This window comes from Kitasatospora sp. NPDC001119 (genome assembly GCF_053598475.1).
Map to the genome: position 1 here is coordinate 223,173 of NZ_JBSFKI010000007.1, position 54,291 is coordinate 277,463.

Here is a 54,291-nt window from a genome sequence, read left to right on the forward strand (position 1 = left end):
CGCCGCCCTCGCGACCGGACTGCCGCCCGCACTCGCCACCCTCCTGCTGGGCGAACTGGCCGTCCTGCGCCCGCCCGCCGAGGTGGTCGGGCTGGCCACCGCCCTGGACGGCGCGGGCAACTCCGAGCTGTACGCGCAGCTGCTGGCCGCGCTGCTCGCCGACGAGGCCCGCCACCGCACCACCCTCGCCGCCCTGCGCACCGCCGGCCTGCCGACCCGCCCGCCCGCGGCCCCGCGCTCCCGCTGGGGACGCCGGTAGCGGCAGCACCGGCAGGCGGCCCGAGGACAGGGCCGAGGGCAGGCACAGGAGGCGCACCTAGGGCCCCAAAGGCCCCCGGAACAGCAAGGAGCCCCCGCCCGCCCCACCAGGGCGGACGAGGGCTCCCCCGAGCAAAAGCTCGGCCACCCGCTGCTAGCAGCCGATCAGCCGCGCGCCCAGGTACGCCTTGACCTGGTCCAGCGACACGCGCTCCTGCGACATGGTGTCGCGGTCGCGGACGGTCACCGCGTTGTCCTCGAGGGTGTCGAAGTCGACCGTGACGCAGAACGGCGTGCCGATCTCGTCCTGGCGGCGGTAGCGCTTGCCGATGGCGCCGGCGTCGTCGAACTCGACGTTCCACGCGGTGCGCAGGTCGGCGGCGAGGCCGCGGGCCTTCGGGGACAGGTCGGCGTTGCGCGACAGCGGCAGGACGGCGACCTTGACCGGGGCCAGGCGCGGGTCGAGCCGCATGCCGACGCGCTTCTCCATGACGCCCTTGGCGTTCGGCGCCTCGTCCTCGAAGTAGGCGTCGATCAGGAAGGCCAGCATGGCGCGGTTGAGGCCCGCCGCCGGCTCGATGACGTACGGGAAGTACCGCTCGCCGGACTCCTGGTCGAAGTACTTCAGGTCCTGGCCGGAGGCCTCGCTGTGCACCCGGAGGTCGTAGTCGGTGCGGTTGGCGACGCCCTCCAGCTCGGAGAACTCGCTACCGCCGAAGTTGAAGCGGTACTCGATGTCCACCGTGCGCTTGGCGTAGTGGGAGAGCTTCTCCTTCGGGTGCTCGAAGAAGCGCATGTTCTCGGTGCGCAGGCCGAGGCCGACGTACCAGTCCCAGCGCTGCTGGAGCCAGTACTCGTGCCACTGCTCGTCCTCGCCCGGCTTGACGAAGAACTCCATCTCCATCTGCTCGAACTCGCGGGTCCGGAAGATGAAGTTGCCGGGGGTGATCTCGTTGCGGAAGCTCTTGCCGGTCTGGGCGATGCCGAACGGCGGCTTCTTGCGCGAAGTGGTCTGGACGGCCTTGAAGTTGGTGAAGATGCCCTGGGCGGTCTCGGGGCGCAGGAACGCCAGGCCGCTCGCCTCCTCGGTGACGCCGAGGTGGGTCTTCAGCATGCCCGAGAAGTCCTTGGGCTCGGTGAACTGGCCCTTGGTGCCGCAGTCGGGGCAGTTGACGTCCTTGAGGCCGTTCGGCGGCGGGAAGCCGTGCTTGGCCTCGTACTTCTCCTCCAGGTGGTCGGCCCGGTGGCGCTTGTGGCAGGAGAGGCACTCGGTCAGCGGGTCGTTGAAGGTGGCGACGTGGCCGGAGGCCTCCCAGACCTCGCGGGCGAGGATCACCGACGAGTCGAGTCCGACGACGTCCTCGCGGGCCTGCACCATCGCGCGCCACCACTGGCGCTTGATGTTCTCCTTGAGCTCGACGCCCAGCGGCCCGTAGTCCCAGGCGGCACGCGTGCCGCCGTAGATCTCGCTGCAGGGGTAGACGAAGCCACGGCGCTTGCTCAGGCTGACGATCGTGTCGATCTTGTCGGCGGCCACAGTGCTCTCTTCAGTACGTACGGCACGGTCAGGGCACGGCTGGTTGCGCGTACCCGAATACCTCAGGTTACCGGCCATACGGGTACGTGATTCAAATCGGTATCGTCCGGCCGCTCCCACCCTCCGTCACCTCTCGTTCACCCGTCCGAGTGATTTGACAATCATTTCCATGTGAGATGAGAATGATTGTCATGATGATCGGACTGCCTCGACTCGGACTCTCCCGCCGCACCCGCCGCTCCATAGCCCTCGGCACCACCGCGCTCGCCGCCTCCCTCGCCCTCACCGCCTGCGGAGGCAGCAGCAGCGCCGACAGCGGCGGCGGCCGGCTGAAGGTCGTCGCGTCCTTCTACCCGATGGAGTTCCTGGCCCAGCAGATCGGCAAGGAGCACGTCGCGGTCACCGACCTGACCGCCGCCGGCGTCGAGCCGCACGACCTGGAGCTCACCGCCAAGCAGGTCGGCACGGTCCAGAAGGCCGACGCGATCATCTACCTCAAGGGCCTCCAGCCCACCGTCGACCAGGCCGTCGCGCAGTCGTCCAGCAAGCACAAGATCGACGCCACCGCCGCCAGCCCGCTGGTCGACCACCACCTCGACGAGGGCACCGAGGCCGGGGGCGCGGCCGACGGGGCCCACGGGGCCGACGGCCACAAGCACGAGGACACGGCCGGCGACCCGCACATCTGGCTCGACCCGACCCGCTACGCGGCGATCGCCAAGAGCGTCGGCGACGAGTTCGCCAAGGCCGACCCGGCGCACGCCGAGGACTACCGGAAGAACACCGACGAGCTGGTCGGCAAGCTCACCGCGCTCGACCAGCAGTTCCGGGACGGGCTGAAGGACGCCGGGACCCGGACCTTCGTCACCAGCCACGCCGCCTTCGGCTACCTCGCCGACCACTACGGCCTCACCCAGGTCGCCATCAACGGCGTCGACCCGGAGTCCGAGCCCACCCCGGCCCGCCTCGCCGCGGTGCAGAAGGCCGCCAAGGACAACGGCGTCACCACCGTCTTCTTCGAGACCCTGGTCAGCCCCAAGCTCGCCGACACCGTCGCCAAGGACCTCGGCCTCAAGACCGCCGTCCTGGACCCGCTGGAGGGCGTCAAGGACCCCGCCAAGGACGACTACCTGACCGTCATGAAGCAGAACCTGGCCAACCTCCAGGCCGCCCTCGGCGCCCCGGCCGGAACCGCCCCGGCCGCCACCACCCCTGCCCCCACCCCCGCGAACTGACGGGACCGAGCACCATGACCGACCCGATACCCCCGGCCGTCCGCCTCCGTGACGCCGTCGCCTCGCGCGGCGGCCGGCCGGTGCTGCGCGGCGTCGACCTCACCGTCCGCCCCGGCGAGGTCGTCGCCCTGCTGGGCGCCAACGGCTCCGGCAAGTCGACCACCGTCAAGGCCGTGATCGGCTCCGTCCCGCTGGAGCGGGGCACCCTGGAGCTGTTCGGCACCCCGTACGGCTCCTTCCGCGCCTGGCACCGGATCGGGTACGTCCCGCAGCGCACCACCGCCGCCTCCGGCGTCCCCGCCACCGTCCGCGAGGTGGTCTCCACCGGACGGCTGCCGCAGCACCGGCTGCTGCCCTTCCGCCGCCGGGACCGCGAGGCGGTGGACCGCGCGCTGGCCGCCGTCGGCATGCTGGAGCGGGCCGGGGACGGCGTGGCCGACCTGTCCGGCGGCCAGCAGCAGCGGGTGCTGATCGCCCGCGCCCTGGTCGGCACCCCCGACCTGCTGATCATGGACGAGCCGATGGCCGGCGTGGACGCCGCCAGCCAGCAGGTGCTCGCGGACACCCTGCGCGCCGAGGTCGGCCGCGGCGCCTCCGTCCTCCTCGTGCTGCACGAACTCGGGCCGCTGGAGCCGCTGATCGACCGCGCCGTGGTGCTGCGGGACGGCTGCGTCGCCCACGACGGCCCGCCCGTGCCCAACACCGGGCTGCACGCGCTGCCCGGCCACGACCACGTCCACCCGCACGCCGACCTGACCCCGCCGAGGCTGCTGGCATGACCGAGATGCTCTCCTACGACTTCATGCAGCGGGCCCTGCTCGCCGCCGTCCTGGTCGGGATCACCGCCCCGGCCGTCGGCATCTACCTGGTGCAGCGCCGCCAGGCGCTGATGGGCGACGGCATGGGCCACGTCGCGATGACCGGCGTCGGCCTCGGCTTCATCTTCCAGACCAGCCCGGTCTGGATGGCCGTGCTGGTCTGCGTGCTCGGCGCCGTCACCATGGAGCTGGTCCGCTCGCGCGGCAACCAGCGCGGCGACATCGCCCTCGCGATGCTCTTCTACGGCGGCATGGCCTGCGGCAAGCTGCTGGTCTCGATGTCCGCCCAGGCCGGGGCCGGCTCGCTGGAGAGCTACCTGTGGGGCTCGATCCTCACCGTCGCCCCCGCCGACCTGGCCACCATCGCGGTGCTCGGCGCGGTGGTCGTCGCGGTCACCGTGGGCCTGCGCCGCCAGCTCTTCGCGATCTGCCAGGACGAGGACTTCGCCCGGGTCACCGGTGTGCCGGTGCGCACCCTCAACCTGCTGCTCGCGGTGATGGCCGCGGTCACCGTCACGGTCGCCATGCGCGTCGTCGGGCTGCTGCTGGTCAGCGCGCTGATGGTGGTCCCCGTGGTCGCCGCCCAGCAGCTCACCCGGTCCTTCGCCGCCACCCAGGCCGCCTCGATCGCGCTCGGCGTGGTCGTCTCGCTGGCCGGCGTCACCGGCTCCTACCACCTGGACGTGCCCTCCGGCCCGGCCATCGTGCTGCTCGCCATCGCGGTCTTCGCGGTGTTCAGCCTGCTCGCCGCGCCGCTCGCCCGGCGGCGCCACCGCGGCACCGGCGAACACGGGCCGAAGGTGTGCGACGTCGAACTGCCGGAACAGGCCTCCGGCGAACCGTCCGGCACGACCACACCTGAGGGGCGGGCGGGGCTGGCACAATGATGTGCGAGACGCCCACGACCCCAGGAGGACCCACGGTGACCACCGCAGGCCCGTCGCCGCGCGCCCGCTCGACCCGGCAGCGAGCCGCCGTCTCGGCGGCCCTGGACGAGATCGCGGACTTCCGCAGCGCGCAGGAGCTCCACGACCTGCTCAAGCACCGCGGGGACTCCGTCGGTCTGACCACGGTCTACCGCACGCTCCAGTCGCTCGCGGACGCCGGCGAGGTGGACGTGCTGCGCACCGCCGACGGCGAGGCGGTCTACCGCCGCTGCAGCAGCGGGCACCACCACCACCTGGTCTGCCGGCACTGCGGCGCGACCGTCGAGGTGGAGGGTCCCGCGGTGGAGCGCTGGGCCAACTCGGTCGCCGCCGAGCACGGCTTCAGCGACATCGCGCACACCCTGGAGATCTTCGGGACCTGCGCGGAGTGCGCCAAGAAGGTCTGAGGCTCGTCCACACGCGTACGGCGAAGGGGACCCACCGGGCAGATCCCGGTAGGTCCCCTCTGTCGTACGCGCCCGTCAGCGCGGGGACGGCACCGGCGCGCCGACCTCGTTCGGGATCGCCCCGCCGAAGCGCCGGTCGCGCATCGCGTACTGCTCGCAGGCGCGCCACAGGTCGCGGCGGTCGAAGTCCGGCCAGAGCACGTCCTGGAACACGAACTCGGCGTAAGCCGACTGCCAGAGCAGGAAGTTGGAGGTGCGCTGCTCCCCGCTGGGGCGCAGGAACAGGTCCACGTCCGGCATGTCCGGGTGGTACATGTACTTGGCGAGGGTCTTCTCGCTGACCTTCTTCGGGTCGAGCTTCCCGGCCGCGACGTCCAGGGCGAGCGCCTGCGCCGCGTCGGCGAGTTCGGCCCGGCCGCCGTAGTTGACGCACATGTAGAGCGTGACGGCGTCGTTGTCCTTGGTCTGCTCCTCGGCGACCTGGAGCTCCTGGACGACGCTCTTCCACAGCTTGGGCATCCGGCCGGCCCAGCGGATCCGCACGCCCATCGCGTCCATCTCGTCGCGGCGGCGGCGGATGACGTCCCGGTTGAAGTTCATCAGGAACTTCACCTCGTCGGGCGAGCGCTTCCAGTTCTCGGTGGAGAACGCGTACAGCGAGATGTTCCTGACCCCGAGCTCGATCGCGCCCTTGAGGACGTCCAGCACCACGGACTCGCCGACCTTGTGGCCCTCGGTGCGGGGCAGTCCGCGCTCCTTGGCCCAACGGCCGTTGCCGTCCATCACGATGGCGACGTGGTCGGGGACCAGCTCGCCGGGGATCTTCGGGGGCTGTGCGCCGCTGGGGTGGGGGGTCGGGGGGACGTACGTCCTCTGCTTGCCGCCGCCGAAGAGCCGTCGCGCTGCCATGTGCTCACTTCTCCACGTATCTCATCGAGCGGATGCCCCGCTCCAGGTGCCACTGCAGATAGGCCGCGACCAGGCCGCTGCCCTCCCGCCAGTACCGCGGCTCGCAGGCGTCGGCCGTCTGCCAGTCCCCTGACAGCAGCGCCCCGAGCAGTACCAGTGTCTCAGGGGAGGGTACGGCACATCCGGGCACTCGGCAGTCGCCGCAGAGCACCCCGCCCGCGGGGAGGGAGAAGAAACGGTTCGGCCCCTCCAGGCCGCATTTGGCGCAGTCGGTGAAGCTCGCGCCGTACCCGTTCACCGCGAGCGAGCGCAGCAGGAAGGCGTCCAGCACCAGGTGCGACTCGTGCACCCCGGCCGCCAGCGTGCGCAGCCCGCCGACCAGCAGCAGGTACTGCTGGACGGCGGGTTCGCCCTCGTTCTCGGCGAACCGCTCGGCCGTCTCCAGCATCGCGGTGCCGGCCGTGTAGCGGCCGTAGTCGGTGACGATCGAGCCGCCGTACGGGGCGATCGTCTCCACCTGGGTGCAGAGCGGCAATCCCCGGCCGAACAGCTCACTCCCCCGGCTGAAGAACTGCACGTCCACGTGCGAGAACGGCTCCAGCCGGGCGCCGAACTTGGACTTGGTCTTCCGCACCCCGCGCGCGACCGCCCGCACCTTGCCGTGCTGGCGGGTCAGCAGGGTGATGATCCGATCGGCCTCGCCGAGCTTCTGCGCCCGCAGCACGACGCCGTCGTCCCGGAAAAGACTCATGGGGACCATTCTCCCCCACCCGCCCCCGGCTCCGGACGGCCCCGCCCGCCCGCACCGGGCTCCGGACAGCCGTGTTGCCCGCACCGGCGGTCGTGGGGGAGACCACGGCGGTGCGGGTCACGGCGGGCCCGGGGTGGGGAGGCCAGGCCCGTTGTGGGGGATTCCGAGGTGGTCTGAGGTGGTCCGCGGATCTTCGGAGGTGGACGGTACGGAGAGGCGGTCGCTACTGGTACGGCGTCCTGGTCGCCGCCTCCAGCAGCGCCCCGACCCGGGACCGCGGCAGGTCCAGGCAGCGCCCGACCGCGGCCAGCGCCTCGCGCTCCTGCGGCAGGTAGCGGCCGTCCGCCAGCGCGATCGCCGCGCCCTGCAGCAGCAGCCGCTCGCGGCCGGAGTGGGCCAGGTGCGGGGTGAGCGGTTCGACCACGGCGTGCAGTTCGACGGCCAGGCCGCCGGCCTCCGCCAGCCCCCGGCCGGGGGGCGCCTCCAGGTCGTGGGCGTGGTAGAGCTCGCCGCCGAGCCCGGAGAGCGCGGCGAGCGCGGCCAGCACCTGGGCCTCGCCGCAGTCCTCGAACCCGGCCTCGCGGACCGCCGCGCAGGCCGCCTCGCGGGCCGCCCGGTGGGCGGTGCCGCCGGCCGCGAGCATGGCCAGCGCGATGGTGTACTGGGCGTCCCGCAGCATCGCGCCGAGGCGCACGCAGGTGGGCTGCTCCAGGCTCTCGACGCCGTACCGGCCGTGGCAGCTGGTGCACTGCACGCTGCCGAGCACCGGCCCGAGCGGGACCACCGGGGTCCCCAGCAACCGCAGCCACCGCCGGCCGTGCTGCCGGCGGTAGTTGCGGTCCCCGCCGCAGCCCGGGCAGAAGAAGTCACCGAGAACGTCAGTCCGCCACCGCGGGCGAACACCCCACAACCTGGTCACGGCGCCACTCCCCAGACATGGCAGGCGGCCTGCTCGACTATGGGCAGGTCACGCGACCGGACACCGAGGCCGTCCCACCGACCCGGCTTTCCGGTGGATCGATGTTGCCACGGTTACCGGCACGTGTCAGTACCTCGAACGGCTTCCGATTCGAAAAAATGTGGCGCAGGCCACAATCCGGGGCGGGGACGACGAAGGGCCGCCCCGTGGGACGGCCCTTCGCATACCACCCGTTCGAATTAGCCGCGCTGCGAGCGGTTGACGGCGCTGATCATGGCCTTCAGCGAGGCCAGCACGGTGTTGCCGTCGATGCCCACGCCCCACAGCACCTTGCCGTCCACCGCGCACTCCACGTACGCGGCGGCCTGGGCGTCGCCGCCCTCGCTCAGCGCGTGCTCGGCGTAGTCCAGGACGCGCACGTCCACGCCGATCCGGGCCAGCGCGTCGGCGAAGGCCGAGACCGGGCCGTTGCCGGTGCCGGTCAGGGTCACCGGGGCGCCGTCCACCCGGGCCTCGGCGGTCAGGGCGTCCCGGCCGTCCTCGGTGGTCAGGGTGCGCGAACCGCTCAGCGAGATCCGGCCCCACGGGTTGCCGGTGGTCGGCAGGTACTCGTCCTCGAAGACCCGCCAGATCTCGGCCGGGCTGACCTCGCCGCCCTCGGCGTCGGTCTTGGCCTGGATGATCCGGGAGAACTCGATCTGCATCCGGCGCGGCAGGTCCAGCTTGTGGTCGTTCTTCAGCACGTACGCCACGCCGCCCTTGCCGGACTGGCTGTTGACCCGGATGACCGCCTCGTAGGTGCGGCCGACGTCCTTCGGGTCGATCGGCAGGTACGGCACGCCCCAGGTGTGCTCCTCCAGCGGCACCCCGGCCGCCTTCGCGTCCGCCTCCAGGGCGTCGAAGCCCTTCTTGATGGCGTCCTGGTGCGAGCCCGAGAAGGAGGTGTACACCAGGTCGCCGGCGTACGGGTGGCGCGGGTGCACCTCCATCTGGTTGCAGTACTCGGCGGTGCGGCGCACCTCGTCGATGTCGGAGAAGTCGATCTGCGGGTCGATGCCCTGCGAGAACAGGTTCATCCCCAGCGTCACCAGGTCGACGTTGCCGGTCCGCTCGCCCTGCCCGAACAGGCAGCCCTCGATCCGGTCCGCGCCCGCCATGTAGGCCAGCTCGGCGGAGGCGACGGCGGTGCCGCGGTCGTTGTGCGGGTGCACCGACAGGCAGACGAACTCGCGGCGGGACAGGTGGCGCGACATCCACTCGAACTGGTCGGCCTGGACGTTCGGGGTGGCCCGCTCGACGGTGGCGGGCAGGTTCAGGATGATCTCGCGGCCCTCGCCCGGCTGCCAGACGTCCATGACGCCCTCGCAGACCTCCAGCGCGAAGTCCAGCTCGGTGTCGACGAAGATCTCCGGCGAGTACTGGTAGCCGAAGACGGTGTCGTCGCCCAGCAGCTTCTCCGCGTACTCCATCACCAGCCGGGTGCCCTCGGTGGCGATCGCCTTGGTGGCCGCCCGGTCGTTGCGGAACACCACCCGGCGGAACAGCGGCGCGGTCGCGGCGTACAAGTGGACGGTCGCCCGCGGGGCGCCGACCAGCGCCTCCACCGTCTTCTCGATCAGGTCCTCGCGGGCCTGGGTCAGCACCGAGACGGTGACGTCCTCGGGGATCGCCCCCTCCTCGATCAGCGACCGTACGAAGGCGTGGTCGGTGGCCCCGGAGGCGGGGAAGCCGACCTCGATCTCCTTGTAGCCCATGGCCACCAGCAGGTCGAACATCTTGCGCTTGCGGGCCGGCGACATCGGGTCGATCAGCGCCTGGTTGCCGTCCCGCAGATCGGTGGACAGCCAGCGCGGCGCCTTGGTGATCACCTTCTCCGGCCAGGTGCGGTCCGGCAGGTCGACGGTGCCGAACGGCAGGTAGCGCCCGTGCCGCATGCCCGAGGGCTGCTGGCGCACCGAGGCGGCGGTGATCGGGGTGGGGCGGTCGACGAAGGGGCGGCCGGCGGGGGCGGACGCGGCGGAGTTCTGCTCGGTCATGGAGGTGACTCGGCTTCCTGTGATGCGTGGTGCGGGCGGGTCGGGGGTGGTCAACACCTGGTCAACACCGACTGGCCGGCCTCTGCTGCCGCTCGCGATACACCCTTGGATCGCCGATTGCGCGCACAGCACGTTCCCCGCGGCGAGGGTGCCGGCCCCAGTGGACTACAGGCCCTCGACGCGGCAGCTAAGAAGAAGCAGCCCGTTGCGCATGATGGGCCCAGCGTAACCCAGCACCGCGCGCCCCCGAAGTGATCCGGGCCACCGTTCCACCCCTTGAGACGCAGACCGGTCGTGCCGGAGGTGGTGACAATCGGTCATCGAAGCCTCACCCTGGGCAACATGACCGCAGCAGCACCGTTCTGCACGATCGTCCCGCCGTTCGTCCTGGACCGCCTCGCCGAGGCCGGCCACGAACCCGCCGTCCACTCCCTGGCCCTCGACGCGGCGCACCGCGCGGCCCGCCTCTCCCCGCCCCCGCCCGTCGCCGCCCCCGGTCTCAACCGGGTCGTCTACGACGCCGGCCACGGCCAGCGGCTGCCCGGCCGCTCCGTGCGCACCGAGGGCCGCGCGGCCTCCTCCGACAGCTCCGTCAACCACGCCTACGACGGCCTCGGCGCCACCTTCGCGCTCTACGCCGACGTCTTCGGCCGGCACTCGATCGACGACCGCGACCTGCGGCTGGACGCCAGCGTCCACTACGGCCGCGACTACGACAACGCCTTCTGGAACGGCCACCAGATGGTGTTCGGCGACGGCGACAACGTGGTGTTCGGCGACTTCACCGCCTGCGTCGACGTCATCGGCCACGAACTCACCCACGGCGTCACCCAGTTCACCGCCGGACTGGACTACCAGGACCAGCCCGGCGCGCTCAACGAGTCGGTCTCCGACGTCTTCGGCTCGCTGGTCAAGCAGTACGCGCTGCGCCAGGCCGCCGCCGACGCCGACTGGCTGATCGGCGCCGGCCTGCTCGCCCCGGGCGTCCAGGGCGTGGCGCTGCGCTCGATGAAGGCGCCCGGCACCGCCTACGACGACCCGCGGCTCGGCAAGGACCCGCAGCCCGCGCACATGCGGGACTACGTGGACACCTCCCAGGACAACGGCGGGGTGCACATCAACTCCGGCATCCCCAACCACGCGTTCTACCTGCTGGCCACCGCGCTCGGCGGCTCGGCCTGGGAGCGCGCGGGGCGGATCTGGTACGACGCGCTGACCGGGCGCACGCTGCCCGCCGACGCCGACTTCACCGCCTTCGCCCGGGCCACCGTGGCCGCCGCCAGGGCCCGCTACCCCGACGACCGGTCGGTCGTGGACACCGTCACGGCCTCCTGGGCGCAGGTCGGGGTCAGCCCGGGGTGAGCGGGGCCGCGGACGGCCCCGGGAGTACGCCTGAAGGGTGGTTGAGACCGGGTTGAGGCGGGCTTAAGGTCACGGTCCGGGAAAAGCCCGGCAAACCCCCTCCCCGGGTAGCACCATGGACACCATGCGTATCCAGGTGACCCGGACCGGCGGCTTCGCGGGGATCGTCCGCCAGGCGGAGATCGACACCGCCGACCGCACGGACGCCCCGCACGTGCACGCACTCGCCCGCGAGGCCGTCGCGGGCGGGCTGCGCGCGCCCTCGTACGGGGTGCCGGACGGCTTCCACTACGAGATCACCGTCGACGGCCGGTCGGTGTACTGCGCCGACCCGAAGCTCACCGACTCGCAGCGCGAGCTGGTCTCCCTGGTGCTGCGCGAGGGCGCGTAGCACCAGGGAGCCCGCGGTCGGGGCCTTATGGGGCCTGTCGGGCGGCGGCCCCCGGGGTCAGAGCCAGCCGTCGAGCGCCGCCAGGAAGCCGGCCGGGTCGTCCCGGTGGACGGTGTGGCCCGTGCCGGGGACGGTGCGCACCTCGAAGCCCCGGGCAGTGAGCTCCTCGGCGCTCGCCGCGTCCACCAGCATGCTGCCGTCGGCCAGGACCACCAGCGAGGGCACCGCCGGCCGGGCCGGCAGGTCCGAGCGCTGGTCGGCCAGGGCCAGCGCCGAGTCCTCGTCCCAGGCGGCCGCGGCGGCGATCTCGTCGTCCACGTCGGCCGGTTCCCAGGTCGGGCTGAGCGCCACGACCTGCTCCCGGGTGAGGTGCCGCAGCTGCGCCATCACCCGCGGGTCCATCCCGGTCTGGACGAACCGCCAGGCCGGGTCGACGTACACCGCGCGGGCCGGCTTCAAACGCTCGACCGCGTCCGCCAGGACGATCCCGCCCAGCGAGTGGCCGATCGCGAGCTCGACACCGGCCGGCAGGCTCTCCAGCAGGTCCTCGGCGTACGCCGCCAAGGGGTAGCGCTCCAGCGCGGTGGCGCCGGTGCCGCGCGGGCTGGCGCCGTGCCCGCGCAGGTCCACGGCGAGCACCCGGTAGCCCCTCCCCGCCAGGGCCGGGCCGACCAGCCGCCAGGTGCGGTGGTCGGACATGATGCCGTGCACCAGCACGGCCAGCCGGTCCCCGCTGCCCCACTCCCGGGTGTGCAACTCCATCGCGGTGTAACCCTTCTGACGTCGCGTACGGCCGGACCACGGCGAAGGCCCGCCCGGACGCACAACGTCCGAACGGGCCCCAGGCCTCCCGGCGGCCCGAACTCCCTCGTCGGGAGCCCGGGTTCAGAAGCCGAGCTTGCGCAGCTGCTTGGGGTCGCGCTGCCAGTCCTTGGCGACCTTGACGTGCAGGTCCAGGTAGACCGGCGTGCCGAGCAGCGCCTCGATGTGCTTGCGGGCGGTGGTGCCGACGTGCTTGAGCCGCGCGCCCTTGGCGCCGATCACGATCGCCTTCTGGCTCTGCCGCTCGATGTAGACGTTGGCGTGGATGTCCAGCAGCGGGCGGTCCGCCGGGCGGCCCTCGCGCGGGAGCATCTCCTCGACCACCACGGCCAGCGAGTGCGGCAGTTCGTCGCGCACGCCCTCCAGCGCGGCCTCGCGGATCAGTTCGGCGACCATGATCTGCTCGGGCTCGTCGGTGAGGTCGCCCGCCGGGTAGAGCTGGTCGCCCTCCGGCAGCAGCTTGGTGAGCAGGTCGGCGACCAGTTCGACCTGCTTGTCGCCGACGGCGGAGACCGGGATGATCTCGGCCCACTCGAAGCCCAGCTCGATGCCGAGCTGGTGGATGGCGATGAGCTGCTCGGCCAGGCGCTTGGAGTCGACCAGGTCGGTCTTGGTGACGATGGCGACCTTCGGGGTCTTCTTGATCCCGGCGATCTCCTTGGCGATGAACTTGTCGCCGGGGCCGATCTTCTGGTCGGCGGGCAGGCAGAAGCCGATCACGTCGACCTCGGCCCAGGTGGTGCGGACCAGGTCGTTGAGGCGCTCGCCGAGCAGGGTGCGCGGCTTGTGCAGACCGGGGGTGTCGACCAGCACGAGCTGGGCGTCCGGGCGGTGCACGATGCCGCGCACGGTGTGCCGGGTGGTCTGCGGGCGATCGGAGGTGATCGCGACCTTCGTCCCCACCAGGGCGTTGGTCAGGGTCGACTTGCCCGCGTTGGGCCGGCCGACGAAGCACGCGAACCCGGAGCGGTACGAGGAGGAAGGGGCATTCATGGGCTCCATTCTCCCTGATCACCGGAGCCCCGCCGTCCGGGCCCACCCCGCGGGGGTGTCCGGGGCGCGCTCAGCCCTTCTTCCCGGCCTTCCCGCCCTTGCCGGAGGTGGGGATCAGCGAGACCACCACCAGCACCAGCAGGAAGCCCAGCGAGCCGTACAGCCAGAGCTCGGACCCGGTCTCCTGCCATTTGCCCAGCCCCATCACGAACAGCACCAGCCCGGCGAAGAACGCCACCGCCCCCATGCCCCAGTCCCCTCACCGAGTCCGCTCCCCCGGTGAGATTATCTGCAAGGCCTGGGCTCCAGGACCATGCCGTCCGACAGCGCCGTACGGGGCACGCGGCGGGGCCGCCGAAGGCCCGCCAACGGCCCCCGGCGGCCCCGTACGGGCCCCTCGACGGGCCTCAGCGCGCCTCGGCGGACACCCGCAGCGTCCCGTCCGGCCCGGCCAGCAGCACGGGCGTCCCGGCCCCGCCCAGGTCCCGTACGGCCGCCAGGTCCGTCTCGGCCGGCTGCTCCGCCTCGCTCACCACGGCCGCCGCCTCCAGCGACCGGGCGCCGCTGGCCACCGCCATCGCCACCGCCGTCTGCAGGGCGCTCAGCCGCAGCGACTCCAGCGCGACCGTCCCGGCCACGTAGGTGCGCCCGGTCTCGTCACGCACCGCGGCCCCCTCGGCCACGCCGTTGCGGGCGCGGACCGAGCGGGCCAGGGTGATGATCTTCTTGTCTTCGGGGTCGAGCTCGACGATGTCACTCATGCCGCCGAGCATAGGCACCCCGCGCCGTTCAGTGGCCGACCGGGTGGGTGGGCCCCGGGTTCGGCTTGAGGACCTTGACGAAGGTCTTCGCGGCGCCGCTCGGCCGAGCCTCCTCGCGCTCGATCCGCTGCCGCCAGTACGGGTTGTCGTGCGGCAGGTGGCCGCTCACCCGGCCGTACATGCCGAAGGTCGTCAGGACGATGCCGAAGATGAACGCGAACAGCACGTTCGACATCCGGAAGTTGAGGATGTTGGCGTCCGGCCGCCCGAGCACCGTCAGGCCGTAGAAGCCCGACAGGACGAACAGCACGCCCACCGCCATGTTGAGGTTGGACGCGAAGTTCCCGCCGACCACCGCCCCCAGCACCAGGACCGCGCCCGCCACGATGGACAGGATGCTCAGCGCCCCGTTGGTCGACAGCCCGGCGATCCGGTCGCCGTGGGTGGCCAGGAATCCGGGCTCGCCAGCCAGCCCCAGACACCCGAACACGATCAGGAAGACCCCCCCGAGCCCCGCCCCGACCCGCCACACCATGGCGAGCCGACGGTCGACGGTGGGCAGTTCGTCTTGCAGCTTCATGGCGACCTCCAGAGCTCGGCCATGGTCCAGCCGGGTGCCTAGCTGTAGGGGTGGCTCCCCTGCATGTGCGGCACCTCGTGCATGTAGAGCGAGCCGCACTGCTGGCAGCAGCGCAACCCGGTGCCCCACTCCTCCTCGGGCCGCGTCTCGGCGTCGTCGGACATGGTCCGGCCGCAGAGCGCCACCGACAGGTCCTCGTCCCGCACCACGTGCCAGGACTTGACTCCGCCGGCCGCCCCCTGCGGGCCGTACTCCGCGCGAAGTTTGTGCGTCATGCCCTCCATGGTCGCTCGGCGACCGCCCACCCGCTACTCGCCCGCCGGCTCCTCGGCGTCCTCGGTGCGGCGGACGGGGGCGGCGACCATCGAGCCGATCCGGTTGCGGCGGCCCGCCGAGGACTCGGCGGTCAGCAGGATGCCGGACAGGCCGCCCTCCACCGGGTCGGGCAGCGGGATCTCGCAGGAGGAGCCGGGGATCGGCACCCGGCCCAGGTGCTTGGCCAGCAGGCCGCCGACGGTCTCGACGTCCTCGTCCTCCAGCTCGATGCCGAACAGCTCGCCCAGGTCCTCCACCAGCAGCCGGGCGGTGATCCGGTACGAGCCGTCCCCGAGGTCCTCCACCGGGGCGATCTCCCGGTCGTACTCGTCGGTGATCTCGCCGACGATCTCCTCCAGGACGTCCTCGATGGTGACCAGGCCGGCCGTGCCGCCGTACTCGTCGATCACGATCGCCACGTGCGAACGGCGCTGCTGCATCTCGCGCAGCAGGTCGCCGGCCGGCTTGGAGTCCGGGACGAAGACGGCCGGCCGTATCACCGCGCCGACCTCCTCGGACTCCGCCTCCCGGTTGATGTGGGTGCGCCGCACCAGGTCCTTGAGGTAGACGATGCCGACCACGTCGTCCTCGTTGTCGCCGACCACCGGGATCCGCGAGAAGCCCGAGCGCAGCGCCAGGGTCAGCGCCTGCCGGACGGTCTTGTGCCGCTCGATCATCACCAGGTCGGTGCGCGGCACCATCACCTCGCGCACGATGGTGTCGCCCAGCTCGAAGACCGAGTGCACCATCCGGCGCTCCTCGTCCTCGATCAGGTCGTCCTTCTCGGCGAGGTCCACCAGGGCCCGCAGCTCCGCCTCCGAGGCGAACGGACCCTCCCGGTAGCCCTTGCCCGGGGTCAGCGCGTTGCCGAGCAGGATCAGCAGCCGCGGGATCGGGCCCAGCACCGCGGCCAGCGGCAGCAGCACGAAGGAGGCCGCCGTCGCGGTGGTGAGCGGGTGCTGGCGCCCGATCGTGCGCGGCGAGACCCCCACCGCGACGAAGGACACCAGCACCATCACGCCGAACGCCAGCAGGACGGCCTGCCAGGTGGGCGTCACGTTGCGCACGCACACCACGGTGACCAGGACGGCCGCCGCCATCTCGCTGGCCACCCGGATCAGGGTGGCCAGGTTGAGGTAGCGGATCGGGTCGGAGGCGACGGTCAGCAGCCGCGCGGAGCCGCGCCGACCGCTGCGCACCGCCTCCTCCGCCCGGAACCGGGAGACCCGGGAGATGCCCGCCTCGGCGCACGCGGCCAGCCAGCCGAGCACGACCAGCAGCACGGCACCGAGGATGAAGCTCGTACTCTCACCACTCACAGGGGTTCGGGCTCCGCGCTCAGTGGGTGGTGGGGGCCGGGGAGATGCCGCCGAGGCCCCGGCCCGTCCGCCAGTCGTCCAGGATGCGCTTCTGGAGAGCGAACATCTCCTCCTCTTCCTCCGGCTCCTCGTGGTCGTAGCCGAGGACGTGCAGCACGCCGTGCACGGTGAGCAGTTGCAGCTCCTCGTCCATCGAGTGCTTGGAGGGGGCCGCCAGGCCCTGCTGCTCGGCGACCTCGGGGCAGAGCACGATGTCGCCGAGCAGGCCCTGCGGCAGCTCGTCGCCCTCCTTGCCGGGACGCAGCTCGTCCATCGGGAACGACATCACGTCGGTCGGGCCGGGCAGGTCCATCCACTGGATGTGCAGCTCCTCCATCGCCGCACTGTCCACCAGGATCACGGACAGTTCGGACTGCGGGTGGATCCGCATCTTGTCCAGTGCGAAGCGGGCGACGTCGAGGATGGCTTCCTCGTCGGCCTCCCAACCGGACTCATTGGCGATGTCGATCGACATGACGGGCTGTGTGCTCAGCTTTCGGTGCGATGGGACTGGCGGGGTGCGCGGGGTGCGCGGGGCGCCGTGGCCTTGCCGGGGCGCCGCTGGGCGGGCTTGCGGGCCGCCGGGGCGGCCTCCTCCGCCTCCTGGCGGGCGTCCCAGCGCTCGTAGGCGTCCACGATCCGGCCGACCAGCTTGTGGCGGACCACGTCGGTGCTGGTGAGGACGGAGAAGTGGATGTCGGGCACGTCGGCCAGGATGTCCTGGACGACCTTGAGACCGCTGCGGGTGCCGCCCGGGAGGTCGATCTGGCTGGTGTCGCCGGTGACCACCACCCGGGAGTTGAACCCGAGGCGGGTGAGGAACATCTTCATCTGCTCGGGCGAGGTGTTCTGGGCCTCGTCGAGGATGATGAAGGCGTCGTTGAGGGTGCGGCCGCGCATGTACGCGAGCGGGGCGACCTCGATGGTGCCGGCCGCCATCAGGCGCGGGATGGAGTCCGGGTCCATCATGTCGTGCAGCGCGTCGTACAGCGGGCGCAGGTACGGGTCGATCTTCTCGTAGAGGGTGCCGGGCAGGAAGCCCAGCCGCTCCCCCGCCTCGACCGCCGGGCGGGTCAGGATGATCCGGTTGACCTCCTTGGCCTGGAGGGCCTGGACGGCCTTGGCCATCGCCAGGTAGGTCTTGCCGGTGCCCGCCGGGCCGAGGCCGAAGACGATCGTGTGCTTGTCGATCGCGTCGACGTAGCGCTGCTGGTTGAGGGTCTTCGGGCGGATCGTCCGGCCCCGGTTGGACAGGATGTTCGCGGTGAACACCTGCGACGGCGCCGGGCTGTCCGGGTCCTGGCTGCGGATCATGGCGATGGAGCGCTCCACGGAGTCCTCCGTCAGCGGCTGGCCGGTGCGCAGCACCAGCATCATCTCGGTGAAGAGCCGTTGCACGAGGGCGACCTCGGCCCGGTCCCCGGTGGCGGTCACCTCGTTGCCGCGGACGTGGATGTCCGCGGCGGGGAAGCCCTGCTCGATCACGCGCAGCAGCGAGTCCGCGGTGCCGAGCAGGGTGACCATCGGGTGCTTCTCGGGGATCACGATCCGGGCGCTCACACGGCCGTCGTCGGTCGTTTCGGGGCGCGACTGTCCGTTGGTACGGGTCTGCGATGTGTCACTCATAGGTCGGCGCTGGGGCCTGCCTCATCCCATCCGTGGTCTCGGGTGCCGCTGGGTGTCTCCGGGGCACCAGGGTACGCCGCGAGCGTGATCGCCGTGGCGGGCGGCGGGGCCGCACCCGACGATGCTCCGGCAGATCGCAGGCCGACGCGAGCCCATTTTTTTCACCGGGGACACTGCCGGGACTCTCCCGTGCCGCTCCGGTTCCCCGGGCCGGTCACGACGGGCGGCGGGCCGGCACCGGCACCCGGTCGAGGTCGGCGGCCAGCACCAGCTCCCCGTCGAAGTGCTTGCGGGCGTCGGCCAGGTGCTGGCCGAGGTCCGGGTAGCGCTGGGAGAAGTGGGTCAGCACCAGGGTGCGCACCCCGGCCTCGGCGGCGGCCTTGGCGGCCTGCCCGGCGGTGAGGTGGCCGTGTTCCTCGGCGAGCCGGGCGTCGGCGTCGGTGAAGGTCGCCTCGACGACCAGCAGGTCGGCGCCCTCGGCCAGCGCGTACACGCCGTCGCACAGCCGGGTGTCCATCACGAAGGCGAACTTCTGGCCCGGCCGCGGCTCGCTGACCTCGGCCAGGGTGACGGTGCGGCCGTCCGCCTCGATCGCGCCCTCGTGCTGGAGCCGGCCCACCGCCGGGCCGCGCACGCCGAGGGCGGCCAGCCGCTCCGGCACCAGCCGCCGGCCGTCCGGCTCGGACAGCCGGTAGCCGAAGGACTCCACCGGGTGGTCCAGCCGGACGGCGTCCAGCGCGAAGCGGGCGCCGGGCGCCGGCAGCGGCCCGGGCTCGTCGATCGGCCGGGGCCGCAGCACGGCCGTCTCGTGGTAGGCGGTGGAGTGCCGCAGCCGCTCGAAGTAGACCTCGCCGGAGGCCGGGAAGTAGACGTCGACCGGGTGCGGGACCCGGTCGAGGTTGATCCGCTGGATCACCCCGGCGAGGCCCAGGCAGTGGTCCCCGTGGAAGTGGGTGACCGCGATCCTGGTGATCTGGGTGGCCGTCACCCCGGCGTGCAGCATCTGGCGCTGGGTGCCCTCGCCGGGGTCGAACAGCAGGCCCTCGCCGTCCCAGCGCAGCAGGTAGCCGTTGTGGTTGCGGTGCCGGGTGGGCACCTGGCTGGCGGTGCCGAGGACGACGAGTTCGCGCTGGGACACCTGCGGTCAGACCATGCGCTCGGTCATCGACATGCCGCCGAGCACGTGGACGTGCGCGTGGAAGACGGTCTGCCCCGCGCCGGCACCGGTGTTGAAGATCAGCCGGTAGTCCTCGATGCCCTCGTCCGCGGCCACCGCGCCCGCCTCGGCGAGCAGTTCGCCGGCGGTCTCCGGCTCGGCGGCGGCCAGCGCGGCCGCGTTCGGGTAGTGCGCGTGCGGGATCACCAGCACGTGCACGGGAGCCTTGGGGGCGATGTCGCGGAAGGCGAGGGTGCGCTCGGTCTTGCGCACCACGGTCGCCGGGATCTCGCCCGCCACGATCTTGCAGAACAGGCAGTCGGGCTGCGGCTCGCCGGCCATGGCTCTCTCCTCGGGATCGGTGTGTCGGGTGGTGGGGCCGTACGGGCGCAGCCTAGCCGAGCCGGGCGACGGCCTGCTGGCGCTTCCGGCGCCCCGGGGCCGCACCCGCGGGGCGGGACGCCGGACCGGCCGGCGTCCCGCCCCGGCGCCGCTACGCCCAGGGCAGCGGCGGCGCGGTGCGCGCCGGGGCCCCGGCGAGCTTCGCCAGGGCGAGCCGGACGCCCTCGGACAGCTGCGGGTCCTCGCCGGCCGCCCAGTGGTGCGGGGCGAACGGCACCTCGATGTCCGGGTCGACGCCGTGGTTCTCCAGGCCCCAGCCGTACTTCTCCAGCCACAGCGCGTACTTGGGCTGGGTGACGAGGGTCCCGTCGACCAGCCGGTAGCGGCTGTCGATGCCGATCACCCCGCCCCAGGTGCGGGTGCCGACCACCGGGCCGATGCCGAGCACCTGGATGGCGGCGCTGACCACGTCGCCGTCCGAGCCGGTGAACTCGTCGGCGAGCGCGACCACCGGGCCGCGCGGGGCGTCCGCCGGGTAGGGCACCGGGTGGTCGGTGTCCCGGATGACGTCCCAGCCGATGATCCGGCGGGCCAGCTTCTCGATCACCAGCTGCGAGGTGTGGCCGCCCCGGTTCCCCCGGACGTCGACGACCAGGCCCTCCCGGGCCATCTCGGTGCTCAGGTCGCGGTGCAGCTGGGCCCAGCCGGCCGTCTGCATGTCGGGGATGTGCAGGTAGCCCAGCCGCCCGCCGGACAGCTCGCGCACCGCGGCCCGCCGCCCGGCCACCCAGTCGTGGTAGCGCAGCGCCTCCTCGTCGGCGAGCGGGACGACCACCGGGTGGCGCCGGTCGGTGCCGTCCTTCCCGGCCACCGTCAGCTCGACCGGCTGCCCGGCGGTGCCGGCCAGCAGCGGGGCCGGGCCGGTGACCGGGTCCACCGGGCGGCCGTTGACGGCGAGCACCGCGTCGCCCGGGCGGATCGCCGCGCCGGGCGCGGCCAGCGGCGAGCGGGCCCTGGGGTCGGAGGACTCCCCGGGCAGGATCCGGCCGATCCGCCAGTGCCCGCCGTCCCGGACGAGGTCGGCGCCGAGCAGGCCCTGGCGCCGGGCGGGCTCGGTGTACCGGCCGTACGGCATCACGTAGGCGTGCGAGGTGCCGAGTTCGCCGTGCACCTCCCAGAGCAGGTCGACCAGTTCGTCGTGCGAGCCGACCCGCTCGACCAGCGGCCGGTAGCGCTCCAGCACCCCGTCCCAGTCGACGCCGGAGAGGTCGGGGCGCCAGAAGTTGTCCCGCATCAGCCGGCCGTTCTCGGCGTACATCTGCCGCCACTCGGCGGCCGGGTCGACGGTGATCCGCAGCCGGGCGAGGTCGACGGCGGCCTCCTCGTCGTCGCCGCCCTTGTGGTCCGCCGGGACGACCCTCAGCTCGCCCTGGTCCAGCACGGCGACCCGGGTGCCGTCCGCGCTGACCGAGAAGTCGTCCACGCCGTGCACCAGCTGCTCGACCCGGCGCTTGCGCAGGTCGAAGCGCTCCAGCACCGGACGGGGCCGGTCGTCGTCCAACGAGGCGGCCTCGTCGCCGAGTTCGCCCGTCAGCGGGGCCCTGGTCCAGAGCACGCCGTCCTTGGCGGCGGCCAGCTCCTCGAAGCGGCCGCCCTCGACCGGGAAGGGGATGATCCGGTCGGCGATGCCGTCCAGGTCCACCCTGGTCACCGGCGCGGCGTCGGCGGCCGCCGCCTCGCCGTCCGCCTTCCGGGCCTTCGGCTCGTCCTCCTCCCCGCCGAGCGGGCGCCCGGCCCGCTGCGGCCCGAACGGGGAGGGCGTGTCGGCGGCCAGCGTGACCAGGTAGGGGCGGCAGCCGTTCGGGAAGGACAGGTCGAAGACGTGCGCGTCGTAGACCGGGTCGAAGTTGCGCACCGACAGGAAGGCCAGGTAGCGGCCGTCCGCGGTGAACGAGGGCGAGGTGTCCACGAAGCGCGGCTGGGTGACCTCGCCGACCGTCCGGGTCGCCAGGTCGGCCAGCACGATCTGGCGCAGCGAGTGCGGGCCCATCCCGCGCACCGGGCGCGACCAGGCCAGCCAGGCCGAATCCGGGCTGAAGGCCGGGGTGCCGGGCTCGCCGTCGGCGCTGCGGTCCAGCTCGTGCACGGCGCCGTCGGCGAGCGTCACCAGCAGCACCCGGCCGTCGTGCGCGCCGAGCGCGGCCTGCTTGCCGTCCGGGGAGACCGTCAGCGCGTTGACCCGGCCGAGCCGCCCCGCGGCCAGCCGGCGGCGCTCGGCGCCGTGCAGGTCGGGGGCGAACTCCAGGGCGTCCCCGCCCTCGGCGTCGGACACCCAGAGCACCCCCTGGGCGCCGTCCTCGCCGGGCACCACCCGGGCCAGCCGCCCGCGCACGCCCGGGGTCTCGTCCAGCACCCGGGCCGGGCCCTCGCGGTGGGTCAGCCAGTGCACGCCGCCGCGCACCACCACGGCGCTGCCCCGGCCGGTGCGGTCGGGGGCGACGGAGTCCAGCCAGTGCGCGGCGGGCACCGGGCGGGGGCGGCGCCCGGCCCGCGGGCCGGCCAGCCGGACGTCCAGCCGGCGCGGCTCGGCACCCGCCAGGTCGTCCAGCAGCCAGAGGTCGCCGGCCCGGTGGAAGACCACCCGGGTGCCGTCGGTACCGGCGCCCCGGGCGTAGAAGCCGTCCGGGTCGGCGGTGTGGCGGCGCAGGTCGGTGCCGTCCGGGCGGCTGGACCACAGCTCGCCGACGCCCTCGTGGTCGGACAGGAAGGCGATCCGGTCCCCGACCCACAGCGGGGAGTCCAGCTGCCCGTCCAGCTCCGCGTGGACCCGGGCGAACTCCTCCCGGCCGAGCCACAGCTTTCCGGCCCGCCCGCCCCGGTACCGCTTCCACCAGGCCGGATCGCGGCCGTTGACGCTGCTCAGCAGCACCCGGTCACCACCCGGCTCGAAGGCGAGCCCGCCGACCGGCCCGTACGGCAGCCGCTGCGGCTCGCCGCCGTCCAGCGGCACGGCGTGCGCCCAGGTGCGGCGCAAGCTGGCCTCACCGGCCCCGGTGGCGGCGATCGGACGGCCGTCGGCGGTCCAGCCCAGCACCCGGGTCTGGTGGCTGCCCCAGTGGGTGAGCCGGCGCGAGGGGCCGCCGTCCACCGGCACCACGTGCACCTCGGGGGCGCCGTCCCGGGTGGAGGTGAAGGCGAGGTGCCGCCCGTCCGGGGAGAACCTCGGGTGGTGGACCGGCAGGTGGTCCGCCGTCAGCCGCCAGGCCCGGCCGCCGTCCAGCGGGGCGAGCCAGAGGTCGTCCTCGGCGACGAAGGCGAGCAGGTCGCCGTGCAGGTGGGGATGGCGAAGGTAGGCGCCCGCCGAGGAGTTCGGGGAGGTGCTCTGGGAGTCCGTCACCCGGCCAGCCTAGGCAGGTACACGGACCGTCCGCGCCGTTTTTCCCAGACTCCCGGCACCGTCCGCGGGCGGCCGTGCCGCGGTCGCGGCCGGGGTGTACGGGGGCGCGCCGAGGGGCGCGCCGACGGCCTGCCGGGGGTGCGCCCGGGGTGCTACGACCAGCGGCCGGTGCGCCCGAGCAGCAGCGCGCCGGCGGCCACCCCGGCGGTGGAGGTGCGCAGCACCGAGGGGCCCAGCCGGTACGGCCCGGCGCCCGCCCCGGCGAAGGCCGCCAGCTCCTCCGGGGAGACCCCGCCCTCCGGGCCGACCACCAGGACGATGTCCCCGCCCTCCGGCAGCACGGCGTGCGCCAGCGGTTCGGCGCCCTCCTCGTGCAGCACGGCGGCGAACGCGGCCCCCGCCAGGACGGGCGCCAGCTGCCGGGTGGTCATCGGCTCGCGGACCTCGGGGAAGCGCAGCCGGCGGGACTGCTTGCCCGCCTCCCGCGCGGTGGCCCGCCACTTGGCGAGCGCCTTGGCGCCGCGCTCGCCCTTCCACTGGGTGATGCAGCGCGAGGCGGCCCACGGGATCACCACGTCCACGCCGACCTCGGTCATGGTCTCCACGGCCAGCTCGCCGCGGTCGCCCTTGGGCAGCGCCTGGACCACGACGATCCGCGGCGCGGGCTCCGGCTCGCGGCGCACGGCGGCGACCCGCACGTCGATCGCGTCCTTGCCGAGCACCTCGGCGACCGTGCCGTCCACGCCGAGCCCCAGCCCGTCGGCCAGGGTCACCGCCTCGCCCGGCTCCAGCCGCTTCACCGCGGCCGCGTGCCGCCCCTCCGGGCCGTCCAGGCGCACCACGGCCCCGGGCGCGGCGGCGGCGATCCGCTCGGTCTCGACGACGAAGACGGGCGCGGTCATGACGGGGAACCTCTTTCGTGCGGAAGTGGGACGGACACGCGAAAGGGGTGCCGGGGTCGTTGGCCCCCGGCACCCCTCCGCGGACGGCTACCGGCCGTTGAAGGCGTCCTTCAGCCGGGAGAAGAGGCCCTGCTGGCCCGGCGCGAACTGGCCGGACGGCCGCTCCTCGCCGCGCAGCACCGCGAGGCGGCGCAGCAGCTCCTCCTGCTCGGGGTCGAGCTTGCTGGGCGTCTTCACCTCGACGTGCACTATCAGGTCGCCCCGGCCGCCGCCGCGCAGGTGGGTGATGCCCCGGCCGTGCAGCGGGATCGACTGGCCGGACTGGGTGCCGGGCCGGATGTCGACCTCCTCTAGGCCGTCCAGGGTCTGCAGCGGCACCTGGGTGCCGAGCGCGGCCGCCGTCATCGGGATGGTGACGGTGCAGTGCAGGTCGTCCCCGCGCCGCTGGAAGATCGTGTGGGTGGTCTCGGCGATCTCGACGTACAGGTCGCCGGCCGGGCCGCCGCCGGGGCCGACCTCGCCCTCGCCGGCCAGCTGGATCCGGGTGCCGTTGTCGACACCGGCCGGGATCTTGACGGTCAGCGTGCGGCGGGCGCGCACCCGGCCGTCGCCGGCGCACTCCGGGCACGGGGTCGGCACGACGGTGCCGAAGCCCTGGCACTGCGGGCAGGGGCGGGAGGTCATGACCTGGCCCAGGAAGGACCGGGTGACCTGGGAGACCTCGCCCTTGCCGCGGCACATGTCACAGGTCTGCGCCGAGGTGCCGGGGGCCGCGCCCTCGCCGCTGCACGTGGTGCAGGTGACGGCGGTGTCGACCTGGAGCTCCTTGGTGGTGCCGAAAGCGGCCTCCTCCAGGGTGATCTCCAGCCGGATCATGGCGTCCTGGCCCCGGCGGGTGCGCGAGCGCGGGCCGCGCTGGCCGGCCGCGGCGCCGAAGAAGGCGTCCATGATGTCGGAGAAGCCGAAGCCCGCCGCGCCGGCGCCGAAGCCGCCCGCGCCGCCGCCCGGGGACAGCGGGTCCCCGCCGAGGTCGTAGACCTGGCGCTTCTGCGGATCGGAGAGCACCTCGTAAGCGGCGTTGATCTCCTTGAACCGCTCCTGCGTCTTCGGGTCCGGGTTGACGTCCGGGTGCAGTTCGCGCGCCAGGCGCCGGAACGCCTTCTTGATCTCGTCCTGCCCCGCATCCCGTCGGACGCCGAGTACCGCGTAGTAGTCCGTGGCCACCAAATGCTCCGCTTGTTCCGCCTGTAGTAGTGCTGCGACTGGTCACCGCCGCCGGATTTCCGACGGCGGCCTCTGCTAGGACTCGGCCAGGATCTGGCCCACGTACCGCGCCACCGCTCGCACCGCCCCCATTGTGCCCGGGTAGTCCATCCGGGTCGGACCGATCACACCCAGTTTCGCCACGCTCTCGTCGCCCGAACCGTAGCCGACCGAGACGATGGACGTGGAAGTCAGCCCCTCGTAGGTGTTCTCCCGCCCGATCCGGACCGTCATCGCGGCGTCCGCGGTCTCACCCAGGAGGCGGAGCAGGACGACCTGCTCCTCCAGGGCCTCCAGCACCGGCTGGATGCTGAGCGGGAAGTCGTGTCCGAAGCGGGTCAGGTTGGCCGTGCCGGCCAGCATGATCCGCTCCTCGTTCTGCTCGGCGAGCGTCTCGAACAGGGTCGCCAGGACCGTGCTGACGGTCGGCCGCTCGGCCGGTTCGAACTGCGCCGGCAGCTCCTCCAGCAGCCCCGGGACCTCCGGGAGGCGCCGGCCGGCGGCCCTCGCGTTGATCCGGGCCCGCAGGTCCGCCAGCACCGTCTCGCCGACCGGGCCCGGGCAGTCGACCATCCGCTGCTCGACCCGGCCGGTGTTGGTGATCAGCACCAGCATCACCTTGGCCGGGGCCAGCGCCACCAGCTCGATGTGCCGGACGGTGGAGCGCGTCAGCGAGGGGTACTGCACCACCGCGACCTGCCGGGTCAGCTGGGCGAGCAGCCGCACGGTGCGCGCGACCACGTCGTCCAGGTCGACCGCGCCGTCCAGGAAGTGCCGGATGGCCCGGCGCTCGGGGGCACTCATCGGCTTGATCTCGGCGAGCTTGTCGACGAAGAGGCGGTACCCCTTGTCGGTCGGGATGCGGCCGGCGCTGGTGTGCGGCTGGTGGATGTAGCCCTCCTCCTCCAGCGCCGCCATGTCGTTGCGGACGGTCGCCGGCGAGACCCCGAGGTTGTGCCGTTCCACCAGGGCCTTGGAGCCGACCGGCTCCTCGGTGCCCACGTAGTCCTGCACGATCGCGCGGAGCACGGCGAGCTTGCGTTCGTCCAGCTGGCGGACCTCACCGGCCATGGGGCACGCACCTCCGTCTTCGCACGTTGTCCGACTGTGTCCCTTGCTGCTGCGGGCCGCTCCGAAGACCCTTGCCCTGGCACTCTGAACACGCGAGTGCCAAAACCGTACCTGCCAGTGTAAGGCCCGGGTCCTACGGCAGGAACGGCCGGACCGGGGTGATCCTCCCCGCAGTTCCGCTCACGGCCCGCGGGGCCCCGGCGGTTCGATCCTCCCGGCGCCGGGGTGGTGCCGGGAGGCCGTCCGGGTGGCAGCATCGAAAGCGACGGCGAATGGAGGAGCAAGCGATGTCGAGCTCGGGCCAGCACACCCGTTTCGCGCCGGACCGCGGCCTGACCGGCCGCATGGTCGCGACGATGTTCGTGATCGGGCTGCTGTACGTCGGTTTCACCGGCCTGCTGATCGCGCTGCTGCGCGGCGCCTGGCCACTGATCGTCCTGATCTCCGGCGGGCTGTTCGTGGCCCAGTTCTGGTTCAGCGACAAGATCACCGAACGGGCGATGGGCGCCCGCCAGGTGTCCCCGGAACAGTTCCCCCAGCTGCACGGCACCATCGACCGGCTCTGCGCCCTGGCCGACATGCCCAAACCCCGCGTGGCGGTCGCCGACAACGACATGCCGAACGCCTTCGCCACCGGCCGCAACCCGCAGAACGCGGTGGTCTGCGTGACCACCGGGCTGCTGCGCCGGCTGGAGCCCGAGGAACTGGAGGGCGTCCTCGCCCACGAGCTGTCGCACGTCGCCCACCGGGACGTCGCGGTGATGACGATCGCCGGCTTCCTCGGCGTCCTCGCCGGGGCGATGACCCGGATCGCGATGTACGGCGGGTTCATGGGCGGCGGGCGCAACAACAACGACCAGAACGCGGCCGTGCTGGCGCTGATCATCCCGCTGGTGTCGGTCGTCGTCTACGCGATCAGCTTCCTGCTCACCCGGCTGCTGTCCCGCTACCGCGAACTCGCCGCCGACCGGGCCGCCGCCCAGCTCACCGGACACCCCAGCGCCCTCGCCTCGGCGCTCACCAAGGTGACCGGGCAGATCGCGGCCATCCCCAGCAAGGACCTGCGCCAGGCCCAGCCGTACAACGCCTTCTACTTCGCCCCCGCGCTGAGCGCCCGGGAGGCCGCCTCGCAGCTGTTCTCCACCCACCCGAGCCTGGAGAAGCGGCTGGAGCAGCTGGCGAAGATCTCCGAGCAGCTCGGCCGCTGAGCCTCAGTTTTCGACCCGAGAGGACCGCCGTGGGAATCCTGGACGCCCTGTTCGGCCGCACCAAGCCCGTCAAGCCCGACCTCGACCAGCTGTTCGGCGTGCCGTCCGCCGCGCTCACCCTGGAGGCCGGGGCCGGGTTCACCCCCACCGGGCTCGGCTCGGTCTGCTTCGCGGCCGTCGAGGGCGCGGCCTTCGTCCAGGTCCAGCAGCAGGTCCGGGCGCTGCTGGACGCCGACACCGAGCGCGGCGGCGTCCCCGTGGAGGCCTCCAAGGACGGCTACGGCTACTCCTGGCTGCTCGCCCGGCACCGCCCCGAGGAACTGCCCGAACTGGTCAACGACCTGCACGCGGTCAACAGCGAGCTGGAGGCGAACGGCTTCGGGCCGCAGCTGCTCTGCTCGCTGGTCGGCTTCCGCGACCCGGACGGGCGGTCGCTGGCCCTCGTCTACCTCTACAAGCGGGGGACGTTCTACCCCTTCGCCCCGATGCCCGGCGGCGGGGAGCGGCGCGACAGTCCGCTGGAACTGCAGGTCAACGCGATGCTGGGGAACGACCTGCGGCTGGAGAAGGACCTGAGCCGCTGGTTCCCGGTCTGGGGCGCGCCGGGCCTCTGACGCGCCGTCCGCCCTCCCTATGATCACCCGTATGCGCAGCCGCCAGTACGGACCCGACCTGACCCCGCCGTGGAAGAAGCAGGCCCCCGCCCCGGAGGTGCCCGCCGAGCGGGACCTGGTGGTCGAGGAGGCGGCGACCGGCTACTGCGGGGCCGTGGTGCGCTGCGAGAAGACCGCCGAAGGCTTCACCGTCACCCTGGAGGACCGGTTCGGCAAGCACCGGGTGTTCCCCCTGGTGCCGCGCGGCTTCCTGCTGGAGGGCCGGGTCGTCACCCTGGTCCGCCCGGCCGGCCCGGCCCCCGCCCGCACCCCGGGCCGCACCGCCTCCGGCTCCGTCGCCGTCCCCGGCGCCCGCGCCCGGGTCGCCCGCGAGTCCCGCATCTACGTCGAGGGCCGGCACGACGCGGAGCTGGTCGAACGGGTCTGGGGCGACGACCTGCGGATCGAGGGCGTGGTCGTCGAGTACCTGCGCGGCATCGACGACCTGCCCGCGATCGTCGCCGACTTCGCCCCCGGCCCCGGCCGCCGCCTCGGCGTCCTGGTCGACCACCTGCTCCCGGGCACGAAGGAGCACCGCATCGCCGCCCGGGTCACCGGCGACTCGGTACTGGTCGTCGGCCACCCCTACATCGACATCTGGCAGGCCGTGAAGCCCTCCTCCGTCGGCATCCCCGCCTGGCCCGCCGTCCCTCGGGGCGAGGACTGGAAGGAGGGCACCTGCCGCCGCCTCGGCTGGCCGGTGGACACCCCCGCGGCCTGGAAGCACATCCTCTCGAAGGTCGACTCCTACAAGGACCTGGAGCCCGAACTCCTGGGCCGGGTCGAGGAACTGATCGACTTCACGGCCCTGCCGGAGTGACGGCGGGGAAAGTCGGCAGTCACCAGACTCACACCCATCGGATCCACAGGAACGGCCTCGCCGAAGAGGCTGGTCCGCTCGGAGAGGTAGTCGGGCACTCCGGTGAGGGTCGCCCGACTCGGCTCGGTCATCAGCACGCAGACGGCTCGGACCGGATCGACGACCAGGTAGGCCGGAATCCCAGCGCCGGCGTATAGCCCCCGCTTCGTGTGGTGGTCCCTGAACAAGCTGATCCCTGAGACCACTTCGACCACGATCGTCGGCGAACCGGCTTCGGAGAGCGCCCTCTCGAACACCACGAGGTCCGGCTGGAGCCTGCTGTCGTCTCCCCAGCAGGAGACGTCTCGCCTGGTCCAGCAGTCCCATGCCTCGCGTGGGATCTGGTCGATGAGGGACGCGACGATGAGGTTGGTCGTCAGGTCGGAGCTCAGAGTCAGCACGACCTCCCCGAGGATGATCTCGGCACGCACGCCCTCAGGGAGTTCGAGATCCTCCAGGACCCTCCGCATTCGCGCACTACGCGTAGTCATGCGCACACGGTAAGCCCTCGGTCAGTCCACCAGGTCACGTACGACGGCGTCGGCCAGGAGGCGGCCCTGGAGGGTGAGGGTGGCGCGGCCCCGGGCGTAGGGGCCGGGGGCGAGGAGGCCGTCGGCGAGGTGGCGGTCGGCGGCCTCGCGGCCGGTGTCGGTGAGGAGGTCGAGGGGGATGCCGTCGACCAGGCGGAGCTCCAGCAGGATGCGTTCGACGCGGCGGTCCTCGTCGGCCAGCACCTCGCGGGCCAGGGCCGGGGTGCGGTGCTCGGCGAGGGCCCGGGCGTAGGCGGCGGGGTGCTTGGCGTTCCACCAGCGGACGCCGCCGACGTGGCTGTGGGCGCCGGGGCCGGCGCCCCACCAGTCGCCGCCGGTCCAGTAGAGCTCGTTGTGGCGGCAGCGGCCCTCGGGAGTGGTGGCCCAGTTGGAGACCTCGTACCAGGAGTAGCCGGCGGCGGCGAGCGCCTCCTCGGCGATCAGGTAGCGGTCGGCGTGCACGTCGTCGTCGATCATCGGCAGTTCGCCGCGCTTGACGCGGGCGGCGAGCCGGGTGCCCTCCTCGACGATCAGCGAGTACGCGGAGACGTGGTCGGGCCCGGCGCCGATGGCGGCGTCCAGGGAGGCCCGCCAGTCGTCGTCGGACTCGCCCGGGGTGCCGTAGATGAGGTCGAGGTTGACGTGTTCGAAGCCGGCCGCGCGGGCCTCGGCCACGCAGGCCTCGGGGCGGCCCGGGGTGTGGTGGCGGTCGAGCAGCTTCAGGACGTGCGGGCGGGCGCTCTGCATGCCGAAGGAGAGCCGGTTGTAGCCGCCCTCGCGCAGTTCGGCCAGGTACGCCGGGTCGACGGACTCCGGGTTGGCCTCGGTGGTGACCTCGGCGCCGTCGGCGAGCCCGAACTCCTCGCGGATCGCGGCGAGCATCTTGACCAGGTCGCGGGCGGGCAGCAGGGTCGGGGTGCCGCCGCCGAGGAAGACGGTGTGCACCGGCAGGTCGGCGGAGCCCAGCACCTTCCGGGCGTGGCGGATCTCGGCGACCACGTTGTCCGCGTAGGTCTCCTGGGAGGCGACGGCCCCGGAGGAGCGCAGCTCGGTGGCGGTGTAGGTGTTGAAGTCGCAGTAGCCGCAGCGGCTGGCGCAGTACGGCACGTGCAGGTAGAAGCCGAACGGCCGGTCGCCCAGCCCGTCGAGGGCGTGTGCGGGCAGGGAACCGTCGGACGGCACCGGATCGCCGTCGGGGAGTGCGGAGGGCATGAGCCCATTGTCCCGTACGGCCCGACCGAACCCGGCGGGCCGTACGGGGGCGGGGCCGGTCAGGCCTCGTTGGCGCCCGCGTACATGGCGGTGACCGCGTCGGCGTAGGTCCGCTCGACCACCGGGCGCTTGATCTTCAGGCTCGGGGTGAGCTCGCCGTGCTCGATGTCGAGGTCGCGCGGCAGCAGGTGGAACTTCTTGATCGTCTGCCAGCGCTGGAGGTCGCCGTTGACCCGCTTGACGAAGCCCTCGATCAGCTCGTGGACGGCCGGCTCGACGGCCAGCTCGGCGTAGGACTTCCCGGCCAGGCCGTGCTCGGCGGCCCACGGCAGCAGGACGGCCTCGTCCAGGCCGATCAGCGCGGTGCAGTAGTTGCGGCCGTTGCCGATCACCAGGATGTTGCTGACGAACGGGCAGACCGCCTTGAACTTGCCCTCGACCTCGCTGGGCGCCACGTACTTGCCGCCGGAGGTCTTGAACAGGTCCTTCTTGCGGTCGGTGATCCGCAGGAAGCCGTCCGGGCTGAGCTCGCCGATGTCCTCGGTGTGGAACCAGCCGTCCGGCTCCAGCACCTCGGCGGTCTTCTCCGGCAGGTTGTGGTAGCCGCGCATGACGCCGGGGCCGCGCAGCAGGATCTCGCCGTCCTCGGCGATCCGCACCTCGGTGCCGGGCAGCGGGCGGCCCACGGTGCCGATCCGCACGTCCTCGGCCCGGTTGACGCAGGAGCCGGCGCTGGTCTCGCTCAGGCCGTAGCCCTCCAGGATCGGCACCCCGGCGCCGATGAAGAAGTAGCCGATCTCCGGGGCGAGCGCGGCGCTGCCGGAGACCGCGCCGCGCAGCCGGCCGCCGAAGGCCGCCCGGATCTTCGCGTACACCAGCTTGTCGGCCAGCGCGTGCTGCACCCGCAGGCCCAGCGGGGCGCTCTCGGTGCCGGTGGCGATGCGGCTCTGCTGGACCGCCCGGGCGTGCTCGCGGGCGACCTTGGCCGCCCACAGGAAGATCTTGTACTTGGCGCCGCCCTCGGCCCGGGCCCGGCCCGCGATGCCGTTGTAGACCTTCTCGAAGATGCGCGGCGCGGAGGCCATGATGGTCGGCCGGATCGCGGGCAGGTTGTGGATGATCCGGTCCACCCGGCCGTCCACCGCCATCACGTGCCCGGTGGCGATCTGCCCGGAGATCAGCGTCTTGCCGAACACGTGGGACAGCGGCAGCCACATGAACTGCACGTCGTCGGGGCCCAGCAGGCCGCTGGCCTCCTGCGCCCGGCCCTCGTACGCCCAGCAGTCGTGCACCAGGCGCACGCCCTTGGGGCGGCCGGTGGTGCCGGAGGTGTAGATGAGGGTGGCCAGCTGCTCCTTGCCGAGCCCGTCGACGGCCTTCTCCACGGCGTCCGGGTGCTCCGCCAGGTACCGGGTACCGCGCTCCTCCAGCTCGGCGAGGGTGAGCAGGTCCAGGCCGCCGGTCTCGGGGGCCTCGGCGGGCGCGTCGAAGAGGATCACGGTGCGCAGTTCGGGCAGCTGGTCGAGCTGCCCGACGGCCTTGGCCAGTTGGGCCTCGTTCTCGGCGAACAGCGCCCGGGAGCCGGAGTCGGAGAGGATGAACGCGGTCTCGTCCGCGTTGGTGCTGGGGTAGACGGTGGTGATCGCGGCGCCCGCGCACATGGCGCCGAGGTCGGCGACGATCCACTCCAGGCGGGTCGAGGAGGCCAGGGCCACGCGGTCCTCGGGCCGGATGCCGAGCGCCATCAGGCCGGCGGCCACCGCCTTGACCCGGACCGCGGTCTGCGCCCAGGTGAGCGAGCGCCACTGCTCGGCGCCGGGCGCGCCGTCGGCGGCCTGCTCGTCCACCGGCGAGGGGTAGCGGTAGGCCTCGGCGTTCGGGGTCAGGGCGACCCGCTCCAGGAACAGGTGGGCGACGGAGGCGGGGCGCCCGGCGACGAGGTCGGGCCTGCCGGAGTCGATCAGGGACTGCGCGGAACTCAACGAGGACCTCCGGTGGCGGGTGGCCGTCTGAGGGATTGTCGCGGCGTCCGTGGGGGCGGTCGCCGGGCCCCCGGTTCACCTGAGCGGTACCGGTCAGTAACAAAGGGGCAATCAGCAGCCTAGGGGGAAACCGGTCATTCCGTAAGGGGGCGGCGCCCGACGGCACGACCCCGCGCGACCGGTGCCGCACCCCGCCGTTCGGCAAAGGCCCGGCAAACCTCCGGCTCCCGGACGCCGAATGACCTGTACGACGCTACAGAACACCGAGAATTGGGGTGCGAACCCGACCGGCGACGACAAGAGTGTGCTAGTGCTGATCAGACTGCTGAGGGCGTACCTGCGCCCGTACTCCCGACCGATCACCCTGCTGGTGCTGCTCCAGCTGGTGTCCACCCTCGCGGCGCTCTACCTGCCGACGCTCAACGCCGACATCATCGACGACGGCGTGGTCAAGGGCGACACCGGCTACATCCTGCGCGTCGGCGGGGTGATGATCGCGGTCACCGTCCTCCAGGCCCTCTGCTCCATCGGCGCGGTCTACTACGGCGCCCGCACCGCGATGGCCTTCGGCCGGGACGTCCGCGCCGCCGTCTTCGACCGGGTGCAGAGCTTCTCCGCCCGCGAGGTCGGCCAGTTCGGCGCCCCCTCGCTGATCACCCGCACCACCAACGACGTCCAGCAGGTCCAGATGCTCGCCCTGATGAGCTTCACGCTCATGGTCGCCGCGCCGATCATGTGCGTCGGCGGCATCATCATGGCGCTCAACCAGGACGTCCCGCTGTCCGGCCTGCTGCTCGCCGTCATCCCCGTGCTCGGCGTCGTCGTGGTCCTGCTGGTCCGCGCGCTGCGCCCCAGGTTCCGCAGCATGCAGGTACGGATCGACACCGTGAACCGGGTCCTGCGCGAGCAGATCACCGGCATCCGGGTCATCCGCGCCTTCGTCAAGGACGACCGGGAGCAGGCCCGCTTCGCCGACGCCAACGAGGACCTCACCCAGGTCTCCCGCCAGGTCGGCCGGCTGATGTCCATCATGTTCCCCGCCGTCATGCTGGTGGTGAACGTCTCCAGCGTCGCCGTGCTCTGGTTCGGCGCCCATCGCATCGACAGCGGCGCCATGCAGATCGGCGCGCTCACCGCGTTCCTCTCCTACCTGATGCAGATCCTGATGAGCGTCATGATGGCCACCTTCATGTTCATGATGGTGCCGCGCGCCGAGGTCTGCGCCGAGCGCATCCAGGAGGTCCTCGGCACCGACAGCAGCGTCGTCCCGCCCGCCGCCCCCGTCACCGAGGTCCCGCACCGCGGCACCCTGGAACTGCGCGGCGTCGACTTCCGCTACCCCGGCGCCGAGGCCTCGGTGCTGCGCGGCATCGACCTCACCGCCGGCCCCGGCCAGACCACCGCCATCATCGGCTCCACCGGCAGCGGCAAGTCCACCCTGCTCGGCCTCGTCCCCCGGCTCTTCGACGTCACCTCCGGCCGGGTCCTGCTCGACGGCGTGGACGTCCGCGAACTCGCCCCCGCCGCGATCGCCGAGAGCGTCGGCATCGTCCCGCAGAAGCCCTACCTCTTCTCCGGGACCGTCGCCAGCAACCTCCGCTACGGCCGGCCCGACGCCACCGACGAGGAGCTCTGGCACGCCCTGGAGATCGCCCAGGCCAAGGAGTTCGTCGAGAAGCTGCCCGAAGGCCTGGACGCCCCCATCGCCCAGGGCGGCGGCAACGTCTCCGGCGGCCAGCGCCAACGCCTGGCCATCGCCCGGACCCTGGTGCGCCGGCCCTCCGTCTACCTCTTCGACGACTCCTTCTCCGCGCTCGACTACGCCACCGACGCCCGGCTCCGCAAGGCCCTCGCCCGCGAGACCTCCGACGCCACCGTCCTGATCGTCGCCCAGCGGGTGTCCACCATCCGCGACGCCGACCGGATCATCGTCCTCGACGAGGGCGCCGTCGTCGGCAGTGGGACCCACCACGAGCTGATGGCCGACAACCCGACGTACCGGGAGATCGTGCTCTCCCAGCTCACCGAGCAGGAGGCGGCGTGACCACGCCCGGCAACAAGCCCGACCTGACCAAGGGGCCCGCCCCGAGAGGCGCCGCTCCCGAGGACGCCCCGGTGGACGGCGCCCCGGCGAACGGCGCCCCGAAGGACGCCGCCAAGGACGCCGAACTGCCCAGCGACTCCCAGGCCGCCGCCGCCCGCCGCGGCCCGGCCGGCCCCGGCCGCTTCATGGGCGGCCAGGGCACCGAGAAGTCCATGGACTTCAAGGGCTCCGGCAAGCGCGTCCTCGGCCTGCTGCGCCCCGAACGCAACACCCTGATCGGCGTCCTGGTCCTCGGCGTGCTCGGCATCGGCTGCGCCGTCATCGGCCCCAAGATCCTCGGCGACGCCACCGACCTGATCTTCGCCGGTGTCGTCGGCGCCCGCTTCCAGACCGGCATGTCCAAGGACCAGGTCATCGACGGGCTGCGCGCCCACGGCGAGGGCGGCGTCGCCGACCTGCTCTCCGCCGTCCACTTCACCCCCGGCCAGGGCATGGACTTCGGCGCCATCGGCACCGTCCTGCTCTGGGTGCTCGGCATCTACCTCGCCTCCGCCGTCTTCGGCATCTTCCAGGGCCGGCTCGCCACCCGGGCCATCCAGGCCGCGAGCTACCGGCTGCGCCAGGACGTCGAGGCCAAGCTCGCCCGGCTGCCGCTCAGCTACTTCGACAAGCAGCCGCGCGGCGAAGTGCTCAGCCGGGTCACCAACGACATCGACAACATCGGCCAGTCCATGCAGCAGACCATGGGACAGGTCGTCAACTCGCTGCTCACCGTGGTCGGCGTGCTCGCGATGATGTTCTGGATCTCCCCGCTGCTCGCCGTGATCGCCCTGGTCTCGGTGCCCGTCTCGGTCGTCGTCGCCACCAGGGTCGGCAAGCGGGCCCAGCCGCAGTTCGTCCAGCAGTGGAAGTCCACCGGCCAACTGAACGCCCACATCGAGGAGATGTACACCGGCCACACCCTGGTCAAGGTGTTCGGGCGCCAGCACGAGTCCGCGGAGACCTTCCGCGAGCACAACGAGGCGCTCTACCACGCCAGCTTCAAGGCCCAGTTCATCTCCGGCATCATCCAGCCCGCGATGATGCTGATCGGCAACCTCCAGTACGTGCTGGTCGCCGTCGTCGGCGGTCTGCGGGTCGCCAGCGGCGCGCTGTCCATCGGTGACGTCCAGGCGTTCATCCAGTACTCGCGGCAGTTCAGCCAGCCGCTCACCCAGGTCGCCAGCATGGCCAACCTGGTGCAGTCCGGCGTCGCCTCCGCCGAGCGCGTCTTCGAACTGCTGGACGCCCCCGAGCAGAGCGCCGAACCGGCCATGCCGGAACGGCCCGACGTGGTGCGCGGCCGGGTCGCCTTCCAGGACGTGTCCTTCCGCTACGACCCCGAGAAGCCGCTCATCGACGACCTCTCGCTCAAGGTCGAGCCCGGCCAGACCGTCGCCATCGTCGGCCCCACCGGCGCCGGCAAGACCACCCTGGTCAACCTGCTGATGCGGTTCTACGAGGTCAGCTCCGGACGGATCACCCTCGACGGCGTGGACATCGCCGCGATGTCCCGCGAGGAACTGCGCTCCGGCATCGGCATGGTGCTCCAGGACACCTGGCTGTTCGGCGGCAGCATCGCCGACAACATCGCCTACGGCGCCGAGTCGGCCACCCGCGACCAGGTCGTCGAGGCCGCCAGGGCCGCCCACGTCGACCGCTTCGTGCGCACCCTGCCGGACGGCTACGACACCGTCATCGACGACGAGGGCACCAACGTCAGCGCCGGCGAGAAGCAGCTGATCACCATCGCCCGGGCGTTCCTCGCCCAGCCGTCCATCCTGGTCCTGGACGAGGCGACCAGCTCCGTCGACACCCGCACCGAGGTGCTGATCCAGCGGGCCATGGCCCGGCTGCGCACCGGCCGCACCAGCTTCGTCATCGCCCACCGGCTCTCCACCATCCGGGACGCCGACGTGATCCTGGTGATGGAGAACGGCTCGATCGTCGAACAGGGCTCGCACGACCACCTGATCGCCGCCGACGGCGCCTACGCCCGGCTCTACCAGGCGCAGTTCGCCGAGGCCGTGGCCGAGGTGGACTGACGCTCCCCCGAAGACCGTCGGAGAACGCGGGAAGGGCCCGGGCTGATGCCCGGGCCCTTCCCGCGTCTCCGAACGCCTGCCGCCGTTACTTCTTCTCCTTCGGCGCCTCGGCGTCGGTGGACAGCGCGGCGATGAAGGCCTCCTGCGGGACCTCCACGCGGCCGACCATCTTCATCCGCTTCTTGCCTTCCTTCTGCTTCTCCAGCAGCTTCCGCTTACGGGAGATGTCACCGCCGTAGCACTTGGCGAGGACGTCCTTGCGGATCGCGCGGACCGTCTCGCGGGCGATCACCCGGGAGCCGATGGCCGCCTGGATCGGCACCTCGAACTGCTGGCGGGGGATGAGCTTCTGGAGCTTGCCCGCCATCATCACGCCGTAGCCGTAGGCCTTGTCCTTGTGGACGATCGCGGAGAAGGCGTCCACCGCGTCGCCGTGCAGCAGGATGTCGACCTTCACCAGCTGGGCGGACTGCTCGCCGATGGGCTCGTAGTCCAGCGAGGCGTAGCCGCGGGTCTTGGACTTCAGCTGGTCGAAGAAGTCGAAGACGATCTCCGCGAGCGGCAGGGTGTAGCGCAGCTCGACCCGGTCCTCGGACAGGTAGTCCATGCCCTGGAGGTTGCCGCGGCGGGACTGGCAGAGCTCCATGATCGCGCCGACGAACTCGTTGGGCGCGAGGATGGTGCCGCGCACCACCGGCTCGAACACCTCGGCGATCTTGCCGGTGGGGAACTCGCTCGGGTTGGTGACGGTGTGCTCGGTGCCGTCCTCCATGACCACCCGGTAGACCACGTTCGGGGCGGTGGAGATCAGGTCGAGGTTGAACTCGCGCTCCAGGCGCTCCCGGATGATCTCCAGGTGCAGCAGGCCGAGGAAGCCGCAGCGGTAGCCGAAGCCGAGCGCGACCGAGGTCTCCGGCTCGTACACCAGCGCGGCGTCGTTGAGCCGCAGCTTGTCGAGGGCGTCGCGCAGCAGCGGGTAGTCCGAGCCGTCCAGCGGGTAGAGGCCGGAGAACACCATCGGGCGCGGGTCCTTGTAGCCGCCCAGCGCCTCGGTGGCGCCCTTGTGCATCGAGGTGATCGTGTCACCGACCTTGGACTGCCGGACGTCCTTCACACCGGTGATGATGTAGCCCACCTCGCCGACGCCGAGGCCGTCGGCGACCTTCGGCTCGGGCGAGATGACGCCGATCTCCAGCAGCTCGTGGGTCGCGCCGGTGGACATCATCGAGATCCGCTCGCGCTTGGTGAGCTGCCCGTCCACCACACGGACGTAGGTGACCACGCCGCGGTAGGAGTCGTACACCGAGTCGAAGATCATCGCGCGGGCCGGGGCGTCCTTGACGCCGACCGGGGCCGGGACGGTGTTGACGATGTGGTCCAGCAGGTCCTCGACGCCCAGGCCGGTCTTGGCGCTGACCTGGAGCACGTCGGAGGGGTCGCAGCCGATGATGTGGGCGATCTCGGCCGCGTACTTCTCCGGCTGGGCGGCCGGCAGGTCGATCTTGTTGAGGACCGGGACGATCGTGAGGTCGTTCTCCAGCGCCAGGTACAGGTTGGCGAGGGTCTGCGCCTCGATGCCCTGGGCCGCGTCGACCACCAGGATGGTGCCCTCGCACGCGGCGAGGGAGCGGGACACCTCGTACGTGAAGTCCACGTGGCCGGGGGTGTCGATCATGTTGAGGATGTGCGTCGTCCCGGCGTTCGGACCGGTCTTCGGCGCCCACGGAAGGCGGACCGCCTGCGACTTGATGGTGATGCCGCGCTCACGCTCGATGTCCATGCGGTCGAGGTACTGGGCACGCATCTGCCGGGGGTCGACGACGCCGGTGATCTGCAGCATCCGGTCTGCGAGCGTCGACTTGCCGTGGTCGATGTGGGCGATGATGCAGAAGTTGCGGATCAGCGCCGGGTCGGTACGGCTGGGCTCTGGCACATTGCTGGGGGTCGCGGGCACCTTGGTCCGATTCTCCGTTGGTCCGGGGCCGGGGGTGTCCGGGTCATCGCTGACCGGTTTCCCGGGGACCGGACGGGCTCGTCCGATCGAAATAGTCCCTGCCATCTTCCCACGACCGCGGGGCGGGCCGCCGTTCGGGCACCCAGGGCCGTCCGGGGCCGCCCTCGCGAGCGGTCGGGGCGGCCCTCGCGGGCGCCCGGGTTTGGGGCGGGCAGCGGGCCCCTGGTAGCGTGGGCTGCTGCACCCGGCCTCGGCATGCCCTCTCAGCTGGTCCGACGGCCACCGGGTGCGAACCCGTTCAAATCCTTAGACAAGACTGAGGCTCCTTCGTGGCGAACATCAAGTCCCAGATCAAGCGCAACAAGACCAACGAGAAGGCGCGCCTGCGCAACAAGGCCGTCAAGTCCTCGCTGAAGACCGCTCTGCGCAAGGCCCGTGAGGCCGCTGCCGCCGGCGAGACCGAGAAGGCCACCGAGCTGGCCCGCGCCGCCTCCAAGGCGCTGGACAAGGCCGTGAGCAAGGGCGTCATCCACGCCAACCAGGCCGCCAACAAGAAGTCGGCCATCACCAAGCGCGTCAACACCGCCGTCCAGGCCTGACGCCCCGGGGTCTTCGACCCCCACCGCTTCGGAGCGACCCGGCCCTCTACCCGGCCCCCCGAGGCGCGCAAGACTCGCACCGCACGCGGCCTGCGTTCGCCACGCGGGTGCGGTGCACATAGCTTGACCAGAAGTGCCAGCTCATAGGCCTTCTTCTACTGCCCGTCCGGTACACACCGGGCGGGCAGTACGCATTTTGTACACATGGCTCCGGCCGCCCTCCTACGCGGCGAGCGCAGTCCTGGCCGCCAGTGCGGATGCGCGGCCCGCGTCGAGGGCGTTCGCCACCTCGTCGAGGCGGTCCGGGAACAGGTGCCCGTACACGTCGAGGGTCATCGCCGCCGACTTGTGGCCAAGCATCTGCTGCACTACCTTCACGTCCGCGCCAGCCGCGATAGCGAGCGAGGCCGCGGTGTGCCGGAGCTTGTGCGGGGTGAGGCCGAGGCCCTCAAGGCCGGCCGCCTTCACCGCCGGGTCGAAGACGGTCGACCGGAACTCCCAGTAGCCCATCGCCTCACCACCCCGGCCGGTGAACAGAAGCGCTTCACGCCCCTTGCCCTTGAGCGCGTCCCGCAGGTCCGCGACCAGCGAGCCGAGCAGGGGCACGGACCGCTTCTCGTGGTTCTTCACGTCCTTGAGCAGCAGTCCGCCGCCGCGCTTGCGCGTGTAGGCCTGTACGATCCGCAGCCGCCGCGTGGATGCCTGCACCCGGCCGGCCTTGAGCGCCGAGACCTCGCCCCACCGGATTCCGCAGTAGGCCAGCACCAGCAGCAGCAGCGCGTACTCCCCCGCGGCGGCGGCCAGCGCCTCGACCTGGTCGTGCGTGAGGTAGACGTGATCGTCGTCGTCCTCGTCCTGCGGCAACTCGTGGTCGACGGCCGGACTGACCGCTATCTTCCCCGTCTTCACGGCGTACTTGAGCACCATGCCGAAGACCAGGTGGATCTTCGCGATCCGGGCCGGTGACAGCGGCTTGCCGCGCTTGCCGGGCGTATTGCACAGCTCGGTCAGCCACTCGGAGACGTTCTCCCACTGGATCGACGCGACCGGCCACGTCCCCCACTTCGGCAGGACGTACAGGTCGAGCAGCTCGCGGTAGTCATCCTTGGTCCGCTCGCCGGGCCGGCGGAGCGCCCCGAACCACGCGGTGGTCACATCGCAGAACAGGGTCTTGCCCTGCTTCGGGTCGCGGTAGGTGCCCTTGTCGAGCCGCCCCAGGGTGTCCTGCTGGTGCTTCTCCGCGGCCGGGAGCGTGCCGAACGTCTTCGCCTTCGGGTCGCCGTTCGGGTCGTACCACCGGACCCGCCACCGTCCGGGCGCGGCCCGTTTGCTGCCGGCCTTCTTCGCCACCCGCCACCGCTCCACCGCGGTGATGTAGTCCTTCTGGCTACTGCGGTCCTCGATCCAGACCCTAGCCATTGCCCTCCCTCTCACGCGCCACACGGCGCTCCTTGTGAGCCTTCTCCAGTTCGGCGTGGCGGGCCTCGATCCGATTGAACTCGTTGGTGAGCCGGGCCACGGTCTCTCGCGCCAGCTCCAGGCGGCGCGCAAACTCATCGTCGATGCCGACCGTGTCTGACGCGACGTTGGCCAGCTCCAGCAGGCGGTACACGTCTTCCCGAAGGGCATCGACCGTGCGCCCGGCCGGAGCCTGCCGCAGGTGCCGCTGCACGGCTGGCACGCTCAGTCGCTCATAGTCCTCCTGCCGCTGCGGGTCTCGCGGCTCCCACAGCTCGGGAAGGGTTGCCTCCCCGGACGCCCACTTCCAAGCGTCATCCGCTTTGGCCGCCACCTCATCCGTCAGGTGCACCGTGGTCCTGCTATCGCTCTCCGCGGGCATGAGCAGGGCCACCGGACCGACATTGAGAGCGAGGGCAAGGGCCACTAGGTCATCGGCATCAACGCGCCGCACATGCTTCTCAATCTTGGTGATGCCACTTGGAGGAATCGGCCGGGCTTGAGCAGCCAGCGCCTCGGAGAGCTGGCCAGTGGACATCCCACGCTCGGCCCTCAGCCGGGCAAGGTTGGCTGCTACCCGCTCCCCAGTGGGCCCCAACGCCTGAGCCCTGCTCTGCGCCCTGCCCGCCTTCGCTTCACCCTCTGCCATATTCGCAGTTTTACATGCCTACTTGGCAGCGTCAAGAAAGCCAAGTACAGTCCGAGTCATCGCAGAGAGCGCTGCGAAGATCGGAGAGATCAATGCCGACTAGGCAGAAATGTGCGCCGGATCCCGATGAGTGGCTCACGCCCCGCGAGGCCGGGGCGCTGGCGAAGTTGACCCCACAGACCATGTCCAACCTGCGCTGGCGGGGTGAGGGGCCGACTTACACCAAGCTGTCGCCCGGCCGCGGCGGCCGGATCCGCTACCGCCGCCGGGACGTCGAGCAGTGGCTCGCGGGCAAGACCGCCACCGCCGCCTGAAACGCGAGTGGCCCCACCTGGATTGCCGTCCAGATAGGGCCCGAAGCGCCCAACCATCCATCCCTGAACAGCCAAACGGCGGCGCGGGCCGTGAACCCGTTGCGCCGCCGCTGAGGAGCTTCCCATGCACCGTACCGCCCGCCGCGGCGTGATCGCCACCAGCACCACCCGCCAGAGTGACGACCTGATGGCGCTCGTAGACGCCACCAGCCGCCGCCCGCAGATGGCCGCCACCACCCGCCCCGAGCCCCCGGCCACCACCGAGCTGGCACCGATCACCAAGCTCATCCCCACCCTCCGGGACGGCCTGGCCCCCATCGACCTCGGCGAGCCCGTCAACGGTGTCCGCGAGGTCCACTTCGACCCGCGCCACTTCGACTACGACACGGTCAACTCCATGCTCAGGGCGACCGGCATCACCCCCGCGCCGGCCATCGACCGCGTGCACCAGGCCGCCGCTGACCGGGCCCGCGCCATCATCACCGCCGAACTCGCCGCGCACCCGCAGTGCCCCACCGTGGATGTCGCGGTCTGGGGAAACATGACCCTGACCGTCCCCGAGCCGGCATGGTGCACCCGCGGACACGAGACGGATGGCCGCGGCGAACACCCCGAGGACATCACCCACTCCAGCACCGAGACCGACGTCACGGTCACGCGCCCCGACGGCGCGGCCGAGACCCTGCTGTCCGGCTGGATCGCCAGCAACCCGTACGCGTCCGTCGACTCCGAGCCGCGCGCGGCCATCTCCTTCTCCACCGGGGACTGCGCGGACTACGACGTGCCCGGCCTCGCCAAGCTGGCCGCCGAACTGCGGGCCGCCGCCGAGTGGGTCAACGGCCTGAGCGCCCAGCTGGCCGCCGCGCAGAGCGAGGTCTGCTGATGCGCCGATCCCACGTCGCACGCCCGACCGAGAACGCCGCCGTGGCGCGCACCTGCACCCCGCAGCCGAGCGCCCCGACGGTAGTCCTCGCCGGCCGTCTCGCCGCAGCCGGGTACACCCACGACCGGCACGGACATGCCCTGCTGACCTGTCTGATCAAGCGGTGTGGCCAGTGACCCTCAGCACCAAGTCCGAGGCCCCCGCCATCGCGGCGGGGGCCCTCGGGCCGTCCCTTTACGGACTCACCAACATCGAGCAGGACGCCGAGATCACCCGTCTCGTTGAACAGGGCTGGCAGCGCTGGGAGATCCGTCGACGCTTCCCCAATCTCAGCATCACCGGGGAGGGCGAATGACCGACACCATGGATTCCCGAACCGGCCTCGAACTGGCCGTCGTCGGCACCGCCATGCTCTCCCCCGACCAGTACAAGCCGCTCGCCGAGATCGTCAACGCCGACGCGTTCGCGCACTTCCCCGCGCGGGCCGTGTGGGAACTCCTCGCGAAGCGCATCCCCGAAGGCCTGCCCGTCGACTACGCCTCCCTTGACGCCGCCCTCGGCCCCACCGAGACGACGCGCATCGGCGGGCCCGGCGTGTTCGCCCGGATCGGCGAGCACAGCCTCCCCGTTGCGGACTGGCAGGCCGAGAAGCTCCGCGAAATGGCCCTCCGGGAGCACGCCCGCGTCGAGCTGGTGCGGGCCCTCGAACGCCTCAACAACGACGAAGACGTGCACGCCGCGATCGAGGCCGCCAACCAGCGGACCGTCCGGCTCATGGAGCGTGCCGCAGCGTCCGGCGTAGTGCCGCCGCAGTCCCGCCGGATCGTCCTCACCCCAGCCTCGGCACTGCGGGCCCGGCCCGTCCACTGGCTGTGGGACACCACCCCCGAGGGAGCGCCCCCGACCAGCCACGGCCGCATCCCCCTGTACAGCCTCGCACTGGCCGCCGGCGGGCCCGGCCTCGGCAAGTCCCAGTGGGCCGTGTGGATGGCCGCCAGGATCACGACCGGCACTCTTCCCGGCCAGCTGTACGGCCGCCCCCGGGCCGTCATCTACGCAGCCACGGAAGACTCTTGGACGCGCACGATCCTGCCGCGGCTCATCGCCGCCGAGGCGGACCTCGACCTCATCTTTCGCATCGACGTGCAGGACGACGGACGGGCATCAGCACGGCTGACCCTGCCCGTGGACACCGGGCGTCTCGGCGAAGCCGCCGAGGCTCACGGCGTGGCCCTGCTCGTTGCTGACCCCCTCCTGTCGATGATCGACAGCAGCGTCAACGACTACCGGGCCGCCGAGGTCCGCGAAGCCCTCGAACCACTCGTCGCCGCAGCCGAACGCCACGGCTTCACCATCATCGGCCTCGCCCACTTCACCAAGGCCGGCGGTTCCGACGTGCTGTCCCGCGTGGCCGGCTCCGGCGCGTTCGGACAGCTCATCCGCTCCCTGATCGCGTTCGCACAGCAGGACGGCGACCAGGGCGACACCGAGTTCATCATGTCGCTGGAGAAGAACAACCTCGGCCGGCTCGGCCTTCCGTCGCACAACTACGTCATCCAGCCGTTCACCGTGGCCACGGACGAGGGCCCGTCGTACGTCTCACGGTTCGTCCTCGGCGGCGAGTCCACCACCAGCGTGCGGGACGCCCTCCGTGCCGCCGACAGCCCGACCGGCACAGACCGTGTCGAACTCTCCGAGGCCGCCGCGTGGCTGCGGGACTACCTCGAAGACCCCCAGCGCGGCGGCGAAGCCCCGCCCAAGGAGATCGAGCAGGCAGCCCGCGCCGCCGGGGTGAGTCAGAACGCCCTCAGATCCGCGAAGAACAGGCTGAAGATCCGAAGCGTGAAGCCCGGTGGGGTTTTCAACGCTCAGTGGGTGTGGCGTCTGCCTCAGGCCAGCACCGAACCGTAGCCCCTCTCCCTATACGCACCCCGCGCCTTCCACATCTTCTTTCTGACCTGCATGAATAACCCCTCATCTTCTCCCTCATCTTCGCCTCACCTTCCACATCTTCGACAGGCGAAGGTGGGGAAGGCGGGGGAGAAGGCGCGGAGAAGATGAGCCCCCATAACCGCAGGTCAGGCAGAAGATGTTGAAGATGCGGGTGTACGTAGCACGTACAGGCCCGGCAACTCCGGGCCCCGTCTTCAGGAGCCTCCGTGTCCGCCTCCGACGACCGCGTTGCCGCTCTCATCGCCCAAGCCGCCCAACGACGAGCCGCGGCCGCAGCCCGCCGCGTCCGCTACCAACGGGCCCGCGAACACGGCCTCGCAGCCCGCCACCACCTCAAGCTCGCCCGACTCAACCAGCAGCCCACCAAGCCCCCGGCAGACACCACCGAACCGGAACCCCCCGCCGCCGCCTGACCACCCAGCCGTTGCCGCCCAAGCAACAACCCGAACCGCCGCGCGCGGGCCCAGTCCAAGCCTTACGCGCGAGAGGAGATCAACCCATGCCCGCCCCACTCCCCGACCAGCAGCGCGAAACCGTCCTCGACCTCGCACGCGCCGGCCACTCCCGTAACGAAGTCGCACGCCTCTCCGGCGTCTCCCCCGCCTCCGTCACACGGATCTGCTCGACGGCCGGCGTCAGCTTCGACCGCACCGCCACCGCCGCCGCGGTCGAGGCCCGCGTCATCGACATGAAGCAAGCCCGCGGCCTGCTCGCCTCCGGACTGCTCGATGACGTCGCCGCGGCCCGTCACCGACTCCACCGCGCCGGCGAAGCAAGGGAGTTCCTCGACCTCGCCCGCGCCGTTGCCGCCCTCACCAACGCCCACGTCCGCATCATCAGCGTGGACGGCACCGACCAGAACACCGAGGAAGCCCGCTCCATGCTCGGCAACCTCATGGCCGGCCTCGCGCAGGTCTGGAACGACCAGCAGGACGTCCAGCAGCAGCCCGACGAAGGGACACCCCAGTGACCGCCCGAACCTGCGTCGAGCGGCGCGTGTGGGCCCTGCTCGCCACCGTCGCCGACGACCGCACCGACGACATCGACAGCCTGCTCGACGACCTCACCCCAACCCAACTCGGGGACGTCGTAACCGCTCTGGCCAGCCTCGCCCTCGGTGCTCTCATGCCACCCGGTGCCGACCACCAGCACCCCGGCAACCGCGCCCACATCGCCAACGCCCTGCGCGCCGACCTGCTCCAGTGGACGGCCGAGCGGCCCGCCGATGGCCAGTGACGAACTGCTCCTGCCGGACGGCACGGTGCTGATCCCGCCGGACGTAGCGCGGGAGTTGCTGCGACCCCTGGTGGTCGGCCTCGCGGCCCGCTGCCGTGCCGACGGCACCAACCTCAGCCCGCGCACTGTCCGCCTGCTGCACGCGCTCCACAACTCCGCCGAACACCAACCCAGTTCCGCCCCCGGAACCCCCGAGGACCGGCCTGCCAGTGTGGAACTGACCGCACCGGAGGCCGCGGAACTCCTGGCCTGTAGCCCCGAGTACGTGCGGCGCCTGGCCAGGGCCGGCCGGATCGTTGGCCGCCGCGCCGGCCCTGCCTGGCTCATCGACTCCGCGTCCCTCGACGCCTACCGCCACGGAGTAGTCACATGACCGACCCCCTCAGCCGCGCGGACCGGCTCGCCGCCCGCACCCGCGACGTCGAACGCGCCGCGGCTGGCCTCGACGACCCCGAGGCCACCCCCGACACCCTGCGCGAGGCCGCCAGGCTCCGCGCCGAAGCACGTGAGACGGCCCGCGCCGAAGCCCGCGCCACCAGCGAGCGGAACGAGGCTGCCGTCCACGCCCTCATCCAGTCCCGCCGAGAAGCACGGAGCACCCAATGACCGACCAGACCCCCGACCAGATCACCGCCGCCGCCGACCAGGAAGTCACGGAGGCTGAGCAGCTGCTGGCCGCCCTCGAAGACCAGGTGCGGGACGGCGACGACACCGTGACCCCCTCGCAGGTCGAGGAAGCCCGCGGCCTGCACCGGTTCGCCCAGCTCCGCCGAGAGGCAGCCCAGCGCAAGGCCGAGGCCGCTCGCAAGGCCGAGACCAACACGGAGGCCGCGCGGCGCCGGGACGCCTTCCTCGCCTCTGTTGCCGACTGCACCCCCGAGGCGATCGAGACCGCGGCCAAGCACGCCGAGGACGCCCTGTTCGAGCTGCTGACGCTGGTCGGCCGGCGCAACGCAGCTATCCAGGCGGCCGTGCCCCAGCTCGCGGCTCGCCTCTGCCACGACTCCGATCTCAACGTCAGCGCGAGCTACGAGTACTTGACCATCACCATCGACGGAACGGTGTACCACCCGCTCGGCGGGAAGAACATCGCCGACCAGGCACAGAACAGGGCCGCCAACCGGCACATGCACGCCGAGCAGGAAGGCCAGAGCCGTGCCTGATCTGCCGCTCGACTTCCTCGACGAGTTCCGCCAGCTCAAGGACCAGGTACGCCAACTCGCGGGCCGCGCGCAGATGCGGCCCGCAATGGATCAGGTGCTCTCGGGGTCCGTGGTCGTCGGCGAGGGCGGCACGTTCAAGGTCAACAGCCCTGCCGGACCTCAGTTCTACGTCGGGGGCATCAGTCCGCTGAACCCCGACGGCAGCCCCCAGCGCGGTCTACTCGCGTACCGGCAGAACGGCACCATCGCGATCGAGATCGCCAATCAGACCGCGAACGCTGCCGATCCTCAGTGCGTGGTGGTCCGGGACGCCCGCGGCGGCACTCTCTTCGCCGAGGACGTCGTCTCGGGCGGCCTGGCCGTGCCGTACCTGCCCGTCGGCTTCTCGCGGGCCCGCTACACCGACTGGCCGACAAGCGTCGCCGGATCGTTCGAGGACGTGCACCGGTCCACGATCGTCAAGCAGCAGCCCTACATGTACGTCAGCATCGGGCACACCAGCGACGACCCCGCGACGACGGGCGAGGTGCGGGTGACCGTGAACGGGACGGCCATCGGATCGCCGGTCTCCGTCGGCTTCGTTATCCAGGGCACGACCGTCGGCCCGTTCCCGGTCCCGGGTGCCATCCGCTCACAGGTCGAGGTCCGGGTACAGGCCCGGCGGACGGCCGGCACCGGCAACATTCGCTGCGAAGTGCTCGCGGCGTCCGGCATCGGGTCCTGAGGAGAAGACCATGACCATGACCACGCCCACCCCGGCCGTGCCTCCGGGCTCGGCCGACATCGTGCTCCCCCTGCCGCTGTCCGAACAGCACACGGAACCCACCGAGCCGCCGGACGACACCACCCCGACCGCCAGCTGATGCCCCGCGGCCCAAGCGCCCGACCGCCACACCAGCGGCCGGGCGCTTCGCTGTTAGGTCAGCCGACCTTCGTCCACATCTGGCAACCCTGCGACTTGAATACGGCATCGGACTTCTTGATCGTCACAACACCCTGTCCGGTCAGCGCCTCGTTGGCAATGATCGAACCCACGTCCCCACTGCTCCCGTTGCTGCGCTCCCAGTAGCAGATGCCGATACTGCCGCTCGGTCCGGCCGTCTTGTACGTGCCGGGCTGGACATCAGCGCCCACCAGGTAGGTGCCGCTGCCGGCTATCGTCCCGTTGGCCCCCGCCGCAGGCGCACTGGTCGGATCCACCGTAGCGGTCACAGTCACGGTGACAGTCGGAGCGGGGAGTGCGGGCGCCGTGACCGTCGCGACTACGGTCCTGGTGACGGTCGGCTGCACGGATGGCGAGGCCGTTGAAGCGATCGTGCTTGAACCAGTGCTGCACGCTGTTGCGGTCCCGAGCAGGACGGCGAAGGCGAGAGCGAGGCGTATGCGCATGTGAGTCCCCGGTGAGAAGCATGTGAAAGCGGGACCATATCGCTCGTGGGCGCGGGGCCGGTGGCCTGTGGCCGAGCCGTGATGTGCCATCGTCACCGGTTGCCACCCACCCACCAACCAGCCCTGGCCAACAGACAGTTCTACCAGCCGAGGCCTGGTGCGAGGGGTGGAGAAGGGCGGTTATGAAATCACGCTCGATTTCACACCTGCATGGTGCCGAGGACCACGCAGATCCGGCGAAACTGCCCGGACTGGTCCAACACGCTGAGGTCATGGCCGACTCCAGCAAGTTTGAGCAAGTCTGTTGTGCCACGACTCTCCATCAAGAAAGCATGGGCACATCGCTAGTCCGGCATCCCGCAGGAGGTCATCATGGCACTGCACAAGCTCGGCAAGGACCCGGAGTCGCCCAATGGCGGCAGTCCGACGATCTACTACGACGACGTGGCGGATTCCTATCTCGTGCAGGGCTTGCGGGTGGAAGACGCCGACCGCCTGAGCCAGATGGACATTCCCGCACACGAAACGGTCACCGAGATTCCCAAGCGCATGGTCCAGTTCTTCCCGGAGGTTCGCGGTGCCGACGTTTGAGCAGCTGTTCGCGGCTGCCCAGCACTCCGCCGTGCACCTAGAGATGCGCGATGGCTACATGCGGGATGACCCCGTGTTCACTGCGTGGCAGGCCGGCCGTGTCGAACTCGATGGCGACGCCGAGGCCGGCTGGCGGGCGCTCGTTGCGCAGGCCGTCGCGCGTGGTGTCACGGTACGCCGGGCTCGGGTGGTTTCCGAACCGCTGAGCGACTACGTCCGCTTCGAACACGACATCACCGCACAGCACAACGCTGCGGCTGGCGAACAAGTCCGTTGGCTTCCAAGGAGGCAGGCAACGGCGCTGGCGCTGCCCGGCAACGACTTCTGGCTGTTCGACGGACACCGGCTGCTGGTCAACCACTTTTCAGGGGACGGCGATTGGACCGATTCGGAGGCCGTCACCGATCCCAGTGTCGTCGAGCTGTGCCTCGCCGCCTTCGAAGCCGTTTGGAGTCGGGCTGTGCCCCACGCGGAGTACCGACCGACCTGACTGATCAATGACTTCGTCTCCCCATTCCAGCACACAGGAAGCGCGCCAAGCGCTCGGCCGACGCCTGCGCGACGTCCGCAAGGACGCCGGGCTGACGGCGCGCGCGTTGGCTGCGTTGGCAGGGTGGCACGAGTCGAAGGTCAGCAAGATCGAGCATGGGCGCCAACCGCCGTCCGATGCAGACGTACGGGCGTGGACGCTCCACTGTGACGCCGCCGACCAGGCCGCCGATCTCATTGCCGTCGCGCGCGGCATCGAGGGGGCCTACGTCGAGTGGCGTCGCATGGAGCGTTCCGGCCTGCGGCACGCCCAGGAATCCGTCCTGCCGTTGTGGGAACGCACCCGCCGCTTCCGGATCTACTCACCATCGCTGGTCCCCGGGCCGGTCCAGACCGGCGGCTACATCCGAGCGGTGCTTACCGCGATCCGCGACCGCCGCGGCCTGATCGACGACCTCGAAGGCGCCGTCCAAGTCCGACTCGACAAACAGGAACGGGCACTACACGGCCTCGGGGACCGGCGTTTCGCCGTACTCCTGGAGGAAAGCACTCTGCGGTACCGGATCGGCGACATAGCGACGATGGCCGGCCAACTCGGCCATCTGCTCGCAGTGGCCTCGCTCCCGTCGGTCAGCCTCGGGATCATCCCGGAGCACACGGACCGCAGTCCCCTTTGGCCCGTCGAAGGATTCTTCCTGTTCGACGACGATGTGGTGAACGTCGAGCTGATCTCCGCGCACCTGACGATCACGCAACCACACGAGATCGGCATGTACGCCGAGGTCTTCGCCGACCTCGCCGATCTCGCGGTGTATGGGGCGCACGCGCGTTCGCTGATCACAGCAGCCATTGCTGCTCTCGGGTGACTGCGAGCAAGTTCTCGCACACTCGTTGAGGCCTGTTCTGTCGTCTCTCTACCGTGCTGGTCATGGCTGACCACCTGGTCGCCTTGCTGCCGGGTGGGTATCCCTCGGCGGCCGGGCTCACTGACGACCAACTGCATGGGGTCACCTGCCGCTGCTGCGACAGGCCCGCGACCGCCGGCGCACCCCTCACCAGGGCAGGCCATGTCTGTACGTCCACCGGTCCGGGGCGGGCGCCCCTCGGCTGGCCCGTTGTGGCGCACCCGGACTGCCAGCCCGAGGAGACCTGATGGACCCCGACACCGACGCCGGCATCCCGGTGTACGAGACGATCGACCCGGAGCGGCTGGCGGCCATCGAGGCGTCGTTCGCCGAGCTCGGCGCTCACGCCCACGGCCGGCCGCTCCATCCCCGAGATGAGCCAGGCCGCCTGAATCGTGCTGCGGGTGTCGTACGGAGCGCGTCGTGAGCGACCGTATTCCGCCGGCCGCGCAGGGTCGGTGGCACGAACAGCGCAGCCGCGGCACGCGGCGCCCGCGTCGGGCACCGTGGTGTCCCGTGGTGCGGCCGCCTCGACCACCGAGCTGGCTGCCGATGCCGGGCTACCTCGACCAGAGGCAGGACCCGCCGCAGCAGTGACTGCCTGGCCGGCCGGACGGCGGTCCGGCTGGCCAGGCCCACAAGACCGAACGCAAGGACCGTAGTGGGCCACGGCAGGGGTCTCCACACTGTGGACCCCCTTCCGGTGACCTCGACACGATCGAGGGCGTCCACGGCGGTGGACGCCCTTCCCGCCCGGCAGACGGTTGGCCGGTGGGGTCGGCGTGACCGACCCCACCCGAGGGATACGCGATCAGCGCGTCCCCCTCCTGGTCGCTTTGCGGCTCCCCACAAAGCGACCGCTCAGGGTTCCATCGGGAGCCGTGACGGAACCAGTGATCACTTTCGCGGCGCCGCGAAGATCACCAGTGCCAAGGGTGTGCCGACAGCGCACCCCCTTCTTCGCGGCGCCACGAAGAAGGTCAGCTTCGACCGTTAGGTCCCCGAGGGCCCCAACGGACACGGGCCCTTCCGGGACCTCTGTAAGGGACAGCCTGTCCCTCACAATCGTGAGAGGGACAGGCTGTCCCCCTGTGTCTCGGCAACCATTTCCGTCTGAGCAACGGTCGAGATCTTCCCGAACCTGGGGAAAGGCGGGTCAGGCCGCCTTAACCGGTGCGACCTGCGTTGCGTTCCTGGCAACACAGGCCGGACCGGTCTAAGCAGCAGGTGACCGGAATGGAGTTCCGCTCACCAGAGCAGCGGAGCCGAGGACGACCGGCCGGCATCGAAACGCCGGTAGTACCGGGAAGCGGTCGACTGACTCACCCCGCACCGGGCTGCCGCCGACCGCGTGCTCAGCCCCCGCTCCCACGCCCTGCGGAGCGCACCCAGCGTGCCCCGACGGACCGCCCGTTGAGCCTGACTCGGCCCTGACTCGACCAGCTCCGGCCCGCCCTGCGGCGGCATCTCGGTCCGCCACGTGAAGGGGCCGGCCAGCGCGGCGCCGATGAGGTCCGCCACGCTGACCCCACCCCCAGGACCGCGGTTCACAGGATGCCCTCGGTACTCCGGAGTTCAGCCGCGAGGTCACGGAGCCGTCCAGCGTGGACGACCAGCTGAGCGGCAAGCATCCGGAGCCCGTCAGGGTCGAGGCGGTGCCAACCGGTGCCGAGCAGGACCGCCACCTTCACCCCGCGGTCGTCGGGGTCGCTGCTGTACGGGTACTGGCACAGGCCGGCGTCGAGCAGCTGCACCGGTCCGAGCGGCACGTCCGCGGTGAGCGCAGTCTCGGGGCCTTCGTGGGCGAGGTCGACCAGGTCGAGGCCGTCCTGGTGGGCGCCGAGGCACCAGGGCGGGCAGGGCACCGTTACCGGCCCCTGGTCGGAGGTGTGCACGGTGACCGTGCGGAAGTGAGTAGGGTCATACGTCAAGGTCGGACTCCCTGCCTGTAGGGGTCCGGCTCAGGCGCCGCCCGGTGGTCGCACACCAGGCGGCGCCGCCTCGGTCGCAGTACACATCCAGTACACATGAGGCCGAGATGAGCCGGGATAACGCGGGACAACGCGGTATTGCGTTTCCCCAGGTCAACCGGCCTATGAGACTGTTTCCGCTGGTCAGCAAAATGCCTCGAACACACGCGGCCTGCGTTCGCCACGCGGGTGCGGTGCACAGAAGCAGTGCGACAGGCGTCGCAGCCGGCCTCTCCCCGAGGCCGCTGCGGCGCCTGTCGCGTTCCGCGGCCCGGCGGCTATCGTCGGTCGGGTCCGACCGGGGTGCGGGGAGCACCTCGGCGCCAGGTCCAGGGGGGAACTTCCATGACGACGCCACCGCCGCCGCAGCCACCGAACGGGCCGGGATACGGCTTCCCGCAGTCACCGAACGGACCGGGGTACGGCTTCCAGCAGCAGCCGGGCGGGGGCGCGCAGCCCGTACCGGGCGCTCCCGGCCCCGCGGGCGCCGGCGGCTTCGGACCGCCGCCGGGGCTGCCCGCCGCCCCCGGCCTGCCCGCCGCCCCCGCCCCCGCCCCAGGGCGGAGCGGGAACCTGCGGCGCAACGCCGTCTGGGCGTTCGTCGGCGCGGTGACCGTCTCGATCGGCTGGGCCGCCGCCGTGACGGCCGTCCCCGGCCTGGTCAGCAGCGACTCCTCGCCGCGCGACCTGCGCGGCTACCACCTCTCCGACGACTTCTGCGCCACCGGGAAGCCCACGAAGCTCCTGCAGACCTACTCCGTCTCGGACACCTCCAAGCCGACCCACCACACCGACCGGCACCCGGCGCTGGACAGCATGAACTGCTCGATGTCGCTCAAGCGCACCGGCGGCACCAGCGACAGCGAGTCCGCCACCCTCTACATGCGCGTCGACCTGCACAAGGCGGTCAACCCGGCGCCCGAGCTGGAGGCCAACAAGGAGCTCTACCGGGCCCGCGGCTACCAGGTCACCGACATCGCGGGGCTCGGCGAGGAGGCGTACTTCCTGTACAAGGACGACGGCTCGGACCAGTACCACAGCGTCTACGCCGAACTGGACATCCGCGACGGCGGGATGACGTACTACGTCACCTACTCGGCCGGCTACACCGAGGGCAAGGGCAAGCCGCCGACCAAGGAGGAGCTGCGCACCGCCCTCCAGTCCGACGGGCAGGACACCGTGCGGGCCATGAAGAAGTAGCGCCGGGGCCCGCGGCGCCGGGCCGTCAGTAGGCGGGCCGGGAACCGGCCCGGGAGGCCCGGGCGACGGCGACCACCGCGCGCTCCAGGGCGTACGCCGGGTCGTCCGAGCCGCCCTTGACGGCGGCGTCGGCCTGGGCGATCGCGGTCAGCGCGGTGGCCACCCCGTCGCCCGTCCAGCCGCGCATCTGCTGGCGGACCCGGTCGACCTTCCACGGCGGCATGCCCAGCTCGCGGGCCAGGTCGCCCGGGCGCATGTTCCGCCCGGCGCTCGCCAGCCGGCCGATGCTGCGCACGCCGGAGGCCAGCGCGTAGGTGATGCCGGTCGGCGGCTGGCCGACGGCCAGCGCCCAGCGCAGCCGCTCCAGCGCCTCCGCGGCCCGGCCGGTGACCGCCAGGTCGGCGACCTCGAAGCCGGTCGCCTCGGCCCGGCCGCTGTAGTAGCGGGCCACCACCGTCTCGTCGATCGTGCCCTCGACGTCCGAGGTCAGCTGGTTGCAGGCGGCCGCCAGCTCGCGCAGGTCGCTGCCGAGCGCGTCCAGCAGCGCCTGGCAGGCCTCCGGGGTCGCGGAGCGGCCCAGGGTGCGGAACTCGCCCTTGACGAAGGCCAGCCGCTCGCTCGCCTTGGCCAGCTTGGGGCAGGCCACCTCGCGCCCGCCGGCCTTGCGCCCGGCGTCCAGCAGGCCCTTGCCCTTGGCGCCGCCGGCGTGCACCAGCACCACGATCACTTCTTCGGCCGGGGCCTCGATGTACGCCTTGACCTCCTTCACGGAGTCGGCGGAGAGGTCCTGCGCGGCCCGGACCACGATCACCTTGCGCTCGGCGAACAGCG

Annotated in this window: 61 protein-coding genes (2 of these 61 running past the window's edge); 31 read left to right on the forward strand and 30 right to left on the reverse strand. The window is 71.7% G+C overall.

Going from position 1 to position 54,291, the window contains the following annotated elements; all coding sequences use genetic code 11:
• A protein-coding gene (locus ACWDD9_RS11535; RefSeq protein WP_449811459.1) for a hypothetical protein crosses the window boundary here: on the forward strand, nt 1-259 show its end. The gene continues 893 nt to the left of window position 1, outside the view; the window shows 259 of its 1,152 coding nt (coding positions 894-1,152); its start codon lies off the left edge, out of view; its stop codon occupies nt 257-259.
• 153 nt (nt 260-412) lie between these two features.
• Here ACWDD9_RS11535 and ACWDD9_RS11540 read toward each other — a convergent pair whose 3' ends face one another.
• A complete protein-coding gene (locus tag ACWDD9_RS11540; RefSeq protein WP_030233601.1) occupies nt 413-1,795 on the reverse strand; it encodes a glycine--tRNA ligase in 1,383 nt (460 codons plus the stop codon).
• A 191-nt stretch (nt 1,796-1,986) separates the two neighbouring features.
• Between ACWDD9_RS11540 and ACWDD9_RS11545 the strand changes: the two genes are divergently transcribed.
• From ACWDD9_RS11545 to ACWDD9_RS11560, 4 genes are read left to right on the forward strand one after another with little or no spacing between them, the layout of a single operon-like run.
• Complete coding sequence (locus ACWDD9_RS11545; protein WP_449811460.1) at nt 1,987-3,030, forward strand: metal ABC transporter substrate-binding protein; 1,044 nt, start codon at nt 1,987-1,989, stop codon at nt 3,028-3,030.
• A gap of 14 nt (nt 3,031-3,044) precedes the next feature.
• The gene (locus tag ACWDD9_RS11550; RefSeq protein ID WP_049651099.1) at nt 3,045-3,809 is read left to right on the forward strand and encodes a metal ABC transporter ATP-binding protein; all 765 of its coding nucleotides are present in this window, start codon (nt 3,045-3,047) and stop codon (nt 3,807-3,809) included.
• The gene (locus ACWDD9_RS11555) at nt 3,806-4,735 is read left to right on the forward strand and encodes a metal ABC transporter permease (RefSeq protein ID WP_049651098.1); all 930 of its coding nucleotides are present in this window, start codon (nt 3,806-3,808) and stop codon (nt 4,733-4,735) included. Before ACWDD9_RS11550 ends, ACWDD9_RS11555 begins: the two co-directional genes overlap by 4 nt.
• 35 nt (nt 4,736-4,770) lie before the next feature.
• Nucleotides 4,771-5,181, forward strand: a complete 411-nt coding sequence (locus ACWDD9_RS11560) for a Fur family transcriptional regulator (protein ID WP_049651097.1) — start codon at nt 4,771-4,773, stop codon at nt 5,179-5,181.
• A 75-nt stretch (nt 5,182-5,256) separates the two neighbouring features.
• Here the strand turns inward: ACWDD9_RS11560 and ACWDD9_RS11565 are convergent, their stop codons facing one another.
• The 4 genes from ACWDD9_RS11565 to leuA all read right to left on the reverse strand — a co-directional run bounded on the left by ACWDD9_RS11565 (nt 5,257) and on the right by leuA (nt 9,796).
• Nucleotides 5,257-6,090: an isoprenyl transferase gene (locus tag ACWDD9_RS11565; protein ID WP_049651096.1), complete on the reverse strand. Its 834-nt coding sequence runs from the start codon at nt 6,088-6,090 to the stop codon at nt 5,257-5,259.
• A 4-nt stretch (nt 6,091-6,094) separates the two neighbouring features.
• Nucleotides 6,095-6,841 (reverse strand): DNA repair protein RecO, encoded by a 747-nt coding sequence (gene recO, locus ACWDD9_RS11570; RefSeq protein WP_049651095.1) that lies wholly within the window; start codon nt 6,839-6,841, stop codon nt 6,095-6,097.
• Nucleotides 6,842-7,064: 223 nt separating this feature from the next.
• Entirely contained in the window at nt 7,065-7,760 is a 696-nt protein-coding gene (locus tag ACWDD9_RS11575) for a hypothetical protein (protein WP_049651094.1), read from the reverse strand.
• 239 nt (nt 7,761-7,999) lie between these two features.
• A complete protein-coding gene (leuA, locus tag ACWDD9_RS11580) occupies nt 8,000-9,796 on the reverse strand; it encodes a 2-isopropylmalate synthase (RefSeq protein WP_449811461.1) in 1,797 nt (598 codons plus the stop codon).
• 342 nt (nt 9,797-10,138) lie between these two features.
• On the opposite strand from leuA, the gene ACWDD9_RS11585 reads away from it, so the two are divergent.
• On the forward strand, nt 10,139-11,158 hold the full coding sequence (locus ACWDD9_RS11585; RefSeq protein WP_449811462.1) for a M4 family metallopeptidase: 1,020 nt from the start codon (nt 10,139-10,141) through the stop codon (nt 11,156-11,158).
• Between the two features lie 124 nt (nt 11,159-11,282).
• Nucleotides 11,283-11,549: a protealysin inhibitor emfourin gene (locus ACWDD9_RS11590; protein ID WP_049651101.1), complete on the forward strand. Its 267-nt coding sequence runs from the start codon at nt 11,283-11,285 to the stop codon at nt 11,547-11,549.
• A gap of 57 nt (nt 11,550-11,606) precedes the next feature.
• On the opposite strand, the gene ACWDD9_RS11595 is transcribed toward ACWDD9_RS11590, so the two are convergent.
• The 15 genes from ACWDD9_RS11595 to hrcA all read right to left on the reverse strand — a co-directional run bounded on the left by ACWDD9_RS11595 (nt 11,607) and on the right by hrcA (nt 26,135).
• Entirely contained in the window at nt 11,607-12,311 is a 705-nt protein-coding gene (locus ACWDD9_RS11595; protein ID WP_449811463.1) for an alpha/beta fold hydrolase, read from the reverse strand.
• Between the two features lie 123 nt (nt 12,312-12,434).
• The gene (gene era / locus ACWDD9_RS11600; protein ID WP_049651090.1) at nt 12,435-13,364 is read right to left on the reverse strand and encodes a GTPase Era; all 930 of its coding nucleotides are present in this window, start codon (nt 13,362-13,364) and stop codon (nt 12,435-12,437) included.
• A gap of 70 nt (nt 13,365-13,434) precedes the next feature.
• Entirely contained in the window at nt 13,435-13,611 is a 177-nt protein-coding gene (locus ACWDD9_RS11605; protein ID WP_158077653.1) for a hypothetical protein, read from the reverse strand.
• Nucleotides 13,612-13,771: 160 nt separating this feature from the next.
• Nucleotides 13,772-14,125 (reverse strand): cytidine deaminase, encoded by a 354-nt coding sequence (locus ACWDD9_RS11610; protein ID WP_049651100.1) that lies wholly within the window; start codon nt 14,123-14,125, stop codon nt 13,772-13,774.
• A gap of 28 nt (nt 14,126-14,153) precedes the next feature.
• On the reverse strand, nt 14,154-14,705 hold the full coding sequence (locus tag ACWDD9_RS11615; RefSeq protein WP_049651089.1) for a DUF4383 domain-containing protein: 552 nt from the start codon (nt 14,703-14,705) through the stop codon (nt 14,154-14,156).
• 38 nt (nt 14,706-14,743) lie between these two features.
• Complete coding sequence (locus ACWDD9_RS11620; RefSeq protein WP_063780135.1) at nt 14,744-14,980, reverse strand: hypothetical protein; 237 nt, start codon at nt 14,978-14,980, stop codon at nt 14,744-14,746.
• 33 nt (nt 14,981-15,013) lie between these two features.
• Complete coding sequence (locus tag ACWDD9_RS11625; protein WP_049651087.1) at nt 15,014-16,339, reverse strand: hemolysin family protein; 1,326 nt, start codon at nt 16,337-16,339, stop codon at nt 15,014-15,016.
• 19 nt (nt 16,340-16,358) lie between these two features.
• On the reverse strand, nt 16,359-16,853 hold the full coding sequence (ybeY, locus tag ACWDD9_RS11630) for an rRNA maturation RNase YbeY (RefSeq protein ID WP_049651086.1): 495 nt from the start codon (nt 16,851-16,853) through the stop codon (nt 16,359-16,361).
• A gap of 14 nt (nt 16,854-16,867) precedes the next feature.
• Complete coding sequence (locus ACWDD9_RS11635) at nt 16,868-17,902, reverse strand: PhoH family protein (RefSeq protein WP_079271808.1); 1,035 nt, start codon at nt 17,900-17,902, stop codon at nt 16,868-16,870.
• Nucleotides 17,903-18,218: 316 nt separating this feature from the next.
• Nucleotides 18,219-19,142: a ribonuclease Z gene (locus ACWDD9_RS11640; protein WP_387966256.1), complete on the reverse strand. Its 924-nt coding sequence runs from the start codon at nt 19,140-19,142 to the stop codon at nt 18,219-18,221.
• Between the two features lie 6 nt (nt 19,143-19,148).
• The gene (locus tag ACWDD9_RS11645; RefSeq protein ID WP_049651083.1) at nt 19,149-19,502 is read right to left on the reverse strand and encodes a histidine triad nucleotide-binding protein; all 354 of its coding nucleotides are present in this window, start codon (nt 19,500-19,502) and stop codon (nt 19,149-19,151) included.
• A 151-nt stretch (nt 19,503-19,653) separates the two neighbouring features.
• On the reverse strand, nt 19,654-22,899 hold the full coding sequence (locus ACWDD9_RS11650) for a S41 family peptidase (protein ID WP_449811464.1): 3,246 nt from the start codon (nt 22,897-22,899) through the stop codon (nt 19,654-19,656).
• 152 nt (nt 22,900-23,051) lie between these two features.
• Complete coding sequence (locus ACWDD9_RS11655) at nt 23,052-23,801, reverse strand: 16S rRNA (uracil(1498)-N(3))-methyltransferase (protein ID WP_375876393.1); 750 nt, start codon at nt 23,799-23,801, stop codon at nt 23,052-23,054.
• Between the two features lie 87 nt (nt 23,802-23,888).
• Nucleotides 23,889-25,025 carry a molecular chaperone DnaJ gene (gene dnaJ / locus ACWDD9_RS11660; RefSeq protein WP_049651911.1) on the reverse strand — a complete coding sequence of 379 codons (1,137 nt, stop codon included), beginning with the start codon at nt 25,023-25,025 and terminating at the stop codon, nt 23,889-23,891.
• Between the two features lie 75 nt (nt 25,026-25,100).
• On the reverse strand, nt 25,101-26,135 hold the full coding sequence (gene hrcA, locus ACWDD9_RS11665) for a heat-inducible transcriptional repressor HrcA (protein ID WP_049651912.1): 1,035 nt from the start codon (nt 26,133-26,135) through the stop codon (nt 25,101-25,103).
• A 287-nt stretch (nt 26,136-26,422) separates the two neighbouring features.
• Between hrcA and htpX the strand changes: the two genes are divergently transcribed.
• The 3 genes from htpX to ACWDD9_RS11680 are packed head-to-tail and all read left to right on the forward strand — an operon-like array spanning nt 26,423 to nt 28,816.
• Nucleotides 26,423-27,343 carry a zinc metalloprotease HtpX gene (gene htpX / locus ACWDD9_RS11670; protein WP_049651913.1) on the forward strand — a complete coding sequence of 307 codons (921 nt, stop codon included), beginning with the start codon at nt 26,423-26,425 and terminating at the stop codon, nt 27,341-27,343.
• 29 nt (nt 27,344-27,372) lie between these two features.
• A complete protein-coding gene (pspAB, locus tag ACWDD9_RS11675) occupies nt 27,373-27,957 on the forward strand; it encodes a PspA-associated protein PspAB (protein ID WP_049651914.1) in 585 nt (194 codons plus the stop codon).
• Between the two features lie 31 nt (nt 27,958-27,988).
• Nucleotides 27,989-28,816, forward strand: coding sequence for a DUF3097 domain-containing protein (locus tag ACWDD9_RS11680; protein ID WP_387966258.1), 828 nt, complete (start codon nt 27,989-27,991; stop codon nt 28,814-28,816).
• On the opposite strand, the gene ACWDD9_RS11685 is transcribed toward ACWDD9_RS11680, so the two are convergent.
• From ACWDD9_RS11685 to ACWDD9_RS11695, 3 genes are read right to left on the reverse strand one after another with little or no spacing between them, the layout of a single operon-like run.
• Nucleotides 28,744-29,346, reverse strand: a complete 603-nt coding sequence (locus tag ACWDD9_RS11685; RefSeq protein WP_159028457.1) for a Uma2 family endonuclease — start codon at nt 29,344-29,346, stop codon at nt 28,744-28,746. The two genes, ACWDD9_RS11680 and ACWDD9_RS11685, sit on opposite strands and share 73 nt — an antisense overlap.
• Nucleotides 29,347-29,367: 21 nt before the next feature.
• On the reverse strand, nt 29,368-30,597 hold the full coding sequence (hemW, locus tag ACWDD9_RS11690) for a radical SAM family heme chaperone HemW (RefSeq protein ID WP_449811465.1): 1,230 nt from the start codon (nt 30,595-30,597) through the stop codon (nt 29,368-29,370).
• Nucleotides 30,598-30,656: 59 nt separating this feature from the next.
• A complete protein-coding gene (locus ACWDD9_RS11695) occupies nt 30,657-32,579 on the reverse strand; it encodes an AMP-dependent synthetase/ligase (protein WP_049651918.1) in 1,923 nt (640 codons plus the stop codon).
• 310 nt (nt 32,580-32,889) lie between these two features.
• Between ACWDD9_RS11695 and ACWDD9_RS11700 the strand changes: the two genes are divergently transcribed.
• Both ACWDD9_RS11700 and ACWDD9_RS11705 read left to right on the forward strand, forming a co-directional pair.
• Nucleotides 32,890-34,623 (forward strand): ABC transporter ATP-binding protein, encoded by a 1,734-nt coding sequence (locus tag ACWDD9_RS11700; RefSeq protein ID WP_449811466.1) that lies wholly within the window; start codon nt 32,890-32,892, stop codon nt 34,621-34,623.
• Between the two features lie 185 nt (nt 34,624-34,808).
• Nucleotides 34,809-36,707, forward strand: coding sequence for an ABC transporter ATP-binding protein (locus ACWDD9_RS11705; RefSeq protein WP_117491689.1), 1,899 nt, complete (start codon nt 34,809-34,811; stop codon nt 36,705-36,707).
• Between the two features lie 85 nt (nt 36,708-36,792).
• On the opposite strand, the gene lepA is transcribed toward ACWDD9_RS11705, so the two are convergent.
• Nucleotides 36,793-38,661, reverse strand: a complete 1,869-nt coding sequence (gene lepA / locus ACWDD9_RS11710) for a translation elongation factor 4 (RefSeq protein ID WP_063780165.1) — start codon at nt 38,659-38,661, stop codon at nt 36,793-36,795.
• Between the two features lie 329 nt (nt 38,662-38,990).
• Between lepA and rpsT the strand changes: the two genes are divergently transcribed.
• A complete protein-coding gene (rpsT, locus tag ACWDD9_RS11715) occupies nt 38,991-39,260 on the forward strand; it encodes a 30S ribosomal protein S20 (protein ID WP_030309778.1) in 270 nt (89 codons plus the stop codon).
• Between the two features lie 222 nt (nt 39,261-39,482).
• Here rpsT and ACWDD9_RS11720 read toward each other — a convergent pair whose 3' ends face one another.
• A complete protein-coding gene (locus tag ACWDD9_RS11720) occupies nt 39,483-40,679 on the reverse strand; it encodes a tyrosine-type recombinase/integrase (RefSeq protein WP_449811467.1) in 1,197 nt (398 codons plus the stop codon).
• On the reverse strand, nt 40,672-41,256 hold the full coding sequence (locus ACWDD9_RS11725; protein WP_449811468.1) for a hypothetical protein: 585 nt from the start codon (nt 41,254-41,256) through the stop codon (nt 40,672-40,674). Before ACWDD9_RS11725 ends, ACWDD9_RS11720 begins: the two co-directional genes overlap by 8 nt.
• 203 nt (nt 41,257-41,459) lie before the next feature.
• Here ACWDD9_RS11725 and ACWDD9_RS11730 point away from each other — a divergent pair, with 203 nt between their 5' ends.
• The 13 genes from ACWDD9_RS11730 to ACWDD9_RS11790 all read left to right on the forward strand — a co-directional run bounded on the left by ACWDD9_RS11730 (nt 41,460) and on the right by ACWDD9_RS11790 (nt 47,779).
• Complete coding sequence (locus ACWDD9_RS11730; RefSeq protein ID WP_449811469.1) at nt 41,460-41,681, forward strand: helix-turn-helix domain-containing protein; 222 nt, start codon at nt 41,460-41,462, stop codon at nt 41,679-41,681.
• A 124-nt stretch (nt 41,682-41,805) separates the two neighbouring features.
• Nucleotides 41,806-42,564, forward strand: coding sequence for a DUF6907 domain-containing protein (locus tag ACWDD9_RS11735; RefSeq protein ID WP_449811470.1), 759 nt, complete (start codon nt 41,806-41,808; stop codon nt 42,562-42,564).
• A complete protein-coding gene (locus tag ACWDD9_RS11740; RefSeq protein WP_449811471.1) occupies nt 42,564-42,740 on the forward strand; it encodes a hypothetical protein in 177 nt (58 codons plus the stop codon). The genes ACWDD9_RS11735 and ACWDD9_RS11740 overlap by 1 nt, the downstream gene beginning before the upstream one ends.
• Complete coding sequence (locus ACWDD9_RS11745) at nt 42,728-42,919, forward strand: hypothetical protein (RefSeq protein ID WP_449811472.1); 192 nt, start codon at nt 42,728-42,730, stop codon at nt 42,917-42,919. Before ACWDD9_RS11740 ends, ACWDD9_RS11745 begins: the two co-directional genes overlap by 13 nt.
• Nucleotides 42,920-42,927: 8 nt before the next feature.
• Nucleotides 42,928-44,475, forward strand: coding sequence for an AAA family ATPase (locus ACWDD9_RS11750; RefSeq protein WP_449811473.1), 1,548 nt, complete (start codon nt 42,928-42,930; stop codon nt 44,473-44,475).
• Nucleotides 44,476-44,723: 248 nt separating this feature from the next.
• Nucleotides 44,724-44,930, forward strand: a complete 207-nt coding sequence (locus ACWDD9_RS11755; RefSeq protein WP_449811474.1) for a hypothetical protein — start codon at nt 44,724-44,726, stop codon at nt 44,928-44,930.
• An 86-nt stretch (nt 44,931-45,016) separates the two neighbouring features.
• Complete coding sequence (locus ACWDD9_RS11760; RefSeq protein ID WP_449811475.1) at nt 45,017-45,487, forward strand: hypothetical protein; 471 nt, start codon at nt 45,017-45,019, stop codon at nt 45,485-45,487.
• The gene (locus ACWDD9_RS11765; protein ID WP_449811476.1) at nt 45,484-45,753 is read left to right on the forward strand and encodes a hypothetical protein; all 270 of its coding nucleotides are present in this window, start codon (nt 45,484-45,486) and stop codon (nt 45,751-45,753) included. The genes ACWDD9_RS11760 and ACWDD9_RS11765 overlap by 4 nt, the downstream gene beginning before the upstream one ends.
• Nucleotides 45,743-46,126: a helix-turn-helix domain-containing protein gene (locus tag ACWDD9_RS11770; protein ID WP_449811477.1), complete on the forward strand. Its 384-nt coding sequence runs from the start codon at nt 45,743-45,745 to the stop codon at nt 46,124-46,126. Before ACWDD9_RS11765 ends, ACWDD9_RS11770 begins: the two co-directional genes overlap by 11 nt.
• Complete coding sequence (locus ACWDD9_RS11775; protein ID WP_449811478.1) at nt 46,123-46,359, forward strand: hypothetical protein; 237 nt, start codon at nt 46,123-46,125, stop codon at nt 46,357-46,359. The genes ACWDD9_RS11770 and ACWDD9_RS11775 overlap by 4 nt, the downstream gene beginning before the upstream one ends.
• Nucleotides 46,356-46,916, forward strand: a complete 561-nt coding sequence (locus ACWDD9_RS11780) for a hypothetical protein (RefSeq protein ID WP_449811479.1) — start codon at nt 46,356-46,358, stop codon at nt 46,914-46,916. The genes ACWDD9_RS11775 and ACWDD9_RS11780 overlap by 4 nt, the downstream gene beginning before the upstream one ends.
• A complete protein-coding gene (locus ACWDD9_RS11785; protein WP_449811480.1) occupies nt 46,909-47,640 on the forward strand; it encodes a hypothetical protein in 732 nt (243 codons plus the stop codon). Before ACWDD9_RS11780 ends, ACWDD9_RS11785 begins: the two co-directional genes overlap by 8 nt.
• Before the next feature lie 10 nt (nt 47,641-47,650).
• Nucleotides 47,651-47,779: a hypothetical protein gene (locus ACWDD9_RS11790; protein ID WP_449811481.1), complete on the forward strand. Its 129-nt coding sequence runs from the start codon at nt 47,651-47,653 to the stop codon at nt 47,777-47,779.
• A 58-nt stretch (nt 47,780-47,837) separates the two neighbouring features.
• Here the strand turns inward: ACWDD9_RS11790 and ACWDD9_RS11795 are convergent, their stop codons facing one another.
• Nucleotides 47,838-48,134: a hypothetical protein gene (locus ACWDD9_RS11795; protein ID WP_449811482.1), complete on the reverse strand. Its 297-nt coding sequence runs from the start codon at nt 48,132-48,134 to the stop codon at nt 47,838-47,840.
• Nucleotides 48,135-48,677: 543 nt separating this feature from the next.
• On the opposite strand from ACWDD9_RS11795, the gene ACWDD9_RS11800 reads away from it, so the two are divergent.
• The 4 genes from ACWDD9_RS11800 (at nt 48,678) to ACWDD9_RS11815 (ending at nt 50,717) form a co-directional block, all read left to right on the forward strand.
• On the forward strand, nt 48,678-48,896 hold the full coding sequence (locus ACWDD9_RS11800; RefSeq protein WP_449811483.1) for a hypothetical protein: 219 nt from the start codon (nt 48,678-48,680) through the stop codon (nt 48,894-48,896).
• Nucleotides 48,897-48,939: 43 nt separating this feature from the next.
• On the forward strand, nt 48,940-49,386 hold the full coding sequence (locus tag ACWDD9_RS11805) for a DUF6879 family protein (RefSeq protein ID WP_449811500.1): 447 nt from the start codon (nt 48,940-48,942) through the stop codon (nt 49,384-49,386).
• Nucleotides 49,387-49,393: 7 nt separating this feature from the next.
• Complete coding sequence (locus ACWDD9_RS11810; protein WP_449811484.1) at nt 49,394-50,251, forward strand: DUF5753 domain-containing protein; 858 nt, start codon at nt 49,394-49,396, stop codon at nt 50,249-50,251.
• Between the two features lie 286 nt (nt 50,252-50,537).
• Complete coding sequence (locus tag ACWDD9_RS11815; RefSeq protein WP_449811485.1) at nt 50,538-50,717, forward strand: hypothetical protein; 180 nt, start codon at nt 50,538-50,540, stop codon at nt 50,715-50,717.
• Nucleotides 50,718-51,538: 821 nt separating this feature from the next.
• Here the strand turns inward: ACWDD9_RS11815 and ACWDD9_RS11820 are convergent.
• Both ACWDD9_RS11820 and ACWDD9_RS11825 read right to left on the reverse strand, forming a co-directional pair.
• Nucleotides 51,539-51,757 (reverse strand): helix-turn-helix domain-containing protein, encoded by a 219-nt coding sequence (locus ACWDD9_RS11820; protein WP_449811501.1) that lies wholly within the window; start codon nt 51,755-51,757, stop codon nt 51,539-51,541.
• Between the two features lie 80 nt (nt 51,758-51,837).
• Nucleotides 51,838-52,221, reverse strand: coding sequence for a DUF6907 domain-containing protein (locus tag ACWDD9_RS11825; RefSeq protein ID WP_449811486.1), 384 nt, complete (start codon nt 52,219-52,221; stop codon nt 51,838-51,840).
• A gap of 384 nt (nt 52,222-52,605) precedes the next feature.
• Between ACWDD9_RS11825 and ACWDD9_RS11830 the strand changes: the two genes are divergently transcribed.
• Nucleotides 52,606-53,460 carry a hypothetical protein gene (locus ACWDD9_RS11830; protein WP_449811487.1) on the forward strand — a complete coding sequence of 285 codons (855 nt, stop codon included), beginning with the start codon at nt 52,606-52,608 and terminating at the stop codon, nt 53,458-53,460.
• 25 nt (nt 53,461-53,485) lie between these two features.
• On the opposite strand, the gene holA is transcribed toward ACWDD9_RS11830, so the two are convergent.
• Nucleotides 53,486-54,291, reverse strand: the 3' portion of a protein-coding gene (holA, locus tag ACWDD9_RS11835) for a DNA polymerase III subunit delta (protein WP_074000721.1). It continues 193 nt past the right edge of the window; the window shows 806 of its 999 coding nt (coding positions 194-999); its start codon lies beyond the right edge, outside the window; its stop codon occupies nt 53,486-53,488.

Excerpts from the sequence above, each read along its gene's own strand:
- ACWDD9_RS11545 (WP_449811460.1), top strand. The coding sequence starts at position 1,987 with ATGATGATCGGACTGCCTCGACTCGGACTCTCCCGCCGCACCCGCCGC.
- ACWDD9_RS11550 (WP_049651099.1), top strand. The coding sequence starts at position 3,045 with ATGACCGACCCGATACCCCCGGCCGTCCGCCTCCGTGACGCCGTCGCC.
- ACWDD9_RS11555 (WP_049651098.1), top strand. The coding sequence starts at position 3,806 with ATGACCGAGATGCTCTCCTACGACTTCATGCAGCGGGCCCTGCTCGCC.
- ACWDD9_RS11565 (WP_049651096.1), bottom strand. The coding sequence starts at position 6,090 with ATGGCAGCGCGACGGCTCTTCGGCGGCGGCAAGCAGAGGACGTACGTC.
- recO (WP_049651095.1), bottom strand. The coding sequence starts at position 6,841 with ATGAGTCTTTTCCGGGACGACGGCGTCGTGCTGCGGGCGCAGAAGCTC.
- leuA (WP_449811461.1), bottom strand. The coding sequence starts at position 9,796 with ATGACCGAGCAGAACTCCGCCGCGTCCGCCCCCGCCGGCCGCCCCTTC.
- ACWDD9_RS11585 (WP_449811462.1), top strand. The coding sequence starts at position 10,139 with ATGACCGCAGCAGCACCGTTCTGCACGATCGTCCCGCCGTTCGTCCTG.
- ACWDD9_RS11590 (WP_049651101.1), top strand. The coding sequence starts at position 11,283 with ATGCGTATCCAGGTGACCCGGACCGGCGGCTTCGCGGGGATCGTCCGC.
- ACWDD9_RS11595 (WP_449811463.1), bottom strand. The coding sequence starts at position 12,311 with ATGGAGTTGCACACCCGGGAGTGGGGCAGCGGGGACCGGCTGGCCGTG.
- era (WP_049651090.1), bottom strand. The coding sequence starts at position 13,364 with ATGAATGCCCCTTCCTCCTCGTACCGCTCCGGGTTCGCGTGCTTCGTC.
- ACWDD9_RS11605 (WP_158077653.1), bottom strand. The coding sequence starts at position 13,611 with ATGGGGGCGGTGGCGTTCTTCGCCGGGCTGGTGCTGTTCGTGATGGGG.
- ACWDD9_RS11610 (WP_049651100.1), bottom strand. The coding sequence starts at position 14,125 with ATGAGTGACATCGTCGAGCTCGACCCCGAAGACAAGAAGATCATCACC.
- ACWDD9_RS11615 (WP_049651089.1), bottom strand. The coding sequence starts at position 14,705 with ATGAAGCTGCAAGACGAACTGCCCACCGTCGACCGTCGGCTCGCCATG.
- ACWDD9_RS11620 (WP_063780135.1), bottom strand. The coding sequence starts at position 14,980 with ATGACGCACAAACTTCGCGCGGAGTACGGCCCGCAGGGGGCGGCCGGC.
- ybeY (WP_049651086.1), bottom strand. The coding sequence starts at position 16,853 with ATGTCGATCGACATCGCCAATGAGTCCGGTTGGGAGGCCGACGAGGAA.
- ACWDD9_RS11635 (WP_079271808.1), bottom strand. The coding sequence starts at position 17,902 with ATGGTCACCCTGCTCGGCACCGCGGACTCGCTGCTGCGCGTGATCGAG.
- ACWDD9_RS11645 (WP_049651083.1), bottom strand. The coding sequence starts at position 19,502 with ATGGCCGGCGAGCCGCAGCCCGACTGCCTGTTCTGCAAGATCGTGGCG.
- ACWDD9_RS11655 (WP_375876393.1), bottom strand. The coding sequence starts at position 23,801 with ATGACCGCGCCCGTCTTCGTCGTCGAGACCGAGCGGATCGCCGCCGCC.
- hrcA (WP_049651912.1), bottom strand. The coding sequence starts at position 26,135 with ATGGCCGGTGAGGTCCGCCAGCTGGACGAACGCAAGCTCGCCGTGCTC.
- htpX (WP_049651913.1), top strand. The coding sequence starts at position 26,423 with ATGTCGAGCTCGGGCCAGCACACCCGTTTCGCGCCGGACCGCGGCCTG.
- ACWDD9_RS11680 (WP_387966258.1), top strand. The coding sequence starts at position 27,989 with ATGCGCAGCCGCCAGTACGGACCCGACCTGACCCCGCCGTGGAAGAAG.
- ACWDD9_RS11685 (WP_159028457.1), bottom strand. The coding sequence starts at position 29,346 with ATGACTACGCGTAGTGCGCGAATGCGGAGGGTCCTGGAGGATCTCGAA.
- hemW (WP_449811465.1), bottom strand. The coding sequence starts at position 30,597 with ATGCCCTCCGCACTCCCCGACGGCGATCCGGTGCCGTCCGACGGTTCC.
- ACWDD9_RS11705 (WP_117491689.1), top strand. The coding sequence starts at position 34,809 with ATGGGCGGCCAGGGCACCGAGAAGTCCATGGACTTCAAGGGCTCCGGC.
- ACWDD9_RS11720 (WP_449811467.1), bottom strand. The coding sequence starts at position 40,679 with ATGGCTAGGGTCTGGATCGAGGACCGCAGTAGCCAGAAGGACTACATC.
- ACWDD9_RS11725 (WP_449811468.1), bottom strand. The coding sequence starts at position 41,256 with ATGTCCACTGGCCAGCTCTCCGAGGCGCTGGCTGCTCAAGCCCGGCCG.
- ACWDD9_RS11730 (WP_449811469.1), top strand. The coding sequence starts at position 41,460 with ATGCCGACTAGGCAGAAATGTGCGCCGGATCCCGATGAGTGGCTCACG.
- ACWDD9_RS11735 (WP_449811470.1), top strand. The coding sequence starts at position 41,806 with ATGCACCGTACCGCCCGCCGCGGCGTGATCGCCACCAGCACCACCCGC.
- ACWDD9_RS11740 (WP_449811471.1), top strand. The coding sequence starts at position 42,564 with ATGCGCCGATCCCACGTCGCACGCCCGACCGAGAACGCCGCCGTGGCG.
- ACWDD9_RS11750 (WP_449811473.1), top strand. The coding sequence starts at position 42,928 with ATGGATTCCCGAACCGGCCTCGAACTGGCCGTCGTCGGCACCGCCATG.
- ACWDD9_RS11760 (WP_449811475.1), top strand. The coding sequence starts at position 45,017 with ATGCCCGCCCCACTCCCCGACCAGCAGCGCGAAACCGTCCTCGACCTC.
- ACWDD9_RS11770 (WP_449811477.1), top strand. The coding sequence starts at position 45,743 with ATGGCCAGTGACGAACTGCTCCTGCCGGACGGCACGGTGCTGATCCCG.
- ACWDD9_RS11775 (WP_449811478.1), top strand. The coding sequence starts at position 46,123 with ATGACCGACCCCCTCAGCCGCGCGGACCGGCTCGCCGCCCGCACCCGC.
- ACWDD9_RS11780 (WP_449811479.1), top strand. The coding sequence starts at position 46,356 with ATGACCGACCAGACCCCCGACCAGATCACCGCCGCCGCCGACCAGGAA.
- ACWDD9_RS11790 (WP_449811481.1), top strand. The coding sequence starts at position 47,651 with ATGACCATGACCACGCCCACCCCGGCCGTGCCTCCGGGCTCGGCCGAC.
- ACWDD9_RS11800 (WP_449811483.1), top strand. The coding sequence starts at position 48,678 with ATGGCACTGCACAAGCTCGGCAAGGACCCGGAGTCGCCCAATGGCGGC.
- ACWDD9_RS11805 (WP_449811500.1), top strand. The coding sequence starts at position 48,940 with ATGCGCGATGGCTACATGCGGGATGACCCCGTGTTCACTGCGTGGCAG.
- ACWDD9_RS11810 (WP_449811484.1), top strand. The coding sequence starts at position 49,394 with ATGACTTCGTCTCCCCATTCCAGCACACAGGAAGCGCGCCAAGCGCTC.
- ACWDD9_RS11815 (WP_449811485.1), top strand. The coding sequence starts at position 50,538 with ATGGACCCCGACACCGACGCCGGCATCCCGGTGTACGAGACGATCGAC.
- ACWDD9_RS11820 (WP_449811501.1), bottom strand. The coding sequence starts at position 51,757 with ATGCCGCCGCAGGGCGGGCCGGAGCTGGTCGAGTCAGGGCCGAGTCAG.
- ACWDD9_RS11830 (WP_449811487.1), top strand. The coding sequence starts at position 52,606 with ATGACGACGCCACCGCCGCCGCAGCCACCGAACGGGCCGGGATACGGC.